We start from the raw sequence: 55,573 nt of genomic DNA, 5'->3' as shown, positions 1-55,573 counted from the left end.
CGGTCCGCCAGCAGGCGCAACGCCGCGGCCTTGTCGGCGGCCGTCTGGCCCATGGCTATCTGCTCCTTGGCGAGTTCGAGCATGACCTTCTCCTTTTGCAGTTCCCGGTCGGGTACTGGAGTATTGTTGTGAAATTCACATGAAGGGCCAGTTCAACAGCCTTGCACAGATGGCAGCCGAGGCAGAAAATTCGGCAGCTGAAACGTTTAATCTGACCAGACGGCCACGTTACTCGATAATCTGCCCGGTAAAAAGCCCCATCCTGTCGGACAATTGCGACAATGGTCGTCTGCGCATGGCGCCAGAGCCGGGTCAAAATACCCGGTCCGGCCTCAGAGCCAGCCCCGGAAATAACAAGGAAAATTCGGTGAAACTCAGCGATATCGCCCGTCTGGCCGGTGTGTCCGTAACCACGGCCAGCTACGTCATCAACGGCAAGGCGGAACAGCAGCGCATCAGCAACGCCACAGTCGAACGGGTGCGCGCGGTGGTCGAAGCCCACGGCTTCACACCCAACCCGCAGGCCGCCGGCCTGCGCAGCCGACACACCCGCACCCTGGGCTTCATTCTCCCGGATCTGGAGAACCCCAGCTACGCCCGCATCGCCAAGCAGCTGGAGCAAGGCGCCCGCGCCCGTGGCTACCAGTTGCTGATCGCCAGCAGCGACGACCAGCCCGACAGCGAGCGCCAGTTGCAGCAACTGTTCCGCGCGCGCCGTTGCGATGCCCTGTTCGTTGCCAGCTGCCTGCCTCCGGAAGACGACAGCTACCGCGAAATGCAGGACAAAGGCCTGCCGGTGATCGCCATCGACCGCCGGCTGGACCCTGCGCACTTCTGCTCGGTCATCAGCGATGACCGCGATGCCAGCCGGCAATTGGCTACCAGCCTGCTCAGCGCCGCCCCACGCAGCATTGCCCTGATAGGCGCACGCCCCGAGCTGTCGGTCAGCCAGGCGCGTGCCGGCGGGTTCGACGAAGCCCTGCAAGGCTATACCGGTGATGTCCGTCGCTACCAGGGCGAGGCGTTCAGCCGTGAGTGCGGCCAGCGCCTTATGCAACAGCTTATCCATGACCTGGGCGGCCTGCCGGATGCCCTGGTGACCACCTCGTACGTGTTGCTGCAAGGGGTGTTCGACACCCTGCAGGCGCGCCCTGCCGACTCGCGCCAGTTGCAGCTGGGCACCTTTGGTGACAACCAGCTGCTCGACTTCCTGCCACTGCCGGTCAATGCCATGGCCCAGCAGCATGGCCTGATTGCCGCCACCGCGCTGGAACTGGCGCTGGCCGCAATCGAGGAAAAACGCTACGAACCTGGCGTGCATGCCGTGGGCCGCACCTTCAAGCAGCGCATCACGGTGGCCTGAACATGCGCCTGATCGACACCCACACCCACCTGGACTTCCCCGACTTCGACGCCGACCGCCCGCGCCTGCTGGCCAACGCGGCGGCACGCGGGGTGGAACGGATGGTGGTACTGGGGGTGTACCAGGCGAATTTCCAGCGTGTGTGGGACCTCGCCTGCACCGATCAGCGCCTGTTCGCAGCACTCGGCCTGCACCCGGTGTACCTCGACCAGCATCGCCCGGAGCACCTGACGCAACTGCGCGAATGGCTAGAACGCCTGCATGGCGACCCACGGCTGTGCGCCGTGGGAGAGTTTGGCCTGGACTACTATCTCGAAGACCTGGACAAGACACGCCAACAGGACCTGTTCGAAGCGCAACTGCAAATGGCCTGCGGCTTCGAACTGCCCGCGCTGTTGCACGTACGCCGCAGCCATGCCCAGGTAATCGCCACGCTCAAGCGCTACAAGCCGGTGCGGGCGGGCGTGATTCATGCGTTTGCCGGCAGTTACGAAGAGGCGCGCGAATACATCAAGCTAGGCTTTCGGCTTGGGCTTGGCGGTGCCGGCACCTGGCCACAGGCGCTGCGGCTGCGCAAGACGCTGGCGCGCCTGCCACTGGAGAGTGTGGTGCTGGAGACCGATGCGCCGGATATGGCGCCGGTGATGTACCCGGGGCAACGCAACAGCCCGGAGCATCTGCCGGACATTGCCGGGGCGCTGGCCCAGGTGATGGGCGTGGATGTAGAGGCGCTGGCGCAGGCCAGTAGCCGCAATGCTTGCGAGTTGTTTGGCTGGTGCTCGCCTTTGTAGTTGCTGCGCCTGGCAGATCGAGCGCCGCCCGCGCGGCGCTCGATCTGCCAGGCGACGCAAATAGCAAGGCGACCCTATGTCAAACCAGCACGGTCCACAACGCGAACCCGGCATACCACAACACCGCACAGCGCAGCAGCAGCTCCCACAGGCTGTCCAGCCGCCCCAACCCACGCTGGCTGTCTTCTTCATCGGGAATATCATCGGCAATGCGCCCCACCCGCGCCACCAGGTGCGCAGCACTGATGTGCCAGTTGAGCACCTCGTGCAGCATCACCCGGGTCACTGCGAGGAAGTTGCCCACCAGCGCAAAGCTCAACGCCATCAAGCGAACCGGCAGCCAGTCCATGATGTGCCGCAGTTGTTCGGCCCGCGCCTTCAACGCAGGCTGCTTGCTGTGCTCGCCACACAGCGCCAGCAGGCGATATGCCAGCACCGCACCAGGGCCCAGCACGAAATACCAGAAGATCACCGCGAAAAAGCCTTGGTACACCTGCCACAGCAGGTTGCCCTGCACACGCACCAACAGGCTATGCGGCTCGTCCGCCACCACGCCCAGGTCGCGCTCTGCAACATGCAGCGCCGCTTGATCATCACCGCGTCGCCAGGCATCACGGAACGGTCCCAGCGACGCCTTGGCATCGCCACGGCCCAGGCTGTAGACCAACACCAGCAGATGCACCGGCAACGCCAACAGCCCATAGGCCACCGGCTCCAGCACATGCAGCAGCAACACCAGCAGCGCTACCGGTGCCAACACCAGGATGGCCAGCGTCCACCAGGGGTGCACCTTGCCGCTGCGCTCCAGGCGTACCAGTTCGCCAAGAAAGAACCCATCACGCTGCACTTGATGGCGCAGGGCCGAAAACTTCTCGACCCACAGCGCCAGCAGCAACACCAGAAAACTCATGCCTTGTCCTCGTTGTGCAGCAACGCTTCACGGTAGCGCGGCCAATCGAACGACGGGCCGGGGTCGGTCTTGCGTTGCGGGGCAATGTCGCTGTGGCCCTGAATGCGGCCCAGGTCGATGGCCGGCCAGGCGCTGCGAATGTGCCGGGTTAGCTGCTCCAGCACGCCGTACTGGGCATCGGTATAGGGCAGGTCGTCGGTGCCTTCCAGCTCGATGCCGATGGAAAAATCGTTGCAGCCTTCGCGCCCGTCGAAGCACGACACACCTGCGTGCCAGGCGCGCTCCAGCAATGACACGAACTGCGTCACCGCCCCGTCACGCTCGACGAACAGGTGCGCCGACACGGTCAGCTGGCTGATGCTGGCGAAATAAGGGTGCTCGTCGGGGTCCAGGCGATTCTGGAAGAACTGCTGCACCTTGCCGGTACCAAAGCAGGCCGGCGGCAGGCTGATGTTGTGGATCACCAGCAGGGAAACCACTTCGCCTTCGGGGCGGGCATTGAAGTTCGGCGAGGGGCAGTGGGTGATTCCGATTCCGTGGAACCAGCCAGTGGCACGGTCCAATTGCATGGGGCAAATCCTGAAAGCGCCTTGAACAGAAACACAGTATGCCCTGCCGCCAACGCCGTTGGCATGTGAATGATTGTAATGTTGCCGGCTACCGCACCTGCGGTTGCCGCAGCCCGTCGAGCACCGCTTCCAACGCCCGCTCGAACAACAACCCGTCATCCAGCACCCGCACGTCCCCCCGGTGTAGCGCCTGCGCCAGGCCCGCGCCGCTCCACTCTCGCACCTTCATGCCGGTGCGGTTGGCAAACACCAGCCTGTCGCTGCTGTCGATATGTGCCACCAGCTTGCAGCGCAGCGGTTCGTCGTCATCAAGTACTTCAACCCAGGTCCCGATGCGCAAGCGCTGCACCTGCCGCAACGCTGCAGCCTGGCCATCGGCAATGTGCAAGGGCGCGCAGGACGGTTCTTCGGCAATCGCCAGCACGATATCTTTGTCCACCAGCACTTCGGCCAGAGGTTGGCCATGGTCAACCGTTAGCTCAGCGCCTGCGCAGGCACGCAGGTGCAATTGCTCCAGTTGCAGGAAGAACTCACGGGTTGCCGCCGAATTCAGGGCCACGCTGGCCAAGCCATCGCGCAGCGCCTTGAGCAGGCCCGGCACCTGCTGCAACAGGGTTTGCGGCTCATGCCCGAGGGTGATAGTGGCCAATAGCGTGTCCACCGTCTGCAAGCTATCCCGCCAGGCCTGGGAGGCTTCACCCTGCTTGAGCCAGGCCAGCAGCAGCACCTGGCTCCAGGCCTGTACCAGCATTTGCACAACCACCAAGGGCAAGACCCGACCACGCAGGCGCTGGTTGAGCTCCCGCTGTACCTGCTGCCGGGCCTGCAGGGCACGGGCACGCCCTTCTTCGGCGTCGCGCGTGCGTTGCTCAAGCAATTCGTTGCGCCGCCGTTCCTCCTGATTGAACGCAAGGAACTCGTCGAGCAGTTCGGCAAACAGGCCGGTATCTTCGGCGAAATCATTGATCAAGCGCTGGACTATGCGCTCTACCCGCAAGTGCAGGCTGTCGCGCAGGCCTTCGCCACCGCACTCCCAGCCAATGGCTGCGCCCGCGATTTCGTTGAGCAGCCGGCGTGCAGGGTGACTGGCCCGGCTGAACAACCCCTTGTCCAGCAGGGCGACCTTGAGCAGCGGGATATGCAGGCGCGCGATCAGCGCACGCAGGCTGGCCGGCAGGTTGTCGTCGCCTTGAATACAGGCGAACAGCAGGCCGACCAGGTTGATCATGTCCTCGTCGGCTACGGCGATGCGCCGGCGCGTGCCACTGCGCACGCTGACCCGCAGCAGCAGTTGTTCGAGTTGTTGGCCGAGTTCGAAATCATCAGGCTCGCCGGTAGCCGGCACGTAGTGCTGCAAATGCGAAAGCAGGCGGACCAGGTCAGCAGTGCTGATCGACTGGGCCGCAGCCACCGCCTGCAATCGCGGTGCGAACTGCCCGCGCGCCGGGGCCAGCAAGGTTTGCAACGAGGCAAAGAAGGCCTGGCCTGCCGCATCCGCCCCCACTTCCTGGCCTTGGCTTGCCGGCCCTCGTCCTGCCCTCATGCGCCGGTCTTCGGCACGCCGGCGCGGGGCCGGTTGCAACTCGGGCAGCACACCGGCGACGGCCAGCAACTGGTTGGCTTCGGCATAGATGACGTCGACATCGCGCAAGACATAACGCTCGAAAAGCTTGAGCAGGACCAGTTTGACCCGTAAGCCCACCCCCAGGTTACGGCCAGCTTCAAGGAAGTACCCGCACAATGCAGCAGGGCCGAGCGGGTTGCGCTGCTCATGCACGGGGCGGTCGAGCAAGGCCTGCAAACGCAGGCCCAGTTGCTGCAGGGCAATACCATCGCGCGACAGCACCCGCGCGACCATGCCTTCGATGGCCGCAGCCCGTTCCAGTTGCACCTTGCTACGCAGGTTGCCGGCTTCTGCCAGCTGCGCCAGCAGGTCGACCTGGCCGATGCGGGCGTAAGCGTCATAGAAGGTATCAAGGAAGCCGCGTTCGATACTTTTGCGCTTCAGGCGCAGATCGCGCATGGCCTCGAAGTACAGGTTCTGGTCGCAGCGATCAACGGCCTTGTCGGCCATCTCGAACAGGGTGTCGTCAGCATTGTCGAACAGCGCCTGCAAGCCCTGGCGCAGTTGCAGGGCAGCCTTGTCGCGCACTTGCAGGAGCAATACCGGAAGGCAAGGCAGAGGCGTACGCCCCCCTCGGTCGATGGCTGCCGCCAGGGGCACCACCTTGCCTTCTTTTTGCATCCTGGACTCCTTGCAGGGTGTCTTGCCCGAAGGGGCTGTAAATCGTCAAAGCTATGACGCCAAATACTGGTCGCCATTATCGGTAAAAAATCGCACAGCTGCCAGCGCCGATTCATGGACGGGTTAATGACCCTGGTTTGCAGGCATTGCTCACGAAGACCGACCAAAGGTCATGGCCGGGGCGGCTGTACACATCGGCCCCCTGCCCTATAATCGCCGGCATCTAGCTTGTGGAGCCGACCATGCCGAACCTACGCCTTGCCGACCTGACCGCTGAAATCGAAGCCAACGTGCGCCGCGCACTGTTGGAGGACATCGGCAGTGGCGACATCACCGCGCAGCTGATCCCGGCCGAGCGCCTGGCCAAGGCCACCATCATCACCCGCGAAGACTGCGTGATTGCCGGCACTGCCTGGGTTGACGCCGTGTTTCGCCAGCTCGACCCGCGTGTGGCTGTGCACTGGCAGGTGGCCGACGGTGATCGCGCCACGGCCAACCAGCCGCTGTTCCACCTGGAAGGCCCGGCCCGCTCGCTGCTGAGCGGCGAGCGCAGCGCGCTGAACTTCCTGCAGATGCTGTCGGGGGTCGCCACCCGTGCGCGTTTCCTGGCCGACCTGGTGGAAGGCACCCAGGTGCGCCTGCTGGACACCCGCAAAACCCTGCCCGGCCTGCGCCTGGCACAGAAGTACGCGGTTACCTGCGGCGGCTGCGACAACCACCGCATCGGCCTGTACGACGCCTTCCTGATCAAGGAAAACCACATCGCCGCCAGCGGCGGTGTTGCCGAGGCCGTAACGGCGGCGCACCGTATTGCGCCGGGCAAGCCGGTAGAGATCGAAGTGGAAAGCCTGGATGAACTGCGAGAGGCGCTGGCAGCGGGCGCGGACATCATCATGCTCGACGAGCTGAACCTGGACGAAATGCGCGAAGCGGTGCGTATTAACGCGGGCAAGGCCAAGCTGGAGGCCAGCGGCGGGGTGAACGAGACGACCTTGCGGGTAATTGCCGAGACTGGCGTGGACTACATCTCGATTGGTGCCATGACCAAGGATGTGAAAGCAGTGGACCTGTCCATGCGGTTGAGCCTGTGAGCTGACCGCAGGCAATAAAAAACCGGCCTTTCGGCCGGTTTTTTTGGTGCGCTATCTGATCAGAACGAGGCGTTGGCCAGGCCGTCCAGGTAACGCTCCACGTCCAGAGCCGCCATGCAGCCAGCGCCGGCCGAGGTAATGGCCTGACGGTAAACGTGGTCAGCCACGTCACCTGCAGCGAACACACCTTCAACGTTGGTGGCGGTAGCGTTGCCTTCACGGCCGCCGTTGACCACCAGGTAGCCGTCCTTGAGGGTCAGCTGGCCTTCGAACAGCGAGGTGTTCGGGGTGTGGCCAATGGCAATGAATACGCCGTCGACCTTGATTTCGTCGCTGCTGCCGTCGTTGTTCTTCAGGCGCGCACCGGTTACGCCCATGTTGTCACCCAAAACTTCGTCCAGGGTGGCGTTGAGCTTGAGCTCGATCTTGCCTTCGGCCACACGGGCGTTGAGCTTGTCGACCAGGATCTTCTCGGCGCGGAAGGTCTCGCGACGGTGCACCAAGGTAACCTTGCTGGCGATGTTGGCCAGGTAAAGCGCTTCTTCCACGGCAGTGTTACCGCCGCCAACCACTGCGACTGGCTTGTTGCGGTAGAAGAAACCGTCGCAGGTGGCGCAAGCCGAAACGCCCTTGCCCATGAAGGTTTCTTCCGACGGCAGGCCCAGGTAGCGGGCGCTGGCACCGGTGGCGACGATCAGTGCGTCGCAGGTGTATTTGCCGCTGTCACCCTGCAGGGTGAACGGCTTGTTGGCCAGGTCGACAGCATTGATGTGGTCGAAGACGATTTCGGTTTCGAAACGCTCGGCGTGTTCCTGCATGCGCTGCATCAGGGCCGGGCCGGTCAGGCCGTGGGGGTCGCCCGGCCAGTTGTCAACTTCGGTGGTGGTGGTCAGCTGGCCGCCCGCCTGCATGCCGGTGATCAGCAGCGGCTTGAGGTTGGCGCGGGCAGCGTAGACTGCAGCACTGTAACCGGCAGGGCCGGAACCGAGAATGATGACGCGCGAATGACGTACTTCAGACATGTCGAACTCCTGTCGAGCCGGCGGCACGGGCCGGCATCGGTGTACCGGCTGCGCCAGCTGGAAAATTAAAACGGACCCACGCAGCACTTGGGGAAGGCTACAACGCGCAGGCCCGAAAAGCGGAAAGTTGAGCGCACTGTAGCGAGGTCGCAAAGATTAAGGAAATATCCTTAGACAATCCACCTCATAGGCACGGTCTATTCACTGATTTCATCCGTGGCCCAGCCCTGGCGCTTTTGTTACAGCCCGTGTCCCGCTTACCAGCCACCTTTCGTCGGCGCGGCAAACTCGGTAAGGTCAGCGCGTTTTCCTTCTCTGCGGAGTCTCCCGATGCAAGCCCCTGTCCTCTCCGGCCCCCAATACCTGCGCGAAGGCCTGAAACTGGTGCTGAGCCCCAACCTGCGGTTGTTCGTGCTACTGCCGCTGGCGGTAAACCTGCTGCTGTTCGGTGGCATGGTCTACTTCGCCGGCCACCAGTTCGGCCTTTGGCTCGATGCCCTGATGCCAACGCTCCCAGACTGGCTGAGCTTTCTCAGCTACATACTCTGGCCGCTGTTCGTTGCCCTGCTGGTGCTGATGGTGTTCTTCACCTTCACCCTGGTGGCCAACATCATTGCCGCGCCGTTCAATGGCTTCCTGGCGGAAAAGGTCGAAGTGGTGGTGCGTGGCGAAGACACCTTCCCGGCGTTCAGCTGGGGCGAGCTGGTGGCCATGGTGCCACGCACCTTCAGCCGCGAAATGCGCAAGTTGGGCTACTTCCTGCCACGGGCCATCGGCCTGTTCATCCTGTCGCTCATCCCCGTGATCAACGTAATCGCCGCGCCACTGTGGCTGATGTTCGGGGTATGGATGATGGCCATTCAGTACATCGACTACCCCGCGGACAACAACAAGATGAGCTGGCAGGACATGCTGGCCTGGCTGCGCAGCAAGCGCTGGCAGTCGCTGGGCTTTGGCGGCATCACCTACCTGGCACTGATGATCCCAGGGGTGAACGTGCTGATGATGCCGGCGGCGGTGGCCGGGGCCACGTTGTTCTGGGTGCGGGAGCGTAGCTGACTCCCCAGGTATACGCGCCCCCTGTAGGAGCAGCCTTGCGCTGCGAAGAGGCCATTGCAGCCGAAGACAATCTTTAGCCTTACCGGCCTCTTCGCAGCACAAGGCTGCTCCACAAGGTGAGGCGGCAGCCTGAGTGATGGTGAAAGCCATTGGGTCCACCAAAAGGCAGACCAGATCTGCTCTGGGCTCTACTGCCCCAACCGGCTGGAGAACTGCCCCACCACATCCACCACCCGCTTCGCCCCGTCCTGGATCTCGACAATCACGTTGCCCGTCTCATCGGCCAGCGCCAGCCCCTGCTCCGCCTGGCGCTTGCTGGTGTCGATGATCTCCACCGCCGCCTGCGCCAGCTGCTCGTTCTGCTTCACTACCCGGGCAATTTCCTCGGTCGCGGTGCTGGTGCGCGAGGCGAGCTGGCGCACTTCGTCGGCAACCACCGCAAAGCCACGCCCTTGCTCGCCCGCGCGGGCCGCCTCAATGGCGGCGTTGAGCGCCAGCAGGTTAGTCTGCCCGGCAATGTCGCTGATGGTCTTGATGATCGAGCCAATCACCCGCGACTGTGTATCCAGCGCCTGGATGCCCTCGGCCGCCTCCTGCATCGAGGCTTCCAGGCCGCGCATCACGCTGACGGTCTGGGTGACCACATCGGTGGCCTTCTGGGCGCTGACATCAGTACCCAGCGAGGTGTTGTAGGCAACATCTGCTGCCTCGGCCACCGCCTGCTCCTGATTGACCTGGTCGGTAATCACGGTGGCAAACTTGACCACTTTGTAGAGTACGTCGTGGGCATCGAACAGCGGGTTGTACGAGGCCTCCAGCCAGACCACACGGCCATGGGCATCGATGCGTTTGAAACGCTCGGCCACGTACTCGCCACGGCGCAGCTTGTCCCAGAAGGCCTGGTAGCCGGCCGAGTTGGCCTCCTCCGGCTCGCAGAACATGCGGTGATGCTTGCCGCGGATCTGCTCCAGGCGGTAACCAACGCTGGCCAGGAAGCGTTCGTTGGCGGTGAGGATGGTGCCGTCGAGGGCAAATTCGATAACCGCGGTAGAGCGCATCAGCGCCTTGATCAGGCTTTCGTGCTCGCGAGACGTCTCAATGGTGCGGGTCAGGTCGCTGGAGTGCAGCGTGAAGTACTTGATGCGCCCCTCGCTGTTCTTCACCGGCTGCAGGATCGACCGCAGCCAGGCTTCCTGGCCGTTGCCACGCAGCAGACGGAAGGCGCCGTTCAAATGCTCGCCACGTCTGATCGCGCTCTTCATGCGTTGGTAGAAATCCAGCGACTTCACATGGGCTGGGACGATGTCCTCGATGTTGCGTCCAAGCAATTGATCGGAACGGTAGAGCATTTCGCTCTCGAAGTTGCCGTTTACCATCTCGATCCGTCCCTGTGGGTCGAGTTGAAGTACCAGCATCTCGCTGTCGAGACTACTCTTGACCTGTTCCACGGACATCAGGTCTTCGCGCAGCTTCCGGATTTCTTGCTTGAGCTTGCTGTTGAACATCACCGCACTCCTGGAGCGCATCACCTAGTCGAATGCATCTTCATCGGCTGCCGGTTCCATCTTCTTGAGCACCTCGCAACGAAATATTCATAAAGGCAAAAGCGTCAGCGGTCAGGCGTCATATGTACGTCACATTGCAGTCACATTGGCGCAACCCGGCAAGCGGAAACTTTTTGTCATGAATACACCCGCCCTACGCATTACCCTGGTCAGCGAAACATTCCCACCCGAAATCAACGGCGTGGCCAACACCCTTGGCCGCCTTGGCGAAGGACTGCGTCAGCGCGGCCATGAGGTGGAGGTGGTGCGCCCGCGCCAAGCCGGCGAAGCCCCCGTGCACAACGACCCGTACCTGATGCTCTGCCGTGGCTGGGCGCTGCCTGGTTACCCCGGTTTGCAGTGGGGCGAGGTGTCGATGCACAAGTTGTTGCGCCGCTGGCGGCGGCAGCGCCCGGATGTGCTGTACATCGCCACCGAGGGGCCGCTGGGGCTCAGCGCACTGCGCGCGGCCAGGCGCCTGGGAATCGCGATCGTCAGCGGCTTCCACACCAACTTCCCGCAGTACTCCGGCCAGTACGGCCTGGGTTTGCTGGCACGCCTGCTCACCCACTACCTGCGCTGGTTCCATCGGCGCACGGCAATCACCCTGGTGCCCAGTGTCAGCCAACGCCTGGAGCTTGAGCGACGTGGTTTCGAGCGCCTGGAGCTGCTCGCACGGGGTGTCGATGCCTGCCTGTTCAACCCGGCCCGGCGCAGCCAGGCGTTGCGCGAAAGCTGGGGGCTCGGCCCGGACGATCTCGCCGTGCTGCATGTCGGGCGGCTGGCGGTGGAAAAGAACCTTGGCTTGCTGCGGCCTTGCCTTGAGGCACTGCAGACGACTTATCCACAGAAGCGCCTGCGCCTGATCATGGTGGGTGACGGTCCGCAGCGCGCCGCCCTCCAGCAGGAGATGCCGGACGCCATGTTCTGCGGCGCCCAGCGCGGCGAGGTGCTGGCAGAGCATTACGCCAGCGGTGACCTGTTCCTGTTCCCGAGCCTGACCGAAACGTTTGGCAATGTGGTGCTCGAAGCCATGGCTTCGGGGTTGGCGGTGGTTGCCTATGACGAGGCGGCGGCTGCGCAGCATATTCGCCATGGCCACAGCGGGGCGCTGGCCATGCCGGGGGACCAGGCGGCGTTTGTCGATGCGGCTTGCTGGCTGCTGGAGGAAGAGGAAACCTTGCGCCGGGTGCGCCTGAATGCGCGGCAGCATGCCAGCCGTCAAGGTTGGCCGGCGATTGTCGAGCAGTTTGAGGGGTATCTCGATGCGGCCCGGAACCAGGCTGCGGCCTCACTCGCTTCGCGGCTGGGTGCTACGCGATCTGTGTAGGAGCGGCCTTGTGCCGCGAATGGGCCGCATAGCGGCCCCGGATCTCGATGTCAAAGCCATCGAGGGGCCGCGTTGCGGCCCATTCGCGGCACAAGGCCGCTCCTACAGGGACCGCGCAAGACTTTCAGGCCAGTGCTTTTTCGATTGCCTGCACCACCGCCGGATCATCCGGCGCCGTGCGCGGCGAGAAGCGCGCCAGCACCCGCCCGTCCTTGCCCACCAGAAACTTCTCGAAGTTCCAGCTGATGTCACCAGGAAACTCAGCCCCCTCGCCCGCCAGCAGGCGGTACAACGAATGACGCTGTGGCCCATTGACTTCCAGCTTGCCGCCCAGCGGGAAGCTCACCCCGTAGTTGAGGCTGCAGAATTCCTGGATTTCCTTTTCGCTGCCCGGCTCCTGCCCGGCAAACTGGTTGCATGGCAGGCCAAGCACATTGAAGCCCTTGTCCTTGTAAACCTGGTAGAGGTTTTCCAGAGCCATGTATTGCGGCGTGAGACCACATTTGGAGGCAACGTTGACCACCAGCACCACTTGGCCCTTGAACGGTGCGAGGGGCAGCTCCCCGCCGTTCAGCGCGTCCAGTTTCAGGTCGTGAAATGCACTCATGATGACATCCCCTCTCAGGTTCCCGGTTGCCGCGCAGGCGAATTCCGCCCACTAAAAAGGCGCCCGTCCAAACCGTCCACCTCCCGTAGGAAGGCAAATCGGCTTGCCCGAGCGCCTGGCGACTTTCTGAGCTTAGCGCAGAAAATCAGTGGTGATGGCCACCTTCACCGTGGATGTGGCGGTGAGCGATTTCTTCTTCGCTGGCGTCACGCACGTCGACAACCTTGACCTGGAAGGTCAGGCGCTGGCCGGCCAGCGGGTGGTTGCCGTCAACGGTAACGTCGTCGCCGTCCAGGTCACGGATGGTGACGATCTGCATCTGGCCGTCCGGTGCCGAAGCGTGGAACTGCATGCCCACTTCCAGCTCGTCGACGCCTTCGAACAGGCTGCGGTTCAGGGTGCTGACCAGCTCGGCCAGGTATTCGCCGTAGGCGTCTTCCGGCTCGATGGAAACGTTCAGCTCGTCACCGGCCTGTTTGCCTTCCAGGGCTTTTTCCAGGCCCGGGATGATGTTGCCGGCACCGTGCAGGTAGACCAGCGGCGCGCCACCGGCGGAGCTGTCGATGGTCTCCCCGGCGTCGTTGGTCAGGGTATAGTCGATGGAGACAGCCTTGTTGGCGGCGATCAGCATGGGGCAAGACCTTTTGCAAAAGTATGTAGAGCGGACAAGTGTAACCAAGCCATCGTCCGATTGCGAACGCACTGCGGACAAGCAACGGCCCATCAGTCGGATCACCGGCTTTCACCAGGACGAAGAAGGCCATTGGGTGGCCGAACTCTCCTGCGGTCATACCCAGCATCTGCGCCACCAACCGCCGTGGCAATCACGCCCTTGGGTGCTGGACCCGGCACAACGCGCGCAGCGCATCGGCCAGCCATTTGCTTGCGGCTGGTGCGCACAAGGGGGCGATGGCGCTACCCTTGGCCGCTAATTTCTTGCACCGCTTATTTCGAGAAGCACGCATGCAGACATTTTTCATTGCGCCGACCGACTTTGGTGTCGGCCTGACCTCCATCAGCCTGGGCCTGGTGCGCACCCTCGAGCGCGCCGGCCTGAAGGTCGGTTTCTTCAAGCCGATCGCCCAGCCCCACCCGGGTGACACCGGCCCCGAGCGCTCTACCGAACTGGTGGCCCGCACCCACGGCATCACCCCCCCGCTGCCACTGAGCCTGGCACAGGTCGAGCGCATGCTCGGCGACGGCCAGCTGGACGAGTTGCTCGAAGAAATCATCCGCCTCTACCAGCAAGCCTGCGTCGGCAATGACGTGGTGGTGGTCGAGGGCATGGTGCCCACGCGCCACGCAAGCTATGCAGCGCGGGTCAACCTGCACCTGGCCAAGAGCCTGGATGCCGAGGTGATCCTGGTGTCGGCCCCGGAAAACGAAGTGCTCAGCGAGTTGTCTGGCCGGGTCGAACTGCAGGCCCAGCTGTTCGGCGGCCCACGTGACCCGAAGGTGCTCGGGGTAATCCTCAACAAGGTGCGCACCGACGAAAGCATGGCGGCCTTCGCCACCCGCCTGCGCGAGCACTCGCCCCTGCTGCGCGGCAACGATTTCCGCCTGCTCGGCTGCATCCCCTACCAGCCTGAGCTGAACGCCCCGCGCACCCGCGACGTGGCCGACCTGCTCGGTGCCCAGGTACTCAACGCTGGCGACTACGAGCAGCGGCGCATGAGCAAGATCATCATCTGCGCACGCACCGTGGCCAACACGGTACCGCTGCTGACATCAGGCACCTTGGTCGTCACACCGGGTGATCGCGACGACATCATCCTTGCCGTCAGCCTGGCCGCCATCAATGGCGTACCGCTGGCCGGGCTGCTGCTGACCAGCGACAGCAAGCCCGACGCGCGCATCCTTGGCCTGTGCCGCGGCGCGCTGCAGGCAGGCTTGCCGATCCTGTCGGTCAGCACCGGCTCGTACGACACCGCCAACCAGCTCAATTCGCTGAACCGCGAAATCCCGGTCGACGACCGCGAGCGCGCCGAGTTCATCACCGACTTCGTCGCCAGCCACCTCGATGCGGCCTGGTTGCACCAACGCTGCGGCACCCCGCGCGAGATGCGCCTGTCGCCGGCGGTATTCCGCTACCAACTGATCCAGCGGGCGCAGCAGGCCAACAAGCGCATCGTCCTGCCAGAAGGCGCCGAGCCGCTGCTGGTGCAGGCCGCAGCCATCTGCCAGGCGCGCGGCATCGCCCGCTGCGTGCTGCTGGCCAAACCCGAAGATGTCGAGGCCGTGGCCCGCGCCCAAGGCATTACCCTGCCGCCTGGCCTGGAAATCCTCGACCCCGAGCTGATTCGCGGGCGCTACGTGGAGCCGATGGTTGCGCTGCGCAAGAGCAAGAACCTCAACGCACCGATGGCCGAGCAGCAACTGGAAGACCCGGTGGTGATCGGTACCATGATGCTGGCTCTGGACGAAGTGGACGGCCTGGTATCGGGCCTGGTGCACTCTACCGCCAACACCATCCGCCCGGCCCTGCAGTTGATCAAGACCGCGCCGGGCTCCAGCCTGGTGTCGTCAGTGTTCTTCATGCTGTTCCCCGAGCAAGTGCTGGTGTACGGCGACTGCGTGATGAACCCCCACCCGAGCGCTACCGAGCTGGCCGAGATTGCCAGGCAGAGCGCAGAATCGGCGCAGGCCTTCGGCATCGCGCCGCGGGTGGCGATGATCAGCTATTCAAGCGATTCGGTCAGTGATGAAGAAGTCGGCAAAGTGCGCGAAGCGACACGCCTGGCACAGGGCGCAGCGCAGGCGTTGGTGATCGATGGGCCACTGCAGTATGACGCGGCGGCCAACCCGGCAATTGCACGGGAACTGGCGCCGGATAGCCCGGTGGCCGGGCGTGCCACAGTGTTCGTCTTCCCTGACCTGAATACCGGCAACACCACGCACAAAGCGGTGCAGCGCAGTACCGACGGGGTCAGCCTGGGGCCGATGCTGCAGGGGTTGCGCAAGCCGGTGAACGACTTGCCGCGCGGGGCTCAGGTTGACGATATCGTGCATACCATTGCCCTGACGGCGATTCAGGCCAGCGTGGTGCGCTAAAAGCCGGACCGCTTTGCAGCCCATTCGCGGCAACAAGGCCTCTCCTACAGAAATCGCGTAATGCCTGTGGGAGCGGCCTTGTGCCGCGATAGGGCCGCAAGGCGGCCCCGGGCATCAATCAGGGATATTGCTGAACCTGGCCTTGTTGCTGGTCATACTGCTGGCCCGGAATCGGCTTCAGGTTCACTTCCACCCGGCGGTTCTGCGCACGGCCATTGGCGTCGGCGTTGCTGGCGATCGGCTGATCCGGGCCCATGCCACGCACCGAAATACGCGAAGCATCCACACCCTGCGAGGTCAGGTAGGTGCTGACCGCCTGCGCGCGGCGCTGGGACAGGTCCATGTTGTGCTGGCGGCTGCCGGTGCTGTCGGTGAACCCGACCACTTCAATGGTGTTCTGGTTGAACTGCTTGAACGAGCCTGCGAGGTTGTTCAGCGGCGAGTAGAAGCTTGGGGCGATGTTGGCCGAGTCGGTGGCAAAGGTGATGTTGCCCGGCATGATCAGTTTGATCTGGTCGCCCTGACGCTGTACTTCCACGCCGGTGTTGGCCATCTGGGCGCGCAGTTCGGCCTCTTGCTTGTCGGCGTAGTAGCCATAACCCGCTGCTGCTGCACCTACCGCGGCGGCGCCGATCAGCGCACCCTTGCCACGGTTGTTGTGGTCGATGGCCGCACCGGCGATGGCGCCAGCCAGCGCGCCCAGGCCGCCGTACTTGGCAGTCTTGCTCATCCCCGTGGAGCCCTGCGCCTGACCCTGGTTGTCATAAGGGTTCTGGCCGGCACAGCCAGTCATCAGGGCAGCGGCAGTTGCGACGATAATCAGACGACGCATGGTGAACATGGACAAGCTCCTACTGAAATTCATAAATGCGGCAGATCACGAAGGGATCTATGCCAGCCTTGGATTGCATCGGCAATGAAAAATTCAATGAAAGTGCCTTCATGTGCACTCAGGCACGCACGAAAGGGTTTTCTCGCATCTCGTCACCCAGGCGGGTATCGGGCCCGTGGCCAGTCACCACAATGGCCTCTTCATCCAGCCGGTACAGCCGCTCCTTGATGGAACGCACGATAGCCCGCTGGTCACCCCCCCACAAATCGGTGCGGCCAATGCCACGGCGGAACAAGGTGTCGCCGGCGATCAGCAGTTTGGCATCGGCGAACCAGAAGCTCATCGACCCCGGGGTGTGGCCAGGCGTATGCAATGCCACGCCACAGCCACAGGCCAGCGCTTCGTCATCGCCCAGCCAGCGATCGGGTGCCGGTACCGGCGTGTAGGGAACGCCGAACATCTGGCACTGCATCTCCAGGTTGTCCCACAGTACCTGGTCGTCCTTGTGCAGGTGCAGGGTGGCGCCTGTCAGCTCCTTGAGCTTGCCCGAGGCAAGAAAATGATCGAAGTGCGCGTGTGTATGGATGATGCTCACCAGCGTCAGGCCGTGGGCCTGCAGGCGCGCCAGGATCTTCTCCGGGTCACCGCCTGGGTCGACGACGATGGCTTTCTTGGTCAGTGGGTCGCCAATCAGCGTGCAGTTGCACTGCAAAGGGCCTACGGGGAAGGTTTCGCGGATGAGGGCAGGTGGGGTTTGGGTCATCATGAGCTCGAAAGCAAAGCCTGGGGTCTTTCAAGAGCGTGACAGGAAAATGGGGTGGGCGCACGCGGATCATGCCTTGGGAAGTGTGGCGCCTGTGAAATCGAGCGCCGCGCAGGCGTCGCTCGATTTCACAGGCGCCACATATCTTAAGGCAGGAACAACCTGAACAACCCGCCCCCAAGCGCCCCGCCATTGGAGATCTCGATCCGTCCGCGCACCCCGCCGCTTTCATGCAGTGCCGCGATCCGCGCCGCAAAGTACAGGCCAAGGCCGGTGCTGCCGCTGGTCGAGTCGATGCCCTGGATGTATTGCTCCTGGCGCTCGAGCATGTGCTTTGGATAACCCGGACCGTCATCGTTCACGCAGATGGCCAGCTGGTTGTCGGCCTCTTCGATGGTGATCAACAAGGCGTGCCCGGCAAAGCGGGTGGCGTTGGTGATGACGTTGGCGATCACCGAGGCCACCAGTTCACGGTCGAAAAAGCCCAGCGGGTTGTCGGTGTCGACACGCCAGGTGGCGAGGATGTCGTTGTGCTTGAGCACTTCCTGATGCGCCGCCAACTGGGCTTCGATGAAATCGTCCAATTCGTGGTAGTCCGGGCACACCGGCAACTGGTTGATACCCAGTTTGTACAGGCCCAGCAACTGCACCAGCATGCCGTTGAGGTGGCGAAACTCGTGCTCCATGATTCCCTGCTCGGCACCACCACGCAGCTCTTCGGGCAAGCGCTCCATCCACTGGCTGTGGGACTGGATCAGCGCTGACAAAGAGCTTTTGAGGTCGTGCACGGTGGAGGCGATCACCGTGGAAAAATCCAGCCCCTGATTGTCTTGATTCATGCGCCGAACACTCGGATGTGCAGTTTGCGGTAACGGTCATAGCGATTGTCGCTGGCAGGGATACCGGCCACGCTGGTCAAGGCGTCTTGGCATTCCTGCATGATCGCGGGCTGAGGGTTTTCACCGCCAATGCGCAGCAGCGCCTGGGCGGTGTTAAGGGCGATGCTGATGTTTTTCGGCTGCATACCCAGCGCCTTGCGGAACATCTGCAACGCCTCGCCAAGCTGCCCTCCCTGGTAACTGCGCACACCCTGGCGATTGAGGGTGACCGCTTCGGTAATGGCGTTGAGCACGCTGGGGTCGTCCGTCAGCTTGCCCACTTTCTCCATGACCTTGGGGTCATCGCCATAACTTTCCACACAGCTCTTCAGCACGCCGAGGGCGGCGGCTTCCTGCCCCATTGCCTGCAACTGTGCGGCAACGGTCAGGGCCGCATCGACCGAGAAGAACTGGTTCATCTTATCCAGGCGCTGGATCGCCTGTTCGGTCAGCTTGCCGGCCGTTTCCGGGTCGCCAGCCTGTTGCAGGCTGGCGGCCTTCATCATCCGCGCACGTACCTGCAAGCCCTGGTCCTCGGGGTTTTCCTTGGCAACCTCGCTGAGCGTGGTGTTGATTTCGACCCGGGTACGGGCGTCCAGGCCGAAGCCTGCGTTCTTGCTCATCAGCGCCTGCACCAGGCCAAGGTTGTTTTCAGCATCCTTGTAGCGCGAGCTCTGCCCCTGGTTCACCGCATGGCGGAACGCCTTCGACGCGCTCTCGAAGTCTTCGTTTTCCAGCGCCAGCTTGCCCAGCGTCGACTGCCGACGTACCGACAGTGGCGACAGCCGCACGGCTTCTTCAAGCAGGTTTTGCGCGCGCCGGGTATCGCCTTGGGCCACCAGCACCTCGGCCATGCCGTCGTACAGGCCGGGCATGATCGGGAATGCCTTGAGCGCCTGCTCGTACACACCCTGGGCCTGGGCATTCTGGCCACGCTTGTGCATCAGGGCGCCCAGCGCGGCGTACACCCAAGGCTGCGGGCGGCTGGCCAGAATGGCCTTGAGAAACTTTTCCAGTTCCTCGAAGCGGTTGAGGTTACGCAGGGCATCGGCCCGATAACGCAGGCACAGCGGTGCCAGGCGCGGGTCTTTCTTGCACAGCTCGGCACAGGCGGCCAGCACTTCGGCCGGGCGATTGCGGTCCAGCGCCTGCAAAATCGGCTTGAGCAGCGTCTTGCGCTGGAACAGTTTTTCGACGCGCTGGGCCAGGCCAACGCGGTTGAACGGTTTGGTCAGGTAGGCATCGGGCTCGTGCTCGATGGCGCTGAGGACAATGGCCTGGCTGCTTTCGGCCGTGACCATGATGAACACGCACTCATGGCTTATGTGCTTGTCGATGATCAGGTCTTCGAGCACCTGCTGGCCGTTCTTCTTGCCGTCGCCCAGGTGGAAGTCCTGCAGGATGAAGTCATAGCGCTTCTGCGCGCACATGCGCAGCGCCTGCTCGCCGCTGTCGGCGGTGTCCACGTCGCGCACGCCCAGCTCGCGCAGCATGGAACGGGTCGACGTGCGAAAGTCGGTAAAGTCGTCGACGATCAGAAAGCTTTTTTGCCCGTACTGCAGCATCAACACGACCTGCCTTGGAATGATTGAAAAATCGCGCGAGGCGATGCCACCGATCGCTGTATCGGCAGCTGGTCGGGAAAGATGAGGGTTGAGCATTGCCGGCCACAATCCATGGCCTCAGGCCATCACTTTAGCGGGCAATGACCTGCAGGGCCAGTATCACGCCAGCACCCCCAGGGATTTGGCCTTGGCAACCGCCTGGGTACGCCGCTCAACCCCAAGCTTGCTGTTGATGTGGCTGGCGTGGGTCTTTACGGTGTGCAGGGAAATGAACAGCCGCTCGCTGATCTGCTGGTTGGAACATCCTTGGGCAATCAGTTCGAGCACGGCCAGTTCGCGGCCGCTCAGGGCTTCGCCAGTGCCGGTGATGGCGCCTCGCTGCTGCGGCAGGCGTTTGAGCAGTTCTGCCTGAACCGGGCAGGACGAACCTGCCTGCAATTGCTCAGAAAGCCAGTGCGGGTGCTTTTCCAGCAGCGGCTGGAACGGTTGCAGCACGCCGCCATGCGCGGATGCCAGCAGGCTTGGCAGCAATTGCGCGGCCTGCCCTTCCCGGCCTTCGTCCAGCAGCAGGGAGAGCCATTGGCACAGGGCGCTGACGGTTAGCAGCATGCCGCCACTGGCCTGGCCACGCTCGACCAGACTTGCCAGGCGTTGTACGGCGTCGTCACCGCGTAACTGGATGCGCTCCAGCAGCGCCTGCTGCAACGCAATGTGCAACGGCAGCAGCGGGTGGAACTCCGGTGCGGCTGCCGGCTGCTCACCGCCGTAGGTCTGGCCCAGGCGTAGGAGCCAGGACTCGGCCAGGTCGGTACGCCCCTGGGCCAGCCACAATTCGCATTTGATCAGGGTAATCATGGCCAGGTAGTAGACCGGGGGCACGTCCCAGATATGCATCAGGCGCTCGGCCTCGGCCAATTCGGCAAACGCCTCTGAAAAGTGCCCTTCCCGGCCATCGAGCGTAGCAATCACGCAATGGCCGATAAGCACACTGATATCCCGGCAGGCCCGCGCCTCGCCCAGCCCCGCGCGCAAACGCGCACGGCCCTGGGCCGGCTGCAGGCGCGAGACCAGCAGGTAACCTTCGTAAAGCGTCAGGCGCGCGCGCACGGCATACAGCCGCTGCGCCGAAAGCCCTTGCAGGCGCTGAAGCCCTTGGCGCACTTCGTCCAGTGCGCGCAACACCTCGCCACGGGCATGCAGCACCCGCGCCCGGTCGTAATGGGCCAGCGCCTCGAACAACGGGTTGCCAACCCGCTGGGCAAGCTCCAGGGCTTCGCGGTTCCAGCCTCGGGCCCGCCAGAAGTCGCCATCGGCAATGGCCAGGTTGGACAGCGTCGACAAACACACCAGGCGTTGGCCATAACGCTTGCTCGGCAGGCTCTGCAGCGCTTCGCCGCAATAGGCCAAGGTGCGTTCGCGGTCGCCACGGCCGCGGGCAATGACCCCACTCAGCGCCAGCCACTGGGCCAGCATCGACTTTTGCGCGGTGGCCGAAGGCGCGGGCAGAAAGCGGCTGAGGTAGCCGGCCAGTTCCTCGGCGGCGTCCAGCTGGCACGCCAGGCCCAACGCCCAGCTGTACAGCACGATCAACCGCGGAGTGCTGATCAGCAGGCTGTCGGGCAGGTCCATCTTCCAGCGCAGCAGCATGCCGACGTTCTGTTCAGCCAGCAGTTGCTCCTCGGACAGGCTCTGCACCAGGTCGGCAGCGACATCGAGGTGGCCGGCACGCAGCGCCTGCTCTACCGCCTCGTCCAGCAGGCCCTGCTTTTCAAACCAGCGACAGGCACGCAGTTGCAAACCGGCAAGTGGTTCGCTGGCCTGCCGGCTGCGCAGCAGGTCGGAGAACAGGTGATGGTAGCGGAACCAGTGGCCATGCTCGTCCAGCGGCACCAAAAACACTTGGTGCGCCTGCAGGAAACGCAGCACAGCTGCGCTGTCCTGGCGGCCACGCAGGGCGTCGCACAACGGGGCGCAGAAGCGCTCCTGGCAGGCCGTGTCGTACAGGAACGCCTGTACGTCGGCGGGCAACATGTCGATGACTTCTTCAAGAAGGTAGTCGCGGATCAGGCCTTCGCCGCCATGTAAGGCCTGGGGCAAGGCTTGCTCGTCCGCCGACTCGCTGGCTGCCAGTTGCCAGAAACGCAAACCGGCCACCCAACCGTCGCTGCGCTGGATCAGGTTGTCCAGTGCCTGGCCGCGCAGGGCCGTTGGCTGCCGGCCGATCACCGCCAGCGACTCTTCGTCGGTGAGGCGCAAATCCTGTTCGTTCAGTTCGACAAGCTGGCGCGACAGCCGCAAGCGCGCCAGGTGCCAATCCGGGCGCTGGCGGCTGGTAACCAGCAACACCAGGCCGGCGGGCAGGTGGTTGAGGAAGAACTGCAGGCAGCGGTCGAGCACCGGCCCCTGGGCCAGGTGATAGTCGTCCAGTACCAGCAGCAAAGGGGTATCGGTTTGCAGGTACAGCGCCAGCTCGTCGAGCAGGCCGTCGATCCACTCCTCGAAGGCGAACGGCTGGTGGCGCTGGCGCATTTTCAGCAAGCCCATGGCCTGCCCGCCCAGCGCAGGGCAGTACTGCTGCAGGCCTTCGAGCAGGCGTTCAAGAAAGCGGCCTGGGTCGGCATCACGCTGGCTCAGGCCCAGCCACAGGCTACGCCAATGCTCGGGCAGCGCTTCGCAAAATTCGATGGCCAGGGAGCTTTTGCCAAAACCCGCCGGGGCATTGACCAGCAACAGCCGGCCACCCAGCCCGGCGTGCAGACGCTGACACAGGCGCAAGCGCGGCACATGGCCGTCCGGCAGCGGCGGCCGGAAGAAACGCCCGTCCAGCAGGCCCAGGGCCTGGCTGGCAAATCCATGTGTACGGGACAAATCTGTCATGGCCGGCTCGTTCTGGGTGGAGGACTTCGGCGATATGGATGCTTGCGAGACTAGCCGGTAACGCAGCGCATTTGAAGATGATGGGCGCAATTGCCCCTGAAAAGACTGCGACAAAAAGCAACATGGCTGATGGACAGGGGGTTGGGGCGGGGGTTTGGGTGGGTATTCAGCAAATTTATCGCCCGCTCATACAGGGATTGCACAGCTTCAAGGCCAGTGCAGTAGCGGTAGGAGCAGCCTTGTGCTGCGAAGAGGCCATTGCAGCCGAAGAGAGTCTTTAGCCTTACCGGCCTCTTCGCAGCACAAGGCTGCTCCTACAGGGCCTGTGTTTGACTGGAAATTATCGCCGGAGCAGGAAACAGAAACGCCCCGGGCAGGCCGGGGCGTTCTGGGGATCACACGGAGTGAAGGGTTTTCAGATCAACGAATACCCGACTGGCGCAACGCCGCAGGCTGGAAGTCGGCCTTGCTGGCACTGAAGCCGAAGTCGTAGGCGCGCTTCTCTTCGTTTTTCATGCCCAGGGCCAGGTAACGACCCGACTGCAGGTCGTAGATGGTTTCCAGGGTGTACCAAGGCACCTCTTTGTTGTAATACGGCTGGGAATGGGCCTCGGACACGCGCCACAGCTGGCCACGGCCGTCGTACTGGTCGATCACTGCGGCCTGCCAGGTGTCCTCATCGATGTAGAAGTCCCGCTTGGCGTAGATGTGCCGCTGGCCCGGTTTCAGGGTTGCGACCACGTGCCAGACGCGGCGCAGCTCGTAACGGGACAGGTCCTGGTTGATGTGCCCGGCCTTGATGATGTCGGCGTACTTCAGCTTGGGGTCATCCAGCTTGAAGGCGTTGGAGGCGATGTACAGCTCCTTCTTGCCTTCGAGCTTCCAGTCGTAGCGGTCTGGCGCACCGTTGAACATGTCCAGGTTGTCCGAGGTACGCAGGCCGTCGGCGGCGGTACCCGGGCCGTCGTACGACACTTGCGGCGCCTGGCGCACGCGACGCTGGCCGGCGTTGTAGATCCACGCCTTGCGCGGCTCCTTCACCTGGTCGAGGGTTTCGTGCACCAGCAGCACAGTCCCGGCCAGGCGCGCTGGCGCGGTCACTTCCTGCTTGAAGTAGAACAGGATGTTGCCTGGGTTGTTCGGGTCGTAATCCTTCATCCTGTCGCGGAAGACGAACTGGTCGGAGAAGTAAACCGGGCTGAAAGAGCCGTTCTGCTGCGGCGTGGCCTGGATCACCAGGCGGCTGACACTGCCCCCCCGGTAACGGGTGATGTGGTTCCAGATCACTTCCAGGCCGGTTTTCGGGATCGGGAACGGCACCGCCGTGTTGAAGTTGTTCAAACCGTTGCCGCCTTCCGTCAGCGTGGTCTGGGTGGCGTTTTTCTTGATGGCGGCGAACACGTCCGCAGGTACCGTGGAGCCGCGATGGGTTTTGAATACAGGGATCTTGAAGGTGTCCGGGTAGCGCTTGAGCATGGCCATCTGGCCCGGCGAAAGCTTGTCCTTGTACTGCTCGGCGTTTTGCGCAGTGATGGTGAACAGCGGCTTTTCACTGCCATACGGGTCGGCCAGGAAACCCTTGCCGTCGACGCTGCCCGCACTCTTCGACAGCGGCTCCCAAGGGCCGATCGAGCCATCGGCGTTGCCGGCCTTTTCAGCCCCCATCGGGGTCAGGGTACTGCCCAACTTGGCCGCCTCGTCGGCGGATACCGCAGCCATGACGCTGGTCGCCAGCAGGGACAGGCCCAGTACACCGGCTTGCAGCAGACTTCTGGTCTTGTTCATGTCGTGTCGTCCTGGATCTGTATGCTTAGAAGTTCACGCCGAAGCTGAGCGCGACGAAGTCACGGTCATCCACGGTGCTGTACTTGCCATCGAAGAAGTTGGTGTACGACAGGCTCGCCGTGTAGGTGTTCTGGTACTCGGCGTCCAGGCCCAGGCTGACTGCCTTGCGGCCTTCCTCGAAGTTGGCACCAGGGCCGGGCGAGTAGCCAGAAACGTCATGCGACCAGGCCACGCTGGGCTTGAGGTTTACCCCGGCAAAGACATCGTTGTAGTCCCAGATGACCCGCGCGCGGTAACCCCAGGAAGTGCTGGTGGTGTAGCCGTCGTTTTCGCATTTGCGATTCAGGTTGGTGGTGGATGCCCCGGCACCTGCGCCGGCGATGGTGCTGGTATTGAGTGCCTGGCAGGTGTCCGCACCGCCAGTGGCAGGCAGCGGGCCAGGCCCGAAGACCGGGTCACGGCCATAGCGGGTCTCGCGGGCGTTTTCCAGGCCGCCAACGTGGGTTACCCCAACTTCGCCCACCACAGTCATGCGGCTGGCACCCATTACCTGGTCGAAGAAGTGCGTCAGCGTGGTCTGGAACTGGGTGATTTCCTTGCGACGGTAGCCGTGCAGGTCTTGGCCGGGGGTACCGGAGAGCAGCGAAGCGTTGGTCAGTGCGCCACCAATCGGACGCACGCCCGAGAACAGGATGTCGGTGGTATTCAGTTGTACGGGGGCATTGGGGCGATAGCTGACTTCACCACTCCAGGCCGTACCTGTAGGTAGCGTAGTGGAGAAGCTCAGGCCGTACAGGCGGATGTCTTCGGGGTACTCGACGAAGTACTCGGAGTTGCCAGCCACAATCAGCGGTGCCAGCGCCCGCAACTGGGCAGGCAGCGCGCTCAGGCCGGCGAACACCGATGGTGGGGCACCGGTGGCACTGAAGATCGGTGCGCGGCTGTGGTAGTTCATGAAGTAGGCGCCGAACTCGGTGTCCAGCGGGTCGAACATATAGCGCAGTGCCACGCCGAACTGGCCGCTGTCGCGGGCATCACGGTCGGCGCCGCGGCGCACCATCACCCCTTCCTCGTTGATGTCCACGCCCCGGGAGGCGAGGAACTGCTGGGCCGCGCCGGGCACCGTGCGGCTGCTGTTGAGCACACGCAGGTTGTCGGTACAGCCGTCGGCAATGATGTCCGGCTGCGAGAAGAACGTACCGCAGTTATCAACAACCGTCTGGTCCCACTCGATCTGGTAGAAGGCCTCGGCCGACAGGTTGTCGGTAAGGCTTTGCGAGATATAGAACATGTTGACCGGGATCAGGCCTTCCTTGATCTCGGCCCCTGGGCGGCGGAACGCCGACACGTCGATGGGGTTGATCGAGTTGATGCCGCCGCCGATGAAGGTACTCTCACCCCAGCTCACCACCTGCTTGCCCAGGCGTACCGAGCCCGGCTGATCGCCGATGGAATAGTTGTGGTAGACAAAGGCGTCGAGCAACTGCGCGCCGGACGACTTGGCGCCCTCCTTGCGGCCGGAGTCGCTGATGTCCTTGAACTCGCGGCTTTCGTCCTTCAGCTCGAAGTCGTACCAGTACTTGCCGCGCACAAACACGCCGGTATCGCCGTACTTGAGCTCCAGGTCATGGATGCCCTTGAAGATCTTGGAGAACGTTTCGCCCTTCTTGAAGTTCAGGTGGCCGTCGTCGGATGTCTGCGACAGGCCCTTGCCGCCGTTGTTCACCCCGATCAGGTTCTTGTTGGGGTTGGCTGTCGACCAGCTGGCGCCGATGGAGAGCGACGAGTCGAACTGGCCTTCGATTTCACCAATGTTGAAACTGACAGCGAAAGCAGGACTTGCGAGCGTGGAAGCAAGGCTGACGGCCAGGGGCAACTTGGCCCGGCGCCAGAACAGGTTTGCAGATTTCATCGACGCTACTCCATGTACTTTATTGTTATGGCAGTGAGTCCTTTCAAGAACGGCCCGAACGACCGGTTTGCAGGTTTGCACCTGCGGCGATACGGCTTGCGCGTATCGCCCTCCCCCATTCCTGAAAATCTCCTGGCCCCGACTATAGCCAGCAAGGCACAGGCGCTTGATCCCTCTAAAGTGTGATTTGCGCTCCATGCCGCCAACTCGCTGCGGTGTTGTCCCGGTTGCGGGCTGGCAGAGCTCAAGGATGGCGCATTTCTGCCATTTGGCAAGGCGCCGGGGCCTCTAGCGTGCGGGTCGCGTTCTGACGTTGGCGACCCGCACGGCGGTCACAGCGTGGAAAGGAACGCGCTGTTGCTGGCCTGCCACTGGACGATGTCCTGGCGGATGCGTTTCTTGTCGAGCTTGCCGACACTGGTCTTGGGAATTTCAGTAACAACGGCGATCTGGCTAGGAATCGCCCACTTGTTGATGTGCCCTTGCTCGACAAATGGCTTGAGATGGTCCTTGAGCGCCTTGCCATCGATGGCCTGGCCTTCGCGCACCACCAGCAGGGCAAACGGGCGCTCGCCCCATTGCGGGTCGGCTACCCCCACCACCGCCACTTCGCGCACGGCCGGGTGACGGCTGATCAGGTCTTCCAGGTCGAGCGAAGACACCCACTCGCCCCCGGTCTTGATCACATCCTTGATGCGGTCGCGGATGTCGATGTAGCCCATGCCGTCGAGGGTGGCAACGTCGCCGGTGTGCAACCAGCCCCCCTGCCACAGTTCCTCGCTCTTTTCCGGCTCCTTGAAGTAGCCCATGGTCAGCCACGGCGCACGCAACACCAGCTCGCCCTGGGTTTCACCGTCTGCCGGCAGGAAGTTGCCGTCGCCATCGACAATGGCCGCCTCGACCAGTGGCACCGGGACGCCGGCCTTGATGCGGTAGGTGACGCGCTCATCCTCGCTGCCGGCCTGCAGCTCGTCGTTCAGGTGCGCAGCGGAGATCAGCGGGCAGGTTTCGGACATGCCATACGCGGCGGTCAGCTGGATGCCACGTGCCAGGGCAGCCTGGTACAGCGAACGGTTGAGCGAGCTGCCGCCGATGATGATCTTCCAGCCGCCGAAGTCCTGCCCTTGCGCGTTCGGGCAGTTGAGCAGCATCTGCAGGATGGTCGGCACGCAATGGGAGAACGTGACCTTTTCTTCGCGCCACAGCTTGACCAGCATGTCCGGCTCGTAGCGCCCCGGGTATACCTGCTTCATGCCCAGCATGGTGGCGGCGTAGGGAATGCCCCAGGCATGCACATGGAACATCGGGGTGATGGGCATGTACACGTCGTTGCTGCCCAGCAGGCGCACGCTGTCGATGCTGCCGGTGACCGAAGCTTCGGCCAAGGTGTGCAGTACCAGTTGCCGATGGGTGAAGTACACGCCCTTGGGGTTGCCGGTGGTGCCGGTGGTGTAGAAGGTGGTGGCCACCGAGTTTTCGTCGAAGTCCGGGAAGTCGTAGCGTGGGCTGGCGGCTGCCAGCAGTTGCTCGTACTCGCCCACTAGGCCGGGCAGCTCGGCCGTTTTGTCCGGGCCATCGGTCAGCAGCAGGGTCTTGTCAACGGTGGTCAGTTGCCCGGCAATGGCCTGGTAGAGGCCGACGAAGTCGCTGTTGACCAGCACCACGCGGTCTTCGGCGTGGTTCATGGTGTAGAGGATCTGCTCGGGCGACAGGCGCACGTTGATGGTGTGCACAACGGCGCCGATCATCGGGATGGCGAACATGCACTCCAGGTAGCGGTGGCTGTCCCAGTCCATGACCGCCACCGTATCACCGGCCTTTACCCCGGCCTCGGTCAGCACGTTGGCCAGGCGCGCTATGCGCTCGTTGAGCTGTGGGTACGTCAGGCGCAACTGGTCGCGGTAGACGATTTCCCGGGTCTTTTCATAGCGGCTGCCGGACATCAGAAGGCGTTTGATCAGCAGCGGGTAGTCGTAGGCGCCCTCGGCGGGCTTGATGATGCGGGTCTGCAGCATGGTTATCCCTTTTCTGAAAAGCGGGCCGGACAAATCTGGTAACCACTGTAGTTCGCGAATGTGACGGCTAAATCAGCCGAAGGAATGATTTGGCTGCGCGAGGTATGAGTGGCATTGTCCGGGTGATGGATCATCCCTGCCCTGCCAACGGAGCCTTACTGATGCCCAGCCCGCGTCGCGCCGTGTTTCTCGATCACCAGTCCCTGGACCTCGGTGACCTCGACCTTTCCCCGCTACAAAGCCAGTTCGATGAGTTCGAGCTGTTCGCCGCTACCCGTCCGGAGCAGGTCGCAGAGCGACTGCAGGGCGCCGTGGCGGTGGTCAGCAACAAGGTCATGCTCGACGCCGCGACCCTGGCCGCCAACCCACAGCTCAAGCTGATCCTGGTGGCCGCCACCGGCACCAACAATGTCGACCTGGCAGCAGCGCGCGCACAGGGCATCACGGTGTGCAACTGCCAGGGCTACGGCACGCCGTCCGTCGCGCAGCACACCCTCGCCATGCTGCTGGCCCTGGCCACCCGCCTGTGCGACTACAACCAGGCGGTGGCGGACGGCCAGTGGGCCAAGGCCAGCCAGTTCTGCCTGCTGGACTTTCCCATCGTAGAGCTCGAAGGCAAAACCCTCGGCCTGCTCGGCCACGGCGAACTGGGCGGCGCTGTAGCGCGGCTGGCCGAAGCCTTCGGCATGCGCGTACTGAGCGGGCAGATTCCCGGCCGCCCGGAACGCGCCGACCGCCTGCCGCTGGACGAGCTGCTGCCACAAGTCGACGCCCTGACTTTGCACTGCCCGCTGAACGAGCACACCCGGCACATGCTCGGTGCCCGCGAACTGGCCCTGCTCAAGCCCGGTGCGCTGGTGGTCAACACCGCCCGTGGCGGCCTGATCGACGAGCAGGCGCTGGCCGATGCCCTGCGCAATGGCCACCTGGGCGGCGCGGCCACCGACGTGCTCAGCGTGGAGCCGCCGGTCAACGGCAACCCGTTGCTCGAACCCGGCATCCCACGCCTGATCATCACCCCGCACAGCGCCTGGGGGGCGGTGGAATCACGCCAACGCATCGTCGGCCAGCTCAGCGAGAACGCCCAGGCCTTCTTCGCCGGCCAGGCACGCCGCGTGGTCAGCTGAGCGGGGCGCCCGCCTCTGCTACACTGCGCCACTTTTTTCCAGGAGGCGTCGTCCATGGACCCGCGCAGTGAAGTATTGCTCCGCCAGGCAGAGCTGTTCCAAGGGCCGCTGCTGATTGCCGGCGCCCCCGCCGATGGCCTGCTCGGCCAATTGCCACAGGCCCAGGCCTGGACATGGCACGCAGGCGATCAGGCCCTGCTCGACAGCCGTTTTGCCGGCCGCAGTCACCATGGTGTCGAACCGCCTGAAGTGCCCTTCGACAGCGCCGTGCTGTTCCTGCCCAAGTCCCGCGAACTGGCCGCCTACCTGCTCAATGCCCTGGCGTCGCGCCTGGCCGGCCGTGAGCTGTACCTGGTCGGCGAAAAGCGCGGCGGCATCGAAGGCGCGGCCAAACAGCTGCAGGCCTTTGGCAAACCTCGCAAGCTGGACAGCGCCCGGCACTGCCAGCTGTGGCAAGTGACCATCGAGCAGGCGCCCGAGGCCAAGCCGCTGGAAAGCCTGGCCGAACGCTTCGAACTGGCCCTGGAAGACGGCCCGTTGCAAGTAGTCAGCCTGCCTGGCGTATTCAGCCACGGGCGCCTCGACCGCGGTACCGCCCTGCTGCTCAAGCACCTCGACGGCCTGCCGAGCGGGCATGTGCTGGACTTCGGCTGTGGCGCGGGGGTACTGGGCGCAACGGTCAAGCGCCGCTATCCGCAAAGCCGGGTAACCCTGCTTGATGTGGATGCCTTCGCCGTGGCGGCCAGCCGCCTGACGCTGGCGGCCAACGGCCTGGAAGGCGAGGTGATCAGCGGGGATGGTATCGACGCGGCACCGACCGATCTCAGCCTGATCCTGAGTAACCCTCCATTCCACACCGGGGTACACACCAACTACCAGGCTTCGGAAAACCTGCTGAAAAAATCGGCGATTCATCTGCGAAAAGGCGGCGAAATGCGCCTTGTTGCCAATAGCTTCCTACGCTACCAGCCGCTGATCGAAGGGGCGCTGGGCAACTGCCAGGTGCGCGCCGACGCTGACGGTTTCCGGATCTATCAGGCAACACGCGGATAAAAACAGCGCTTGCCGAAAGCGTTTTGCCTAGGCAGAATCCGCACCGTCCTAGGGGAGTAGTCTCCCGCGAGCACCCTGCTCGCCCGGTACGCGTCAACATACTTGGTCAACAGACCATGGCGCGTGCGACCCACCATGCCAGCCTGCATGGAGAGATCCGCAGAGACGGATCCAGGGTTTGACAAGACCTATGACACGCACACCTTACCCGGGGCGGGGAGGATGTACGTGTCATAGCCGTGTCGACCCGCCCCCGTAGGAAACCTGATGCTGGAATCTCTGTTGGTCCCCACCGCCATCGTTGCCCTCGCCGAAATCGGCGACAAGACGCAACTGCTCGCGCTCATTCTCGCTGCCCGCTTCCGCAAGCCGTGGCCGATCATTGCCGGCATCATCGCAGCCACCTTGGCCAACCATGCCGCCGCTGGCGCCGTGGGTGCCTGGTTCGGCAGCTTCTTCAGCGACTCGGCATTGCACTGGATCCTCGCCGCGAGCTTCACCGCCACTGCGCTGTGGACCCTGGTGCCCGACAAGATGGATGACGACGAGAACCCGGCGCGCCGCTTCGGGCCGTTCCTGACTACGCTCATCGCGTTCTTCCTGGCAGAAATCGGTGACAAGACCCAAGTCGCCACCGTCATGCTGGCGGCGCAGTATCCGCACCTGATCATGGTGATCATCGGTACCACTCTGGGCATGCTGATCGCCAACGTGCCGGTGGTTCTGGCGGGTAACTTCGCGGCAGACAAGCTGCCATTGACCCTGATCCGTCGCCTGGCGGCCACGGCGTTCTTCGTGCTGGCCATCGTGGCGGTCTATACGGCGATGAAAGCCAGTGGTTGGGTGGGTTGACCGAAAGTTGCAGCCTGACGCAAGGCCTGTAGGAGCAGCCCTGCGCTGCGAAGAGGCCGGTATAGGCACCCCAAGTGGACTGCCCTTACCGGCCCTTTCGCAGCACAAGGCTGCTCCTACAATGGGACCGCGTAAACCGAAAACAAAGTCTTACGGCTTGGCCGCAGCCTGATACAGCGGCATCACCTTCGGAATCGCCGCCTGCAGCGAGGCAATGCGGCTTTCGGACGCCGGGTGAGTACTCATGAACTCAGGCGGTGCACCTTCGGAAGCCTTGCTCATCTTGTTCCACAAGGTGATCGCGGCATTCGGGTCGTAACCGGCACGCGCCGACAGCTCCAGGCCAATCAGGTCGGCCTCGTTCTCGTTGGCCCGGCTGTTGGGCAGGGTCATGGCGTAGTTCACCACGGTGTCGGCCATGGCCATGCTGCCTTGGCCGAGGCCGAAGATGGCACCGGCCCCCTGACGGGCCATTTCCACGCCGTACGCCTTGGACATGGCCTCGCGGCTGTGCTCACGCAGGGCGTGGGCAATCTCGTGCCCCACCACCGCGGCGATTTCCGCATCGGTGAGCTTGAGCTGATCGATCAGCCCGGTGTAGACAATGATCTTGCCGCCCGGGCCGCAGTTGGCGTTCAGTTCGTCGCTCTTGATCACGTTGACTTCCCAGTTCCACTGCGCGGCATCCGGGCGGAACTTGGGCGCCTGGGCGATCAGGCGGTTGGCGATGACCTGTACGCGCTTGGCATCGGCACTGGATTTGTCGAGCACACCTTTGCTCGATGCCTCACCCAGGGTCTGCTGGTACGACTGGGCGTACATCTGGTTGACCTCATCGGTCGAGAGCATGCTGAACATGTACTGCTGGCGCTGCACGCCGACAGCGCCGCCGCTGGTGGTGTTCACCGCCTGGCAACCGGCCAGCAGGATGCCAGCACTCAACAGGCTGACGACAAAAGACTTACGCATGAAAACACTCCCTTTTTACATGCGCCGTATCCTAGGCCGAGTCGCCAGTGCCCGCTATAGCCGTAGGGAAGATTTTATTCGCCTGCACCGGCCTCTTCGCGGGCATGCCCGCTCCCACAGGTATTTCATTTTCCCCAGGCGTACCGAACACCCTGTGGGAGCGGGCGTGCCCGCGAAAGGGCCCGTGCAGCCAGAGCATCAGGCCGGCGTGAGGCACTCCGGCGCATCCAGCTTCGGGTCATTGACGAAATTGGCCAAGGCACGCTCTCGCAATGTTGCCGGCGGGCTGGCCAGCAACTCGTGCAGGCGGGTGATCGGCGTATCCGGGTCAAGCCACGCCGCCTGTCCCGCCTCGTCCAATATCAGCGGCCGACGCTGGCTCATGGCTGCCTGGGTCACCACCGCGCAGCTCAGCCACACCTGGTCCTGCACCGGGTAGGCCTCCCACACTGCTGCAAAATACAGCGACGAGCCCTCCCCCGGGGTCAACCAGTACGGGCGTTTACGCACGTTGCCACGCCACTCGTAAAAGCCATTGGCCGGCATCAGGCAGCGACGCTGGCGAAATGCATCGCGAAACATTGGCTGCTCGACCAGGGTTTCGGCGCGGGCATGCGCGGGGGTACGGGACAGGTCTGTGAGCCAGGCCGGAGTAAGGCCCCAGCGCGCCTTGGCCAGCTGCTGCTGGCCGTCGAGCTGGCGCTGGATCAACACCGAAGCCCCGGGCGAAATGTTCCATTGGGCCGGCTGGCCTTCAGGGAAGCCAGGCAGGCTTGCAAGCGCCTGGGGCCAGCGAAACAGGGCGTAACGTCCACACATGGGCGAATTCAGAACCTAGCAGATCAAGGTACCGGGGAAGCTCTCCGGTTCGTCGCCAACCAGTGGCTGGGCATCATTGTACGCATCGATCAGCTGCCGTGCGTACTCGGCCTGCTCATCCGCCACCGCAAGCCCGAGCAGGCCTTGCAGGGGCAGCTCCCCCACACCCCCCATCAAGTCACGGCCCACCAGCTGCACGTTGATGCCTTCACTGGCCAGCATACCGACCAGCATTTCGGCTTCGAGCAGGTTTTCAGGTTCGTAGATACGCCGCATCAGTCGTTCTCACCGAAGACGTCCAGCATCCACTCCTCGCCATGAACCTGCAGCACGAAGCGGATAGGCTTGCAGCACACCTGGCAGTCCTCGATGTACTCCTGATCGCCACCGGACAGGTCGACCGTGGTTTCGACGTCTTCGCCACAATAAGGGCATTCGTAGTTCGCAGTTTCCAGCATCGCGGCCTCCGGGGTGACTTATGCGTATAATTGCCGGTCTGTTTACAGGGCCTGTGTGTGTCCGAGCCGTTTTTCGGAGCCCGCCCCTACCTTATTACCCTAGCCGTTTCCAACAAGAGAGCATGATGGGCGAATTCGATGCCATCCGACCGTACGACGACGCTGAGGTCCCTGCCGTTCTGGCACGCCTGCTCAGCGACCCGGCATTCCTCGATATCCTCACCCACTTCCGCTTCCCGCGTGCGGCCGGTGCTCTCGGCTGGTTGCTCAAGCCGCTGATTGCCCGTCGCCTGCGCAAGGAATTCGCTGGCGTCACCTGCGTTTCGACCCTGCAGGACAAAGTCGAATACTACGTCGACCAGACCATCGACCGCGCCACTGACGGCGTTACCTATTCCGGCGTGGAACAGCTCAAGGCCGGCACCGCCTACCTGTTCCTGGCCAACCACCGTGACATCGTCATGGACCCGGCCTTCGTCAACTACGCTGTGTACCACGCAGGCTTGCCCACCCCTCGCATTGCCATTGGTGACAACCTGCTGCAAAAGCCTTTTGTCAGCGACATGATGCGCCTGAACAAAAGCTTCATCGTGCACCGTTCCATCAGCGGGCGCCGCGAGAAGCTGGCAGCCTATCAGTTGCTCTCGGCCTACATCAGCCACTCGATCCGCAACGACGCCACGTCGATCTGGATCGCCCAGGCCGAAGGCCGCGCCAAGGACGGTGACGACCGCACCGATTCGGCGATCCTCAAGATGTTCCACATGAGCCGCAAGGACGAGCCGTTCGGTGCGGTGATCCAGAGCCTGAACCTGACGCCGGTGTCGATCAGCTACGAATACGACCCGTGCGACCAGGCCAAAGCCCGCGAGCTTTACATCCGCGCCACCACCGGTACCTACCAGAAGGCACCCGGCGAGGATGACAACAGCATCGCCAAGGGCATTACCGGCTACAAGGGCCGGGTGCACATCACGTTCACCCCGCCGGTGACCGCGTACTACGAGGACACCAAGCAGCTGGCAGCCGAAATCGACCGGCAGATCCTTGGCAGCTACCGCCTGTTCCCGGTGCATTACCTGGCGTATGCGATGTGGGACAGCAAGGATGAGGCGCTGCAGGTGCCGAGTGCCGAAAAGGTGTTCCCGGCGGACGAGCTGGCCAAGGCCAAGGAAGAATGGCAGCGCCGGCTGGATGCCTGCCCTGAAGAGCAGCGGCCTTACCTGGTGCTGCAGTATGCGACACCAGTGCGTAACCAGTATCAGGTCAGGCAGCAGGCACCTGTAGCCTGAAAGATTGCCGGGGCTGCTTTGCAGCCCATCGCGGCACAAGGCCGCTCCTACAGGGGAACGCGATCTCTTGTAGGAGCGGCCTTGTGCCGCGATGGGCCGCAAAGCGGCCCCAATTTCTCAGACCCAGGTACTGAACCAGGACAACAGCAACGCCATCGCCAAGCACGAAAAACCGAGAATGTAGAAGTAGCGTGGCACCCGCAGGTCGAACGCGTCCACCACCCCCTCCTCCACCGCCATGTATTCGCGGGTCTCGGCCTCGCGCCGCCGTGCGCTGTGCAGCAGCAACCCGCCCGGGCAGGTCAGCAGCAGCGCCAGCAGGTTGATCAACTTGGTGGGATGGGCGGCCAGGAACCCCCAGAGCACTTGCAAGGACATCACGCAACCTCGGTGTGAGCAGCGGCAAAGGCACGCATTCTACCCAAGTGGCTGTTCGGCGCCCGGCATGGGCGACAAAGTGTCATTAAATTTCATCTGTCATTCACTCGTCATCTGAACAGGCCACCCTGTCGGCCTCTCATCATCCGGAGCTTGTTCATGCTGCACGCCGAAAACCAGGACCGCCTCTACCTCGTGGCCCAGAGCGATGAACAACAGGCGTTGATCGATGGTTTTGCCATCAATGTGCAGGACCGCCAGTGGCTGGTCTACTGTGCGCTGGGCGGGCATGTACATGAAGATTTGCCAGAGGTGGATGCCGGGACGGGCTTCAGCTTGCTGGATTTCTACGTGGAAGCAGCGTAAGCCTTTGCTGGCCTCTTCGCGGATGAACCCGCGAAGAGGCCAGCAAAGGCAACAAAAAACCCGCTACCTGGCACAGGGAGCGGGTTTTTTCATCCAGCCAAACGCTTACTGGCCCAGCACCTGCCCGATGGTCGGGTCTTTGAACAGGCGGGTCAGGGCATCGCTCAGCACATCACCCACCAGCTGGGTATTGGTGTCCTGGTTCGGCGCCATGCCGAAACGCTGGTCCAGCGAAGCGCCGTAGCGGCCGCTGTAGCTGCGCCCGCCATTGCGCACGTCGGCGCGGAAGGTGGCGCCGATGGTAGCCTCGGTCACGTACAGGTTGTCTTTGGGCGACTGATATTTCAGCTCGGCCAGGGTCACGGTCAGCTGGGGGGCGCCAGAGGCATTCGGCGTCGGGGTGAAGCCGAGCAGGCGCACGGCAGCTTCGGCCTGGGCCTGCAGCTTGGGTACCACGTCGTTACCGCTGACGCTGATGGTGCTGGTCTCAGGGTACATGCCACCACGGGTGCCCAAGGATTGCGAAGGCCGGCCGTCAACCACCCGCACCACGACCGGCTGGCCGTGACCCACAGGGGCGAGCTGGGCCTTGAGCGTGGGTTGCGGGTTGAGTTGTTGCGGGCTGTGGGCACAACCGACCAGGCTGAGGCTGGCCACGGCAATCAAACCGAACAACAGACGTTGCAACATGCGCGTTTCTCCAGAAAATGCGGCAAAGGCCCACAGTATACCTAGCCAGGCACAGACCAGTCATCGGCCCGACCCGCTTGTCACAATCGTTTCATGGCCCCGCCCTTATCCTTGCGCCAAGCCCTCACGCAAAGGACTCGCCGCCATGGCCTCGCTCTGGACTCTGCTCTTCCAACGCCCGCGCCACAACACCTACGCCCGCCTCGATGGCCAAGGCAAATGCCTGGCTTTCAAGCAATGCAGCCAGGTGCCAAGCGGCAGCGGCTGGGTCCAGGTCGGTGAAATCCAGCTGGCCTGGCTGGGCCGCGAGCTGCCCGCCGACGCCCGGGTTTGCGCCCGCGCAAGCCGCCGCTGGCACCAGCGCATCCTCGCGGCCTGACAAACGCTGCAATAAAAACCACGAATGGCGACATTTCTGCCCGCGACATCGCTATAATCTCCCCCCGATTATAAGGACGTCTCCTGATCGGGCCCCGCACTCGCCGATTGACCCCGGCAACTTCACCGCTTCGCCCACAGAGAGCCTTCCACTCAGGTCTTGCATCGGCTGTCGTGCCTGCTTTTCCGGCCCTTCACACTGCATGAACCTGCGGGTTGCCATCGCGCAGTCCCCTTTTGAGGTTCACGTCTCCAAAAGAGCGTGAAAAAACGGTTTTCACAACTTCACAAGAGTGTGGCGAGCAAATGAACAGTCTGGCATGTGCAAAAGCGGCAGATGTGTCCCGAACAGCCCTGAACAGGCGGCAAATGCGCTCATCCCGTATGAGTGTCTGAACCGTTCCATAACGCACGCACGACACCTTGACCATAAGTCGAATTGCCGCACCCGTGGCAAACGGCGTTCAATAGCTGAACCCGAAGACTGATTGGCGGTGTCCGCGGAAGTTGCAAGAACTGCGAAAAGTCGGACATGGCGACCCTGGCTACCCCAGGTCCTATGCTGTCAATTAGGTAGCTGTAGATTGTGGAGACGCGTTAAATGGCGCAGAACGAATCGGTTGATGTAGTACTGGTAGGCGCGGGCATCATGAGTGCCACCCTGGCCGTACTGCTGAAGGAGCTTGACCCGACCCTGAAGCTTGAGGTCGTCGAGGCGATGGACTCCGGAGCCGCGGAAAGCTCCAACCCCTGGAACAACGCAGGTACCGGCCACGCTGGTCTGTGCGAGCTTAACTACACGCCCCAGGCCGCCGATGGCAGCATCGACATCAAGAAGGCCGTGCACATCAACGCCCAGTTCGAGGTGTCGCGCCAGTTCTGGGCCTACCTGAGCAAGAAGGGCAACTTCGGCTCGGCGCGTGCGTTCATCAACCCTGTCCCGCACCTGAGCTACGTCGAGGGTGACAAGGGTGTTTCCTTCCTCAAGAAGCGCTTCGAGCTGCTCAAGCAGCACCATGCCTTCGCTGACATGGAATACACCGAAGACAAGGCGGTGATGAGCCACTGGATGCCGTTGATGATGCCAGGCCGCCCGGCCGACCAGCACATTGCAGCTACCCGTGTAGCCAAAGGCACCGACGTCAACTTCGGCGCCCTGACCAACAAGCTGCTCAAGCTGCTGGGCAACTCGCCCGACGCGCAGGTGAAATACAGCAAGAAGGTCGTCGGCCTGCGCCGTAACGGCAACGGCTGGACCGTGAGCATCAAGGACGTCAACAGCGGCGGCAGCCGCGAGGTCGACGCCCGCTTTGTCTTCCTCGGCGCTGGCGGCGCGGCCCTGCCGCTGCTGCAAGCGTCCGGCATCCCGGAAAGCAAAGGCTTTGGCGGCTTCCCGGTCAGCGGCCAGTGGCTGCGTTGCGACAACCCGGAAATCGTCAAGCAGCACCAGGCCAAGGTCTACAGCCAGGCCGCCGTGGGCGCCCCGCCGATGTCGGTACCGCACCTGGATACCCGCGTTGTGGACGGCAAGACTTCGCTGCTGTTCGGCCCGTACGCCGGCTTCACCACCAAGTTCCTCAAGCACGGTTCGCTGATGGACCTGCCGCTGTCGGTGCGCATGGGCAACATCGGCCCGATGCTGGCCGTGGCCCGTGACAACATGGACCTGACCAAGTACCTGGTCAGCGAAGTGATGCAGTCCATGGAGCAGCGTCTGGAAGCCCTGCGTCGCTTCTATCCGCAGGCCAAGGCCGAAGACTGGCGCCTGGAAGTGGCTGGTCAGCGCGTGCAGATCATCAAGAAAGACCCGAAAAAAGGCGGTGTGCTGCAGTTTGGTACCGAGCTGGTCTCGGCCCAGGACGGCAGCCTGGCCGCACTGCTCGGCGCTTCGCCAGGCGCTTCGGTGACCGTGTCGATCATGCTGGAACTGATCGAACGCTGCTTCCCCGAGCAGGCCAAAGGTGCCTGGGCTGCCAAGCTCAAGGAAATCTTCCCGGCGCGCGAGAAGACACTGGCAACCGATGCTGCCCTGTACCAGAAGATCAGTGCCGACAACGATGTGGCGCTGGACCTGGTGGAAAGCAGCCCGGCGGCCAAGCACTACGCCTGAACCGCCCGGTAACGAAAAAACGCCCCTTGGGGCGTTTTTTTGTGCCTGGGGACCTATCAGCCTGTGCCGGCCTCTTCGCGGGCTTGCCCGCTCCCACAGGTTCGGCGCTGCCCCTCATCCCTGTGGGAGCGGGCAAGCCCGCGAAAGGTCCAGCACAGGTTGTATATCAACCGCGGGCGTTGTCGATGATCTCGATGTACTCAGGCGCATTGCGCTGGTCGGCAATTTGCTCGACGAAGGTCTTGCCGTGCTCGTCCTTGCCATCCAGGTCCAGGCCAGCTTCGACAAAGAAGCCGACAAAGCGCTCGAAATCGTCGACACGCAGCCCGCGGTACGCCTTGACCAGCTTGTGGTGCGAAGGAGAGGTCACGCCATCGGCCGGTTCGAACTGAAGGAACGACTTGATGTAGTCGTCGCTGATTTCGTCGCCGATTACCTGTTTCTTGTCTTTACGCATTGCCGACTCCAACTGGACCATCACGGGATTTCGAAGGCCGGCAGTTTACCCCTCGCAGGCTGCGTGGCTCAACGCGTACGTACGGTACCGGTGTGCAGGTCGGCCCAGATGTGGCCGTTGCCATAGGTGAGAAACTGCACGTACAGGGTCTCGTTACGCAGCAGGTCCATGATTACCCGGTAGTCACTGACCGGGTAATTCAGGCTCAAGGTGCGGCTTTTTTCGTCATACACGGGCTTCTTCAGGCTCTTGGCCGCTTCGCCGTCGAAGGTCAGCAGCACCTGGGCGATGGTCGCGCCCTTGCTCAACGGCTTGCCCTTCAGGCGCACCTGCAACGACGAGGTGATCGGGATCGGCTGCTGGTCGGACTGCCGCTGGGCACCCACTACCACCGAGTAGTCGGTCACCTGCAGCAGTTGCTGGCCGGTCGGCGCTTCCTGGCGCAGGGACTGGTCGTCAGGCGGCAGAAACTGGCTGTGCAGCGGTGCGGCGGCGAGTGGCAGGCTGACCGCCAACAGGAGGGGAAGAATCGCACGCATGTGAGGCTCCTTGAATGAAGGAGCACTCTAGCATGCAGGGCGGCGCCAGATTAAAGCCCCTTGACTGCGAAAATGCCGTTGGCATTGCGCCAGTAGCCTTTGTAGTCCATGCCGTAACCGAAGATGTAGCGGTCGACACACGGCAAGCCCACGTAGTTGGCCTTGAGGTCCGGGCTGGCCTTGCGGTCGTGGTCCTTGTCGATCAGGACTGCGGTGTGCACCGAGCGCGCACCGGCATGTTTGCAGAACTCGATAATGGCGCTGAGGGTGTGGCCTTCGTCGAGGATGTCGTCGACGATCAGCACGTCACGGTCGATGAACGACACTTCCGGCTTGGCCTTCCAGAACAGCTCGCCGCCGCTTGTCTGGTTGCGGTAGCGGGTGGCGTGCAGGTACGAGGCTTCCAGCGGGAACTGCAGGTGGGTCAGCAGTTTGCCGGAGAAGATAAGGCCACCGTTCATCACGCAGAACACCACCGGGTTCTTGTCGTGCAGGTCCTTGCAGATCTGCTCGCCGACTTTGGCGATGGCCGCTTCGACTTCGGCTTCGGTGTACAGGCAGTCAGCTTCACGCATGACTTGACGGATGTGCTCGAGATCGGCGGACATGGCGCTCTCCGGGGGTGCATTTTGGAAAAGCGGGCAAAGGTACGCATCCGCTCGTCCCAGATCAAGCATTTATGGACTAACGTCCAAAATGACCAGACGACAGCACAGGTTGAATAGATTAATCTAGCGCGGTTTTTTTGCCCGCCTTTCGGAGCCCCCCTATGCCCACTCGTGAGATCCGCCACCCGCTGATCCGCCACAAGCTCGGCCTGATGCGCCGTGCCGATATCAGCACCAAGAATTTTCGCGAACTCGCCCAGGAAGTCGGCGCGCTACTGACCTACGAAGCCACCCAGGACCTGCCACTCGAAACCTACGAGATCGACGGCTGGTGTGGCAAGGTGCAAGTTGAAAAAATCGCCGGCAAGAAGATTACCGTAGTACCCATCCTGCGCGCGGGTATCGGCATGCTTGACGGCGTGCTCAGCCTGATCCCAGGTGCCAAGGTCAGCGCCGTGGGTGTCGCCCGCAACGAGGAAACCCTCGAAGCCCACACCTACCTGGAAAAGCTCGCGCCGGACATCAACCAGCGTCTGGCCCTGATCATCGACCCGATGCTGGCCACCGGCGCTTCGATGGTCGCTACCATCGACCTGCTGAAAAAGGCCGGCTGCAAGGAGATCCGCGCCATGGTGCTGGTCGCCGCGCCAGAAGGCATCGAAGTGGTGGAAAAAGCCCACCCGGACGTGAAGATCTACACCGCTTCGATCGACCAGCGCCTGAACGAGCACGGCTACATCGTGCCGGGCCTGGGCGATGCCGGTGACAAGATCTTCGGCACCAAGCAAAAGGACGCCTGACCATGCAGGACGGCTTCAACGACCCGCTCTGGCGCCAGGTCGTTTCGGGCGCGCAGATGCTCTTCGTGGCATTTGGCGCGTTGGTGCTGATGCCACTGATCACCGGCCTCGACCCGAACGTCGCGTTGTTCACTGCCGGCATCGGCACGCTGCTGTTCCAGCTGGTTACCGGCCGCCAGGTACCGGTGTTCCTGGCCTCCAGCTTTGCCTTCATCACCCCGATCATCCTCGCCAAGGGCCAGTTCGGCCTGGCCGAGACCATGGGCGGCGTGATGGCTGCAGGTTTCGTGTACACCTTCATGGGCCTGATGGTAAAAATCAAAGGCACCGGTTTCATCGACCGCATGCTGCCGCCTGTGGTTATCGGCCCGGTAATCATCTCCATCGGCCTGGCCATGGCACCGATCGCTGCCAACATGGCGATGGGCAAAGGTGGGGACGGCGCAGCACTGATGCCGTACAAGACCGCCATGCTGATCTCCATGCCAGCCCTGCTGACCACCTTGATCGTCGCCGTGTTCGGCAAGGGCATTTTCCGCCTGGTACCGATCATCTCCGGCGTGCTGGTGGGCTTTGCCCTGGCCTTCGCCTTTGGCGTGGTCGACACGGCGAAGATCGCCGCTGCACCGTGGCTGGAAATCCCTAACTTCACTGCACCAGCATTCAACTGGCAGGCCATCCTGTTTATCGTCCCGGTCGCCCTGGCACCGGCGATCGAGCACATTGGCGGGGTGATTGCGGTCGGTAGCGTGACCGGCCGTGACTACCTGAAAAAGCCTGGCCTGCACCGCACCTTGCTGGGTGACGGCCTGGCCACCACGGCAGCCGGCCTGTTCGGCGGCCCGCCCAACACCACCTACGCCGAAGTGACTGGCGCAGTGATGCTGACCAAGAACTACAACCCGAAAATCATGACCTGGGCGGCGGTCTTCGCCATTACCCTGGCGTTCATCGGCAAGTTCGGCGCGCTGCTGCAAAGCATCCCGGTACCCGTGATGGGCGGCATTCTGTGCCTGCTGTTCGGTTCGATTGCGGCGGTGGGCATGAACACCATGATCCGCCACAAGATCGACCTGGCCGAAGCGCGCAACCTGGTGATCGTGTCGGTAACCTTGGTGTTTGGTATCGGCGGCGTGCTGATCGGCAGCGGTGACGGCCCGGATGACTGGGGCCTGAAGGGCATCGCCCTGTGCGCCATCGTGGCAATTGCCCTGAACCTGATCCTGCCGGGCAATGATGGCTGGAAGCACAAGAAACTGGACGACCAGTTGCCTTGATCCGGCTTTAACCTGAACCGGCCCTATCGCCGGCAAGCCGGCTCCCACAGGTACACCACAAGTTTCAGATACTGTGATGCCCTTATGGGAGCTGGCTTGCCGGCGATAGGGCCGGTATAGGCAGCCGCAATATCAGGCCTTTTCGCACATATCCGCCAGCACCCTCACCCACTCCGGGTGATCATTCAGGCACGGCACCAGCACCAGCTCCCGCCCGCCCGCCTCGACAAACTGTTCGCTGCCGCGCATGCCGATCTCTTCCAGCGTCTCGATGCAATCGGCCACAAACGCCGGGCACATCACCAGCAGCTTCTTCACGCCAGCCTTGGCCAGCTCATCCAGCCGCGTCTCGGTGTAGGGCTCGATCCACTTGTCCCGCCCCAGCCGAGACTGGAACGATACAGACCATTTGCCATCCGGTATGCCCATTCTCTGCGCAAAGGCTTTGGCCGTAGCCAGGCATTGCCCGCGGTAACACACCGCACGCACCTCGGCGGATGCGCCGTGGCAGCAATCGGCGGTGCGCAGGTCGTGCTTGTTGCCCTTCGGAAACAGCTTCTTCAAGTGCCGCTCCGGCAAGCCATGGAAGCTCAGCAACAGGTGGTCGTAATCCTGTTCCAGGTAAGGCCGGGCGCTGGCAGCCAGCGCTTCGATGTATTCAGGGTGCTCGTAAAACGGCTGCAGCACGCGCATCTGCAGGGGCAGCTGGCGCACGCTGATCACCTGTTTTGCCAACTCGACCACAGTGGTCACGGTACTGTCGGCGAACTGTGGATAAAGCGGCGCCAAGGTCACCTTGCGCACGCCTTGGCCTGCCAGGCGTTCCAGCACTTCGGGCAAGGCTGGCTGGCCATAGCGCATGGCAATTTCCACCGGGCCATGGGGCCAGTGCTCGACCATTGCTGACTGCAGGCGACGGGTCAGCACCACCAGCGGCGAGCCCTCCTCCCACCAGATCGAGCCATAGGCATGCGCCGACTGTTCCGGGCGCTTGATCAGGATCAACGACACCAGCAGGCGCCGCACCGGCCAAGGCAGGTCGACCACGTACGGGTCCATGAGGAACTGGTTGAGGTAGCGGCGCACATCGGCCACCGAGGTGGAGGCCGGGGAACCCAGGTTGACCAGCAGCAGGGCGTGATCGGTCATGCAGCGTCCTATGTCAGAGGCGGCTGGACAAGTTGTCCAGGGCCGATTGCAGATCGTTGAAGCGGAAGGTGAAGCCAGCCGCCAGCAAGCGTACCGGGCGCGCCCGCTGACCGCCCAGCAACAAGGTCGACATCTCGCCCAGGCCAGCCCGGAGCACCAATGCCGGCATCGGCAACAGCGCCGGCCGATGCAGGGCCCGGCCCAGGCGCCTGGCGAACTCGCGGTTACGCACCGGCTCCGGGGCGCAGGCATTATAAGGACCGCTGGCATCCTTGTGCTGCAAGAGAAAATCTATCAGGCCGACCTGGTCGTCTATATGGACCCATGGCATCCACTGCCGCCCATCGCCCAATGGCCCGCCCAGCCCCAGTTTGAAGGGCACGCGCAGGCGCGACAAAAAGCCGCCATCGCTGGCCAGCACCAGCCCGGTGCGCACCAGCACCACGCGGATGCCCTGTGCCTGGGAGCGCTGGGCCGTCTCTTCCCAGGCAATGCACAACTGGCTGGCGAAATCTTCGCGCACCGGTGGCGAGGCCTCGGTCAGTTCGCGTTCACCACCGTCACCGTACCAGCCCACTGCAGAGCCGGAAATCAGCACCTGCGGGCGTTGCTCACGAGTGCCCAGCCAGGTCAGCAATTGCTCGGTCAGGGTGACCCGGCTGGCCCACAGCAGGTTGCGCCGGGCGGCCGTCCAGGGCCTATCGGCAATCGGCGCACCGGCCAGGTTGACCACCGCATCAAGGTGATCGTCCGCCTCCAGCTCCTCCAGGCGGGCGATGCCACGCACGCCACTGCCACATATTTTCGGCACCTGCTCGGGTCGCCGGCTCCATACCGTGAGCCGATGCCCCTGGCCAAGCCAGTACTGGCACAGATGCTTGCCAATCAAACCGGTGCCACCTGTCAGCAATATATGCATGGCTGTGTCCTCGCAGAATGCGGCGGTGGTCTATTTTTAACATCAAGGCACTTTTTTGACCCGACGCTCTCGGATAAACATAGGCCAACCTGCCCGTGAAAGCGGAATAACCTTATACAGAATTTCTGGATTGTACAGGTTTGCCTGACAGCGTAGTCTGCTCATAGCAAGGTTTGAAGAGGCCATCATGACAGTACCTATTGCCATCATCGGGGCCGGTATCGCCGGCTTGTCAGTCGCCCAGGCGTTGCAAAAGGCCGGGCAGTCCGTGCATCTGTTCGACAAAGGCCACGGCAGTGGCGGGCGCATGGCCAGCAAGCGCAGCGAGGCCGGCGCGCTGGACCTCGGCGCCCAGTACTTCACTGCCCGTGACCGGCGCTTCGTCGAGCAGGTGCAACATTGGGTTGCCGCCGGCTGGGCCGAGCAGTGGAAGCCGCAGCTGTACAACTACCGTGATGGCGAGCTCACCCCCTCCCCCGACGAACAGACGCGATGGGTGGGCGTGCCACGCATGAGCGCCATCACCCGTGGGCTGCTCAAGGATGTGACAGTGAACTTCGGCTGCCGTATCGCCGAGGTGTTCCGCGGCAAGCAGTACTGGCACCTGCAAGATACCGAAGGCTGCAGCCATGGCCCTTACAGCCGCGTGGTGATTGCTGTACCGGCACCGCAGGCCACGCCACTTCTGGCCTCCACCCCGAAACTGGCAGCCGTGGCGGCGGGCGTGCAGATGGAGCCTGTCTGGGCTGTCGCGCTCGCCTTCCAGACACCGTTGGACACCCCGATGCAAGGCTGCTTCGTGCAGGACAAACCGCTCGACTGGCTGGCCCGCAACCGCAGCAAGCCCGGCCGCGACGAGCAGCTCGATACCTGGGTGCTGCACGCCACCTCTGACTGGAGCCGGCAGCACATCGACCTGACCAAGGAGCAAGTGATCGAACAGCTGTGGGGTGAGTTCGCCGAGCTGGTCGGCTGCGTGGTGCCAGCGCCCACCTTCTCCCTGGCCCACCGCTGGCTCTATGCGCGCCCCAGCAGCAATCATGAGTGGGGCGCACTGGCCGATGCTGATCAAGGTTTGTACGCCTGCGGCGACTGGTGCCTGTCCGGGCGGGTGGAAGGCGCCTGGCTCAGCGGCCAGGAAGCGGCGCGACGGCTGCTCGAACACATGGAATGATGTAAGGCCATCCAAAAATTCCTGTTTGCATAACTTCCCGGCTGTGCTGGAATAAACTTGTACAAGATTCTAGAATCGTACAAGTTTACCGGAGGCAGCCATGCACGACCCTTCAGCCCACAGCAAGCCGCGTATCGCCATCAGCGCCTGCCTGACCGGGCACAGCGTGCGTTACAACGGCGGCCACAAGGCCTCGGACCTGTGCCGTACGCAACTGGATGCTCATTTTGACTGGCTGCCGGTGTGCCCGGAAGTCGCCATCGGCCTGGGCGTACCGCGCGACCCGATCCGCCTGGTCGGCAACCCCGAACGACCGGAAGTGGTCGGCACCCGCAACCCTGGCATGGACTTGACCGAACCTCTGCGCGGCTATGGCGAGCAGATGGCCGCCGAGCTCGACGATATCTGCGGCTATATCTTCATGCAGAAGTCGCCTTCCTGTGGCCTGGAACGGGTCAAGGTGTATCAGGACAACGGCCATCCGGCCCTCCACGGTGGGCGCGGCGTTTACGCCCAGGCCTTCTGCGCTCAACGCCCGGACCTGCCAGTAGAAGAAGAAGGCCGCCTGCATGACCCCGTGCTGCGCGAGAACTTCATCAGCCGCGTGTATGCCTACGCCGACTGGCAGCGCCTGCTTGCCGAGGGCCTTAGCCGTGGCAGCCTGGTCCGCTTTCATTCGCGTTACAAGTACCTGGTGATGGCCAACAACCCGCAGGCCTACCGAACCTTGGGCCGCCTGCTCGGCAGCATGAGCAAGGATGACGACCCACACAGCATCGGCCCACGCTACTTCAGCGAGCTGATGCAGGCCCTGCGCCGCTGTGCCAGCCGCGGCACCCACTGCAATGTGCTGCAGCACCTCAGCGGCTATTTCAAGGACAGCCTGACGCAACAGGACAAGGCCGAGTTGCAGACACTCATCAGCCAGTACCAGCAAGGCGTAGTGCCACTTGTGGTGCCGCTGACCCTGCTCAAGCACCATTTGCGCAAGCACCCCGACGCCTATCTGCAGCAGCAAGCCTACCTGCAGCCGCACCCCGAGAGCCTGGGCTTGCGCAATGCAGTCTGAGGACTTGCTGCCCATCGGCGAACTGGCCCGCCGCACCGGCGTCAACCCGGTCACCCTGCGCGCCTGGGAACGTCGGTATGGCCTGCTCAAGCCCCAGCGCACCGCCAAGGGGCATCGCCTGTACCCGTTGGAACAGGTCGAGCGGGTCGAGGCAATCCTTGGCTGGTTGCAGCGTGGGGCATCGGTCGGCCAAGTGCGCGAGCTGCTCGACAAGCCGTCCAGCACGCCGCCCAAGGGTGACTGGCAGGCCCGGCAGTTCCAGCTGATCGAGGCCATTGCCAACCTGTCACAGCGCGCCCTTGACCAACAGCTTAACCAGGCCATGGCCCTGTACCCGGCCGTTACCCTGTGCGAACAACTGCTGCTGCCGCTGCTCGACCTCCTCGACCTGCGGTGGCGCAATTACTTCAATGCGCAGCTGGAACAGGCGTTTTTCCACAGCTGGCTTCGCAGCAAGCTTGGTGCCCGCGTCTACCATGACAACCAGTTATTGCAGGGCCCTGCGGTGTTGCTGGTGGAAGACAGTGAACGTGCCTTCAGCGCCGGTTTATGGCTATGCGCCTGGCTGTTCACCAGCAACGGGTTCCCAGTCGAGGTACTGGAAAACCCCGTTGCAGGTCCGCACCTGCAACGTGCGGTCAGCACACTCAACCCCCGCGCCGTGCTCCTGCACCTGGGGCCCCGCATCGATGGCAAGGCACTGCAACGCACCCTGTACAACCTGCCCATGACAATCCTGGCCGGCGGCCCGACGCTGTTGCTGCATGAAGCGCAGTTGCGTGCCCTCGAGCTGCCCAACCTGGCCCTGTTCGACACCCCGCAGGTGGCTTTGCGCTTGCTTCAAGCCCATGACCGCCAGCCTGTAGAGATGAATGCCCCATGCACCTGACCTGGCTGCGCAGCGACCTGCGCATCGATGACAACACCGCTCTCAGCGCCGCCACCGAGCGCGGGCCGACCATTGCCCTTTGGCTGGTCAGCCCCGGGCAATGGCAAGCCCATGATGATGCCGCCTGCAAAGTCGACTTCTGGCTGCGCAACCTGCGCGACCTGCGCCAGTCGCTGGAAGGCCTGAATATTCCCCTGCTGATCCGCAAGATCGACACCTGGGACCAGGCGCCACAAGCCGTGCTTGAGGTATGCCGCCAACATCAGGTGGCAAGCGCCCACTGGAACGAAGAGTACGGCATCAACGAGCAGCGCCGTGACGATGCCACCCGTGCCCTGCTGGGAAAGTCGGGCATTCAGGCCCACAGCCACCTCGACCAGCTGTTTTTCCGCCCGGGCACCATCCTGACCCGCAGTGGTGACTACTTCCAGGTTTTCAGCCAGTTCAAGAAAACCTGCCTGGAGCACCTGCACCGCAGCCTGCCTGCCCTGGCCCACCGGGTTAAGCGCCAGGCACCGCTGCACATCCCTGCCGACCCGCTTCCGCAACACGTGGACGGTTTTGAAACACCCACGCGCGCCTTGCGCGAATATTGGCCAGCGGGTGAAGCCGAGGCGCAGGGGCGGCTGTCCCGCTTCCTTGACGAAGCCATCGACGACTACCAGCTACAGCGTGACCTGCCTGCCAAGCCTGGTACCAGCCAGCTTTCGACTTATCTGGCCGCCGGCGTGATCTCGCCCCGCCAGTGCCTGCACGGTGCACTGGCCAGCAACCGAGGCGAGTTCGACAGTGGCAGTACCGGCGTACAAACCTGGATCAACGAACTGCTGTGGCGCGAATTCTACAAGCACGTCCTGAGCGGTTATCCACAGGTCTCACGCCACCGCGCCTTCCGCGCCCAGACCGAAGCCTTGCCCTGGCGTGACGCCCCGGCAGACCTGGAGGCCTGGGAACAAGGCCGCACCGGGTTCCCGATCATCGACGCCGCCATGCGCCAGCTGCTGGATACCGGGTGGATGCACAACCGCCTGCGCATGGTCGTGGCCATGTTCCTCAGCAAGAACCTGCTGATCGACTGGCGCAAGGGCGAGCGGCACTTCATGCGCCACCTGATAGACGGTGACCTGGCTGCCAACAATGGCGGCTGGCAGTGGAGTGCCTCCACCGGCACAGACGCAGTGCCCTATTTCCGTATCTTCAACCCGATTTCACAGTCTCAACGTTTCGACCCTCAGGGGCACTTCATCCGGCACTGGCTGCCGGAATTGCGGGGGCTAGATGAAAAAACCATCCATCTACCCGTGAAGTCGGCTGATCTTTTTGCTAATAATTCCTATCACAGTCCAATTGTCGATCTCGGCAGCAGTCGCCAGCGCGCGCTGGAGGCCTTCAAGAGCCTCCCGCGTCGGCAGGATCAGAGGGCAATAACTTGAAGAACGCACGCAGTATCTGGGTGACGGGTGCCGGTAATGGACTCGGCCTCGCATTAGTGGAGGCGCTGCTCGGGCAAGGACACCGGGTAGCAGCAAGCGGTAAGGACAGCGATGCACTGGAGGCCTTGAGTGCGTGTTATGGCAGCCAGCTGTTGCGGTTGCCTTGGCAAATGCATGAAGAACAACAGGTGGCGAATGCCTGCCAGCAGATATGCCATGCCTGGTGCTCGCTGGATGGCTTGATCATAAATGCCGGCACCAGTGATTACCTGCCGGCCGATGTAGCAGACAGCGAACTGTTCGAGGCGATAGGCAGTACCAACCAGCTGGCAGGTGAGCTGTGCCTGAGCAAAGCGCTGCCTTTGCTGGCGAAGGGCGATTCGCCGCAGGTGATGGCGTTGTTCAACCGTTATTCAGCGTTGCAGCTGTATGCACCGACACAGGTCATTGCGGGCTGGAACAACCTGCCGCAATGGATGCGTGAGCAACGCAAGCCTCTGAAGGAGCTGGGCATCGGGCTGACTGTAGTGGCGCCACAGTCGCTGAAGGTGCCGGTGACGTCGGTGCAGGCGATACCGGAGGAGTGGACGCCGCAGGGTGTCGCTGAAGCGTTGTTGCGTCGGTGGCCGCAGGGAGAACCGGAACTGATCCTGGAAACCCTGGACATCAGTAGCCTGTGGCCGTTGACGCGCTGATACCTGAAAACAGGGTTGGATTCTTCGCGGGCGCGCCCGCTCCCACAGGAATACCCAGATCTTGAATGCTGCGGTATCCCTGAGGGAGCGGGTTATCGAAGCGTAGAACCCCGCGAAGACGCCGGCGCAGGTGAACTCAGAGCGCCATGCGGTAATGGAGGCTGTAGCTTTCCACCCCATCGTTGGGCTCTTTGATACCCGCATTGGAGTAATGGATCGCCCGCACTCCGATCTCATGCCCGCCGGCAAAGCGCAAACCAAAGCCGATGCGGTCCTCGAACTGGAACGACGAGCCTAGCTCGTTGCTTTCCAGTTCGGTGCTGGAAAACGCCGCCACACCAATCCCTGCCTCGATGTAGGGCTTCACCGACTCCCCGGCAAACTCATAGACGAAGACTGGCGCAAACGACAGGCTGTGGTTGCTCGCCGTCTCGTCACCATCCCAATAGGTGTAGGCCCCATCCCAGTAGCCAGTCAGCCGACCAACGCTGGTCTGCCACCAGCTCGCATCCCAGTTCGATTGCAGCCCTAATCGGTAGACCATGGTCGAGTCACCGGTCTGCCCTACCGAAAACGAAACGTCGGCAGCCTGTGCCGACATCGCTTGCCCCAATGTAAAGGCAGCAGCCGCCGCCAAGCCAAGCAGTTTCCTCATAAGAAACATCCTTCTTCCTGATGCTGTTATTAGTGTCCGCCTCATCTCAGGCAAAGCGGTAGAAAGCAGAAGTGGAACGATAGTTCAGCTGTCTTTCACGTTTTTTTCACAACGCAAAGCTTTGCACATCGTCGGACTTACGCCACAGCACAGGTAGGATTTTTCTGAGATTTTCTGGATCAGCGCTACTCCAGAAGCGGGCATCGCCGGCCGGGCCTTCGGCCAACAGATCGTTGGCACCCAGCAGCCGCTGCAGTTGGCGCGCCACAGCGGCGCCGGTGTCGATGATAGCCACGTCCGCCGGCACCAGGTCGGCCAGCAACGGGCGCAGGAAGGGGTAATGGGTGCAACCGAGGATCAGCGTATCGCAGCCGGCGGCCAGCAACGGCTGCACATAGCCAAGCAGCATCTGGCGCAGCGCCAGGCTGGTCAGGTCTCCGGTTTCAATCAGCTCGACCAGCCCTGGGCAAGGCTGGGTGATGACCTGCACGTCGCTGGCGAAGCGGTCGAGCAAAGCGGCGAATTTGGCGCTCTGCAGGGTACCGGTAGTGGCCAGCACACCGACCACGCCCGAGCGGGTAGCCGCCGCCGCGGGCTTCACAGCGGGTTCCATGCCCACCAGCGGCCAGGTCGGGTACAACTCGCGCAAGTCAGCCACCGCCGCTACCGTGGCGGTGTTGCACGCCAGTACCATGGCCTTGGCGCCTTGTGCCTGGAAGAACGCGGCAATACGCCGGCAGCGTTCACGGATGTAGTCTGGCGACTTCTCGCCATAAGGCACATGGCCACAGTCGGCCACATACAGCAGCGTCTCGTTGGGCAGCAGGCGCTGGATCTCGGCGAGCACCGACAAACCGCCGACCCCCGAGTCCATCACGCCGACCGGCGCCGAGCGCTCAGCCATCGCGCTTGCCGCAAACAGTACAGGCAGGGTCACGCTTGACCCGCAACTCGCGAATGCGGGTGCCGAGGGCATCGATCAACAGCAGGCGGCCAACCAGCGGCTCGCCAAACCCGGCCAGCAGCTTCATCGCCTCCAGCGCCTGCAGGCTGCCCACCAAGCCCACCAGCGGCCCGATAACGCCCGCTTCGCTGCAGGTCAGCTCATCTTCACTGCCATGCCCATACAGACAGTGGTAGCAGGGGCTATAGTCGCGCCGAGGGTCGAACACCGACAGCTGCCCTTCCAGGCGGATCGCCGCGCCGCTTACCAGCGGTTTGCAAGCAGCCACACAGGCAGCGTTGACCGCTTCACGGGTAGCGAAATTGTCGGAGCAATCCAGCACCAGGTCGACCGCCGCCACAGCGGCAGCGAGCGAGTCTTCATCCAGGGCCTCGCGATGGGCGACCAGGCCGATCTCCGGGTTGATCGCCTGCAAGCGCTGCAAGGCCGAATCGACCTTGCTCATGCCGACGCTGGCACTGTCGTGAATCACCTGGCGTTGCAGGTTGGTCAGGTCGACGGTGTCGAAGTCGGCCAGGTGCAGCTCACCGACCCCGGCGGCAGCCAGGTACAGCGCAACCGGCGAGCCAAGGCCGCCGAGCCCGACGATCAGGGCCTTGCTCTGCTTGAGCCGCAACTGGCCGTCGATGTCGATCTGGGCCAGCAATACCTGCCGGCTGTAACGCAACAGTTCCTCATCACTCAGCATGGCAGGCGCCCCAGGGTAATGCGTTCATGGCCGCCCAGGTCCGTGCGGCTGGCAACCTCGATAAAACCTTGCTCAGCCAGCAAGGCGCGTACTGAAGCTGCCTGGTCGTAACCATGCTCGAGCAGCAACCAGCCACCCGGCAACAGGTGCGCGGGGGCCTGGGCCGCAATCACGCGCAGGTCGTCCAGGCCATCGGCGCCGGCCACCAGCGCACTGCTGGGCTCGAAGCGCACGTCACCGGCCACCAGGTGCGGGTCGGCGGCGGCGATGTAGGGCGGGTTGCTGACAATCAGGTCGAAACGCTCGCCGGCCAGGCTGTCGAACCAGTGGCTTACCCGCACCTGGGCGTTGCCCAGGCCCAGGCGCTGGCGGTTGCGCTCGGCCAGGGCAGCGGCCTCCTCCACCCGGTCAACCGCAGTTACCTGCCAGGCCGGGCGATCGCTGGCCAGGGCCAGGGCAATTGCACCGGTACCGGTGCCCAGGTCGAGGACCTTGGCTGGCGAGGCAGGTTGCAGTTCGAGGGCCGTCTCGACCAACAGTTCGGTATCCGGCCGCGGGATCAGGGTATGCGGCGCCACTTCCAGGTCGATCTTCCAGAAGCCCTGCTGCCCGAGGATGTAGGCGACCGGCTCGCCGCCGCGGCGGCGCTGCAGGTAATCGGCGTATCTCTGGGCATCTTCGCTGCTGACAATTCGCTCGGGCCAGGTGTGCAGGTAGCTGCGCGATTTGCCGATGGCAGCAGCCAACAGCAATTCGGCATCCAGCCGCTCGGTGGGCGATTCGGGCAGCTGCGCGTTGCGCAGCAAGCTGGCGATGATGGTCATCAGTCCCCCAGGGCAGCCAGTTGATCGGCCTGGTATTCGGCCAGCAGCGGTTCGATCACTGCGTCCACGCCACCGCTGAGGATGTCGTCCAGCGAGTACAAGGTCAGGTTGATACGGTGATCGGTCACCCGGCCCTGTGGATAATTGTAGGTGCGGATGCGCTCGGAACGGTCACCGGAGCCCACCAGCAGCTTGCGCTCGCTGGCAATGGCATTCTGTGCTGCGCTGGTCTGCATGTCGTTGAGCTTGGCCGACAGCCAGGACATGGCACGGGCGCGGTTCTTGTGCTGCGAACGCTCTTCCTGGCATTCGACCACGATGCCGGTGGGCAAGTGGGTGATACGGATCGCCGAGTCGGTCTTGTTCACGTGCTGGCCACCCGCGCCAGATGCACGGTAGGTGTCCACGCGCAGGTCGGCCGGGTTGATTTCGATGGCTGCTTGTTCGTCCGGCTCGGGCAGCACCGCCACCGTGCACGCGGAGGTGTGCACGCGGCCTTGGGATTCGGTTTCGGGCACGCGCTGGACGCGGTGCGCGCCAGACTCGAACTTCAGCTTGCCGTAGACGTTCTCACCCTCGACACGGGCGATGATCTCCTTGTAGCCGCCGTGCTCGCCTTCGTTCTCGGACAGGATCTCCAGGCGCCAGCCGCGTTTTTCGGCGTAACGTGAATACATGCGGAACAGGTCGCCGGAGAAGATCGCCGCCTCGTCGCCACCGGTGCCAGCGCGGATTTCGAGGAACACGTTGCGGCCATCGTTGGGGTCTTTGGGCAGCAGCATGCGTTGCAGCTTCGCCTCCAGCGTCAGCAGCTGCTCCTTGGCTTCACGCACTTCTTCCACGGCCATTTCGCGCAGGTCCGGGTCGCTGTCCTTGAGCAGCGCCTGGGCACCTTCAAGGTCGCCCTGGACTTTGCACCACTCTTTATAAGCAGCGTAGACCGGCTCGACCTCGGCGTATTCACGGGAATACGCGCGAAAGCGCGTCTGGTCGGAAATGACCTCGGCATCACCGAGCAGTGCGGTGAGCTCTTCGAAGCGGTCCTGGAGGATATCCAGTTTGTTCAGCAGCGACGCTTTCATTGCGGGGATTTGTCCGTGGAGCCCTCGTTGAGGGCAAAGAGTTCCTGGGCCATGGCCAGCGCATCAAGGCGGCCCTCGGCCGAGAGCTTTTTCAACTGCACGCTGGGCGCGTGCAGAAGTTTGTTGGTCAGCCCCCGGGCCAGTTGGGCCAGTACGTCCTCGGGGTTGCCGCCGTTGGCCAGCAGGCGCTGGGCCTTTTGCAGTTCTTCATCGCGCAGGCGCTCGCTTTGCTGGCGATAGGCCTTGAGCACATCCACCGCAGCCAGTTCGCGCAAGCGCACCATGAAATCTTCGGCGCCCACCGACACCAGCTCTTCGGCAGCCTGGGCGGCGCCCTGGCGGCTCTTGAGGTTTTCCGCCACCACGTCGTGCAAGTCATCGACAGTGTACAGGTAGACGTCGTCCAGCTCGCCGACTTCAGGTTCGATGTCGCGCGGTACGGCAATGTCGACCATGAAGATCGGCTTGTGCCGGCGCTGTTTCAGCGCACTCTCGACCGCGCCCTTGCCCAGGATTGGCAGTTGGCTGGCGGTGGAGCTGATGACGATGTCGCTGTTGGCCAGTTCCTGGGGGATGTCGGCCAGCAATACGGCATGCGCGCCGAACTGCTCGGCCAGGATACTGGCCCGCTCCAGGGTGCGGTTGGCCACGACGATACGCCGCACGCCTTGCTCATGCAGGTGGCGGGCGACCAGGGTGATGGTTTCGCCGGCACCGATCAACAAGGCCTGGCTACGGCCCAGGTCGCTGAAGATCTGCTTGGCCAGGCTGACCGCAGCAAACGCCACCGATACCGGGTTTTCACCGATGGCGGTGTCGGTACGCACCTGCTTGGCAGCGCTGAAGGTGGCCTGGAACAGGCGCCCGAGCAGCGGGCCGACGGTGCCGGCCTCGCGCGCCACGGCGTAGGCGGACTTCATCTGGCCGAGGATCTGCGGCTCGCCGAGCACCAATGAGTCCAGGCCGGAAGCCACGCGCATCATGTGCTTTACCGCATCGTGCTCTTCATGCACGTAGGCGCTGGCGCGCAGCTCGTCCAGGCTGAGGCGGTGATAATCGGCCAGCCATTGCAGCACGGCGTCGGCGGACAGGTGGTCCTGCTCTATATAGAGCTCGCTGCGGTTGCAGGTCGACAGGATCGCCGCCTCGCGGCTGGAAGTCAGTCGGCAGAGCTGCTGCAGGGCGTCTACCAGCTGCTCTGGGGTAAACGCCACGCGCTCGCGTACGTCTACCGAGGCAGTCTTATGGTTGATACCAAGTGCAAGAAAGGCCATGCAAGGTCGCTGGTTGTGACGGGAAGCCGATAATTGTCCTCTTTCGCAGGTTTTAGAACAACCACCGTTCGCTATTGCGCTGATAGCGCTGCGGCTATCGCCGCTCGCGGGCCAGCATGAGCGTTGATTTCAGCTTTCACTCCCGCTTCTGATCTGCCTTTGATCTGGCTTTTGATCTGGCTTTTGATCTTCGCGACTTCAGGAGGCCGAACGCAGGCCTTGCGAAGGGAGGTGACGGGCATGGATGCCCGTCAAGCGCTGGGCCCCAGGATGGGGCCTGCAGCGCGGTGCTCCCGGGAGCGAGGCCGGAGTAAGGGAACCCCGGAGCGCAGCGCAGGGGCCGGATGATCGGAGCGCAGCGTTTTTTGGTTACTTT

54 protein-coding genes and 1 riboswitch (1 of these 55 cut by a window edge) are annotated in these 55,573 nt (G+C 63.1%); of the genes, 21 read left to right on the top strand and 33 right to left on the bottom strand.

The window, feature by feature from the left end; translation table 11 throughout:
• On the bottom strand, positions 1–83 hold the 5' portion of the coding sequence (ptsP, locus tag E8E78_RS10925; protein ID WP_280313626.1) for a phosphoenolpyruvate--protein phosphotransferase. It extends 2,770 nt beyond the left edge of the window; only the first 83 of its 2,853 coding nucleotides appear in the window; its start codon is at positions 81–83; its stop codon lies off the left edge, out of view.
• 284 nt (positions 84–367) lie between these two features.
• Between ptsP and cra the strand changes: the two genes are divergently transcribed.
• Positions 368–1,363, top strand: a complete 996-nt coding sequence (gene cra / locus E8E78_RS10920; RefSeq protein WP_049277246.1) for a catabolite repressor/activator — start codon at positions 368–370, stop codon at positions 1,361–1,363.
• A gap of 2 nt (positions 1,364–1,365) precedes the next feature.
• Positions 1,366–2,154, top strand: a complete 789-nt coding sequence (locus E8E78_RS10915; protein ID WP_280313627.1) for a TatD family hydrolase — start codon at positions 1,366–1,368, stop codon at positions 2,152–2,154.
• Positions 2,155–2,233: 79 nt separating this feature from the next.
• Here E8E78_RS10915 and ampE read toward each other — a convergent pair whose 3' ends face one another.
• From ampE to E8E78_RS10900, 3 genes are all read right to left on the bottom strand, one after another.
• Positions 2,234–3,064: a regulatory signaling modulator protein AmpE gene (gene ampE, locus E8E78_RS10910; RefSeq protein ID WP_197864920.1), complete on the bottom strand. Its 831-nt coding sequence runs from the start codon at positions 3,062–3,064 to the stop codon at positions 2,234–2,236.
• Positions 3,061–3,633 (bottom strand): 1,6-anhydro-N-acetylmuramyl-L-alanine amidase AmpD, encoded by a 573-nt coding sequence (gene ampD, locus E8E78_RS10905; protein ID WP_016501455.1) that lies wholly within the window; start codon positions 3,631–3,633, stop codon positions 3,061–3,063. Before ampD ends, ampE begins: the two co-directional genes overlap by 4 nt.
• Positions 3,634–3,721: 88 nt before the next feature.
• Positions 3,722–5,878, bottom strand: a complete 2,157-nt coding sequence (locus tag E8E78_RS10900) for a DUF1631 domain-containing protein (protein ID WP_280313630.1) — start codon at positions 5,876–5,878, stop codon at positions 3,722–3,724.
• A 242-nt stretch (positions 5,879–6,120) separates the two neighbouring features.
• Between E8E78_RS10900 and nadC the strand changes: the two genes are divergently transcribed.
• Positions 6,121–6,969, top strand: coding sequence for a carboxylating nicotinate-nucleotide diphosphorylase (nadC, locus tag E8E78_RS10895; RefSeq protein ID WP_016501457.1), 849 nt, complete (start codon positions 6,121–6,123; stop codon positions 6,967–6,969).
• A gap of 59 nt (positions 6,970–7,028) precedes the next feature.
• On the opposite strand, the gene trxB is transcribed toward nadC, so the two are convergent.
• Positions 7,029–7,991, bottom strand: coding sequence for a thioredoxin-disulfide reductase (trxB, locus tag E8E78_RS10890; RefSeq protein WP_059396049.1), 963 nt, complete (start codon positions 7,989–7,991; stop codon positions 7,029–7,031).
• A 330-nt stretch (positions 7,992–8,321) separates the two neighbouring features.
• Between trxB and cysZ the strand changes: the two genes are divergently transcribed.
• Positions 8,322–9,050, top strand: coding sequence for a sulfate transporter CysZ (cysZ, locus tag E8E78_RS10885; RefSeq protein WP_059396050.1), 729 nt, complete (start codon positions 8,322–8,324; stop codon positions 9,048–9,050).
• Positions 9,051–9,238: 188 nt separating this feature from the next.
• Here cysZ and E8E78_RS10880 read toward each other — a convergent pair whose 3' ends face one another.
• Positions 9,239–10,555, bottom strand: coding sequence for a PAS domain-containing methyl-accepting chemotaxis protein (locus E8E78_RS10880; protein WP_059396051.1), 1,317 nt, complete (start codon positions 10,553–10,555; stop codon positions 9,239–9,241).
• A gap of 178 nt (positions 10,556–10,733) precedes the next feature.
• Between E8E78_RS10880 and E8E78_RS10875 the strand changes: the two genes are divergently transcribed.
• Entirely contained in the window at positions 10,734–11,924 is a 1,191-nt protein-coding gene (locus E8E78_RS10875) for a glycosyltransferase family 1 protein (protein ID WP_059396052.1), read from the top strand.
• A 124-nt stretch (positions 11,925–12,048) separates the two neighbouring features.
• Here the strand turns inward: E8E78_RS10875 and E8E78_RS10870 are convergent, their stop codons facing one another.
• Together E8E78_RS10870 and E8E78_RS10865 are read right to left on the bottom strand one after the other, a co-directional pair.
• Positions 12,049–12,531 (bottom strand): glutathione peroxidase, encoded by a 483-nt coding sequence (locus E8E78_RS10870; RefSeq protein WP_049277235.1) that lies wholly within the window; start codon positions 12,529–12,531, stop codon positions 12,049–12,051.
• Between the two features lie 145 nt (positions 12,532–12,676).
• Entirely contained in the window at positions 12,677–13,162 is a 486-nt protein-coding gene (locus E8E78_RS10865) for a peptidylprolyl isomerase (protein WP_016501463.1), read from the bottom strand.
• Here E8E78_RS10865 and E8E78_RS10860 point away from each other — a divergent pair.
• Complete coding sequence (locus tag E8E78_RS10860) at positions 13,161–13,463, top strand: DUF3565 domain-containing protein (RefSeq protein WP_049277234.1); 303 nt, start codon at positions 13,161–13,163, stop codon at positions 13,461–13,463. The genes E8E78_RS10865 and E8E78_RS10860 overlap by 2 nt on opposite strands.
• A 31-nt stretch (positions 13,464–13,494) precedes the next feature.
• Positions 13,495–15,582 carry a phosphate acetyltransferase gene (gene pta / locus E8E78_RS10855; protein WP_016501465.1) on the top strand — a complete coding sequence of 696 codons (2,088 nt, stop codon included), beginning with the start codon at positions 13,495–13,497 and terminating at the stop codon, positions 15,580–15,582.
• A gap of 118 nt (positions 15,583–15,700) precedes the next feature.
• Here pta and E8E78_RS10850 read toward each other — a convergent pair whose 3' ends face one another.
• The 8 genes from E8E78_RS10850 to E8E78_RS10815 all read right to left on the bottom strand — a co-directional run bounded on the left by E8E78_RS10850 (position 15,701) and on the right by E8E78_RS10815 (position 28,209).
• Entirely contained in the window at positions 15,701–16,423 is a 723-nt protein-coding gene (locus E8E78_RS10850) for an OmpA family protein (protein ID WP_016501466.1), read from the bottom strand.
• 109 nt (positions 16,424–16,532) lie between these two features.
• Positions 16,533–17,177 carry an MBL fold metallo-hydrolase gene (locus E8E78_RS10845; RefSeq protein ID WP_049277269.1) on the bottom strand — a complete coding sequence of 215 codons (645 nt, stop codon included), beginning with the start codon at positions 17,175–17,177 and terminating at the stop codon, positions 16,533–16,535.
• A gap of 146 nt (positions 17,178–17,323) precedes the next feature.
• A complete protein-coding gene (locus E8E78_RS10840; protein ID WP_016501468.1) occupies positions 17,324–18,016 on the bottom strand; it encodes a HAMP domain-containing sensor histidine kinase in 693 nt (230 codons plus the stop codon).
• Entirely contained in the window at positions 18,013–19,620 is a 1,608-nt protein-coding gene (locus E8E78_RS10835) for a tetratricopeptide repeat-containing response regulator (RefSeq protein WP_016501469.1), read from the bottom strand. The genes E8E78_RS10840 and E8E78_RS10835 overlap by 4 nt, the downstream gene beginning before the upstream one ends.
• A 159-nt stretch (positions 19,621–19,779) precedes the next feature.
• The gene (locus E8E78_RS10830) at positions 19,780–22,497 is read right to left on the bottom strand and encodes a LuxR C-terminal-related transcriptional regulator (RefSeq protein WP_049277231.1); all 2,718 of its coding nucleotides are present in this window, start codon (positions 22,495–22,497) and stop codon (positions 19,780–19,782) included.
• Between the two features lie 420 nt (positions 22,498–22,917).
• A complete protein-coding gene (locus E8E78_RS10825) occupies positions 22,918–24,282 on the bottom strand; it encodes a DUF1329 domain-containing protein (protein WP_016501472.1) in 1,365 nt (454 codons plus the stop codon).
• Positions 24,283–24,307: 25 nt separating this feature from the next.
• Positions 24,308–26,194, bottom strand: coding sequence for a DUF1302 domain-containing protein (locus E8E78_RS10820; RefSeq protein WP_049277229.1), 1,887 nt, complete (start codon positions 26,192–26,194; stop codon positions 24,308–24,310).
• Positions 26,195–26,526: 332 nt separating this feature from the next.
• On the bottom strand, positions 26,527–28,209 hold the full coding sequence (locus tag E8E78_RS10815) for a fatty acid--CoA ligase (protein WP_059396053.1): 1,683 nt from the start codon (positions 28,207–28,209) through the stop codon (positions 26,527–26,529).
• 161 nt (positions 28,210–28,370) lie between these two features.
• Between E8E78_RS10815 and E8E78_RS10810 the strand changes: the two genes are divergently transcribed.
• The 3 genes from E8E78_RS10810 to E8E78_RS10800 all read left to right on the top strand — a co-directional run bounded on the left by E8E78_RS10810 (position 28,371) and on the right by E8E78_RS10800 (position 31,241).
• On the top strand, positions 28,371–29,336 hold the full coding sequence (locus E8E78_RS10810; protein WP_049277226.1) for a 2-hydroxyacid dehydrogenase: 966 nt from the start codon (positions 28,371–28,373) through the stop codon (positions 29,334–29,336).
• 54 nt (positions 29,337–29,390) lie between these two features.
• Entirely contained in the window at positions 29,391–30,389 is a 999-nt protein-coding gene (locus E8E78_RS10805) for a class I SAM-dependent methyltransferase (RefSeq protein ID WP_049277224.1), read from the top strand.
• Positions 30,390–30,428: 39 nt separating this feature from the next.
• A riboswitch (yybP-ykoY riboswitch) is annotated at positions 30,429–30,568 on the top strand.
• Positions 30,569–30,656: 88 nt separating this feature from the next.
• On the top strand, positions 30,657–31,241 hold the full coding sequence (locus E8E78_RS10800; protein ID WP_016501477.1) for a TMEM165/GDT1 family protein: 585 nt from the start codon (positions 30,657–30,659) through the stop codon (positions 31,239–31,241).
• Between the two features lie 150 nt (positions 31,242–31,391).
• Here the strand turns inward: E8E78_RS10800 and E8E78_RS10795 are convergent, their stop codons facing one another.
• From E8E78_RS10795 to E8E78_RS10780, 4 genes are all read right to left on the bottom strand, one after another.
• A complete protein-coding gene (locus E8E78_RS10795) occupies positions 31,392–32,210 on the bottom strand; it encodes a M48 family metallopeptidase (RefSeq protein ID WP_049277222.1) in 819 nt (272 codons plus the stop codon).
• A 198-nt stretch (positions 32,211–32,408) separates the two neighbouring features.
• On the bottom strand, positions 32,409–33,029 hold the full coding sequence (locus E8E78_RS10790; protein WP_016501479.1) for an SOS response-associated peptidase: 621 nt from the start codon (positions 33,027–33,029) through the stop codon (positions 32,409–32,411).
• Positions 33,030–33,044: 15 nt separating this feature from the next.
• Positions 33,045–33,305, bottom strand: coding sequence for a DUF2007 domain-containing protein (locus E8E78_RS10785; protein ID WP_016501480.1), 261 nt, complete (start codon positions 33,303–33,305; stop codon positions 33,045–33,047).
• The gene (locus E8E78_RS10780; RefSeq protein ID WP_049277219.1) at positions 33,305–33,487 is read right to left on the bottom strand and encodes a CPXCG motif-containing cysteine-rich protein; all 183 of its coding nucleotides are present in this window, start codon (positions 33,485–33,487) and stop codon (positions 33,305–33,307) included. Before E8E78_RS10780 ends, E8E78_RS10785 begins: the two co-directional genes overlap by 1 nt.
• 125 nt (positions 33,488–33,612) lie before the next feature.
• On the opposite strand from E8E78_RS10780, the gene E8E78_RS10775 reads away from it, so the two are divergent.
• Complete coding sequence (locus tag E8E78_RS10775; RefSeq protein WP_049277218.1) at positions 33,613–34,779, top strand: 1-acyl-sn-glycerol-3-phosphate acyltransferase; 1,167 nt, start codon at positions 33,613–33,615, stop codon at positions 34,777–34,779.
• Positions 34,780–34,896: 117 nt separating this feature from the next.
• Here the strand turns inward: E8E78_RS10775 and E8E78_RS10770 are convergent, their stop codons facing one another.
• The gene (locus E8E78_RS10770) at positions 34,897–35,157 is read right to left on the bottom strand and encodes a hypothetical protein (protein WP_016484887.1); all 261 of its coding nucleotides are present in this window, start codon (positions 35,155–35,157) and stop codon (positions 34,897–34,899) included.
• Between the two features lie 159 nt (positions 35,158–35,316).
• Between E8E78_RS10770 and E8E78_RS10765 the strand changes: the two genes are divergently transcribed.
• Complete coding sequence (locus E8E78_RS10765) at positions 35,317–35,523, top strand: hypothetical protein (protein ID WP_016501484.1); 207 nt, start codon at positions 35,317–35,319, stop codon at positions 35,521–35,523.
• Between the two features lie 105 nt (positions 35,524–35,628).
• Here the strand turns inward: E8E78_RS10765 and E8E78_RS10760 are convergent, their stop codons facing one another.
• The gene (locus tag E8E78_RS10760; protein ID WP_016484885.1) at positions 35,629–36,213 is read right to left on the bottom strand and encodes a YajG family lipoprotein; all 585 of its coding nucleotides are present in this window, start codon (positions 36,211–36,213) and stop codon (positions 35,629–35,631) included.
• A gap of 145 nt (positions 36,214–36,358) precedes the next feature.
• Here E8E78_RS10760 and E8E78_RS10755 point away from each other — a divergent pair, with 145 nt between their 5' ends.
• Both E8E78_RS10755 and mqo read left to right on the top strand, forming a co-directional pair.
• The gene (locus E8E78_RS10755) at positions 36,359–36,592 is read left to right on the top strand and encodes a hypothetical protein (protein WP_016501485.1); all 234 of its coding nucleotides are present in this window, start codon (positions 36,359–36,361) and stop codon (positions 36,590–36,592) included.
• Positions 36,593–37,192: 600 nt separating this feature from the next.
• Positions 37,193–38,701: a malate dehydrogenase (quinone) gene (gene mqo / locus E8E78_RS10750; RefSeq protein WP_059396054.1), complete on the top strand. Its 1,509-nt coding sequence runs from the start codon at positions 37,193–37,195 to the stop codon at positions 38,699–38,701.
• Between the two features lie 166 nt (positions 38,702–38,867).
• Here mqo and E8E78_RS10745 read toward each other — a convergent pair whose 3' ends face one another.
• The 3 genes from E8E78_RS10745 to E8E78_RS10735 all read right to left on the bottom strand — a co-directional run bounded on the left by E8E78_RS10745 (position 38,868) and on the right by E8E78_RS10735 (position 40,305).
• A complete protein-coding gene (locus tag E8E78_RS10745) occupies positions 38,868–39,158 on the bottom strand; it encodes a PA4642 family protein (protein ID WP_016501487.1) in 291 nt (96 codons plus the stop codon).
• 68 nt (positions 39,159–39,226) lie between these two features.
• Positions 39,227–39,697 (bottom strand): hypothetical protein, encoded by a 471-nt coding sequence (locus E8E78_RS10740; protein ID WP_016484881.1) that lies wholly within the window; start codon positions 39,695–39,697, stop codon positions 39,227–39,229.
• A gap of 50 nt (positions 39,698–39,747) precedes the next feature.
• The gene (locus E8E78_RS10735) at positions 39,748–40,305 is read right to left on the bottom strand and encodes a hypoxanthine-guanine phosphoribosyltransferase (protein ID WP_016501490.1); all 558 of its coding nucleotides are present in this window, start codon (positions 40,303–40,305) and stop codon (positions 39,748–39,750) included.
• 161 nt (positions 40,306–40,466) lie between these two features.
• On the opposite strand from E8E78_RS10735, the gene upp reads away from it, so the two are divergent.
• Together upp and E8E78_RS10725 are read left to right on the top strand one after the other, a co-directional pair.
• Positions 40,467–41,105 carry a uracil phosphoribosyltransferase gene (gene upp / locus E8E78_RS10730; RefSeq protein ID WP_016501492.1) on the top strand — a complete coding sequence of 213 codons (639 nt, stop codon included), beginning with the start codon at positions 40,467–40,469 and terminating at the stop codon, positions 41,103–41,105.
• 2 nt (positions 41,106–41,107) lie between these two features.
• Positions 41,108–42,382, top strand: a complete 1,275-nt coding sequence (locus tag E8E78_RS10725) for a uracil-xanthine permease family protein (protein ID WP_016501493.1) — start codon at positions 41,108–41,110, stop codon at positions 42,380–42,382.
• Positions 42,383–42,514: 132 nt separating this feature from the next.
• Here E8E78_RS10725 and hemH read toward each other — a convergent pair whose 3' ends face one another.
• Both hemH and E8E78_RS10715 read right to left on the bottom strand, forming a co-directional pair.
• On the bottom strand, positions 42,515–43,531 hold the full coding sequence (gene hemH / locus E8E78_RS10720; RefSeq protein ID WP_059396055.1) for a ferrochelatase: 1,017 nt from the start codon (positions 43,529–43,531) through the stop codon (positions 42,515–42,517).
• Positions 43,532–43,544: 13 nt separating this feature from the next.
• Complete coding sequence (locus tag E8E78_RS10715) at positions 43,545–44,450, bottom strand: TIGR01777 family oxidoreductase (protein WP_049277213.1); 906 nt, start codon at positions 44,448–44,450, stop codon at positions 43,545–43,547.
• Positions 44,451–44,637: 187 nt separating this feature from the next.
• Here E8E78_RS10715 and E8E78_RS10710 point away from each other — a divergent pair, with 187 nt between their 5' ends.
• From E8E78_RS10710 to E8E78_RS10690, 5 genes are all read left to right on the top strand, one after another.
• Positions 44,638–45,624: an NAD(P)/FAD-dependent oxidoreductase gene (locus E8E78_RS10710; RefSeq protein WP_049277212.1), complete on the top strand. Its 987-nt coding sequence runs from the start codon at positions 44,638–44,640 to the stop codon at positions 45,622–45,624.
• Between the two features lie 100 nt (positions 45,625–45,724).
• Positions 45,725–46,693, top strand: coding sequence for a DUF523 and DUF1722 domain-containing protein (locus E8E78_RS10705; protein WP_049277210.1), 969 nt, complete (start codon positions 45,725–45,727; stop codon positions 46,691–46,693).
• Complete coding sequence (locus tag E8E78_RS10700) at positions 46,683–47,582, top strand: MerR family transcriptional regulator (protein ID WP_059396057.1); 900 nt, start codon at positions 46,683–46,685, stop codon at positions 47,580–47,582. Before E8E78_RS10705 ends, E8E78_RS10700 begins: the two co-directional genes overlap by 11 nt.
• Positions 47,573–49,015, top strand: a complete 1,443-nt coding sequence (gene phrB / locus E8E78_RS10695; RefSeq protein ID WP_280311977.1) for a deoxyribodipyrimidine photo-lyase — start codon at positions 47,573–47,575, stop codon at positions 49,013–49,015. Before E8E78_RS10700 ends, phrB begins: the two co-directional genes overlap by 10 nt.
• Positions 49,012–49,710, top strand: coding sequence for an SDR family oxidoreductase (locus E8E78_RS10690; protein ID WP_049277207.1), 699 nt, complete (start codon positions 49,012–49,014; stop codon positions 49,708–49,710). The genes phrB and E8E78_RS10690 overlap by 4 nt, the downstream gene beginning before the upstream one ends.
• Before the next feature lie 136 nt (positions 49,711–49,846).
• Here E8E78_RS10690 and E8E78_RS10685 read toward each other — a convergent pair whose 3' ends face one another.
• From E8E78_RS10685 to hemA, 6 genes are all read right to left on the bottom strand, one after another.
• Positions 49,847–50,365 carry an acyloxyacyl hydrolase gene (locus E8E78_RS10685; protein WP_016501501.1) on the bottom strand — a complete coding sequence of 173 codons (519 nt, stop codon included), beginning with the start codon at positions 50,363–50,365 and terminating at the stop codon, positions 49,847–49,849.
• Between the two features lie 106 nt (positions 50,366–50,471).
• Positions 50,472–51,269: a glutamate racemase gene (gene murI, locus E8E78_RS10680; RefSeq protein ID WP_049277206.1), complete on the bottom strand. Its 798-nt coding sequence runs from the start codon at positions 51,267–51,269 to the stop codon at positions 50,472–50,474.
• Positions 51,262–52,017, bottom strand: coding sequence for a molybdopterin-synthase adenylyltransferase MoeB (locus E8E78_RS10675; protein ID WP_059396058.1), 756 nt, complete (start codon positions 52,015–52,017; stop codon positions 51,262–51,264). The genes murI and E8E78_RS10675 overlap by 8 nt, the downstream gene beginning before the upstream one ends.
• The gene (prmC, locus tag E8E78_RS10670) at positions 52,011–52,841 is read right to left on the bottom strand and encodes a peptide chain release factor N(5)-glutamine methyltransferase (RefSeq protein WP_016501504.1); all 831 of its coding nucleotides are present in this window, start codon (positions 52,839–52,841) and stop codon (positions 52,011–52,013) included. The genes E8E78_RS10675 and prmC overlap by 7 nt, the downstream gene beginning before the upstream one ends.
• The gene (prfA, locus tag E8E78_RS10665; RefSeq protein WP_016501505.1) at positions 52,841–53,923 is read right to left on the bottom strand and encodes a peptide chain release factor 1; all 1,083 of its coding nucleotides are present in this window, start codon (positions 53,921–53,923) and stop codon (positions 52,841–52,843) included. Before prfA ends, prmC begins: the two co-directional genes overlap by 1 nt.
• Positions 53,920–55,197 carry a glutamyl-tRNA reductase gene (hemA, locus tag E8E78_RS10660; protein ID WP_016501506.1) on the bottom strand — a complete coding sequence of 426 codons (1,278 nt, stop codon included), beginning with the start codon at positions 55,195–55,197 and terminating at the stop codon, positions 53,920–53,922. The genes prfA and hemA overlap by 4 nt, the downstream gene beginning before the upstream one ends.
• Between the last annotated feature and the right edge of the window lie 376 nt (positions 55,198–55,573).

The sequence above is a fragment of the Pseudomonas sp. BN505 genome (assembly GCF_029873175.1).
GTDB classification, from domain to species: domain Bacteria; phylum Pseudomonadota; class Gammaproteobacteria; order Pseudomonadales; family Pseudomonadaceae; genus Aquipseudomonas; species Aquipseudomonas putida.
This window is presented reverse-complemented; position numbering and strand designations above follow the sequence as displayed.

Coding starts and splice junctions, on each gene's coding strand:
- nadC (WP_016501457.1), top strand. CDS start 6,121: ATGCCGAACCTACGCCTTGCCGACCTGACCGCTGAAATCGAAGCCAAC.
- E8E78_RS10845 (WP_049277269.1), bottom strand. CDS start 17,177: ATGACCCAAACCCCACCTGCCCTCATCCGCGAAACCTTCCCCGTAGGC.
- upp (WP_016501492.1), top strand. CDS start 40,467: ATGCCCACTCGTGAGATCCGCCACCCGCTGATCCGCCACAAGCTCGGC.
- E8E78_RS10875 (WP_059396052.1), top strand. CDS start 10,734: ATGAATACACCCGCCCTACGCATTACCCTGGTCAGCGAAACATTCCCA.
- E8E78_RS10810 (WP_049277226.1), top strand. CDS start 28,371: ATGCCCAGCCCGCGTCGCGCCGTGTTTCTCGATCACCAGTCCCTGGAC.
- E8E78_RS10770 (WP_016484887.1), bottom strand. CDS start 35,157: ATGTCCTTGCAAGTGCTCTGGGGGTTCCTGGCCGCCCATCCCACCAAG.
- E8E78_RS10705 (WP_049277210.1), top strand. CDS start 45,725: ATGCACGACCCTTCAGCCCACAGCAAGCCGCGTATCGCCATCAGCGCC.
- E8E78_RS10685 (WP_016501501.1), bottom strand. CDS start 50,365: ATGAGGAAACTGCTTGGCTTGGCGGCGGCTGCTGCCTTTACATTGGGG.
- hemH (WP_059396055.1), bottom strand. CDS start 43,531: ATGACCGATCACGCCCTGCTGCTGGTCAACCTGGGTTCCCCGGCCTCC.
- trxB (WP_059396049.1), bottom strand. CDS start 7,991: ATGTCTGAAGTACGTCATTCGCGCGTCATCATTCTCGGTTCCGGCCCT.
- cysZ (WP_059396050.1), top strand. CDS start 8,322: ATGCAAGCCCCTGTCCTCTCCGGCCCCCAATACCTGCGCGAAGGCCTG.
- E8E78_RS10800 (WP_016501477.1), top strand. CDS start 30,657: ATGCTGGAATCTCTGTTGGTCCCCACCGCCATCGTTGCCCTCGCCGAA.
- murI (WP_049277206.1), bottom strand. CDS start 51,269: ATGGCTGAGCGCTCGGCGCCGGTCGGCGTGATGGACTCGGGGGTCGGC.
- E8E78_RS10795 (WP_049277222.1), bottom strand. CDS start 32,210: ATGCGTAAGTCTTTTGTCGTCAGCCTGTTGAGTGCTGGCATCCTGCTG.
- E8E78_RS10785 (WP_016501480.1), bottom strand. CDS start 33,305: ATGCGGCGTATCTACGAACCTGAAAACCTGCTCGAAGCCGAAATGCTG.
- E8E78_RS10765 (WP_016501484.1), top strand. CDS start 35,317: ATGCTGCACGCCGAAAACCAGGACCGCCTCTACCTCGTGGCCCAGAGC.
- E8E78_RS10900 (WP_280313630.1), bottom strand. CDS start 5,878: ATGCAAAAAGAAGGCAAGGTGGTGCCCCTGGCGGCAGCCATCGACCGA.
- phrB (WP_280311977.1), top strand. CDS start 47,573: ATGCACCTGACCTGGCTGCGCAGCGACCTGCGCATCGATGACAACACC.
- E8E78_RS10805 (WP_049277224.1), top strand. CDS start 29,391: ATGGACCCGCGCAGTGAAGTATTGCTCCGCCAGGCAGAGCTGTTCCAA.
- prmC (WP_016501504.1), bottom strand. CDS start 52,841: ATGACCATCATCGCCAGCTTGCTGCGCAACGCGCAGCTGCCCGAATCG.
- E8E78_RS10915 (WP_280313627.1), top strand. CDS start 1,366: ATGCGCCTGATCGACACCCACACCCACCTGGACTTCCCCGACTTCGAC.
- E8E78_RS10710 (WP_049277212.1), top strand. CDS start 44,638: ATGACAGTACCTATTGCCATCATCGGGGCCGGTATCGCCGGCTTGTCA.
- pta (WP_016501465.1), top strand. CDS start 13,495: ATGCAGACATTTTTCATTGCGCCGACCGACTTTGGTGTCGGCCTGACC.
- E8E78_RS10870 (WP_049277235.1), bottom strand. CDS start 12,531: ATGAGTGCATTTCACGACCTGAAACTGGACGCGCTGAACGGCGGGGAG.
- E8E78_RS10675 (WP_059396058.1), bottom strand. CDS start 52,017: ATGCTGAGTGATGAGGAACTGTTGCGTTACAGCCGGCAGGTATTGCTG.
- E8E78_RS10860 (WP_049277234.1), top strand. CDS start 13,161: ATGGGGCAAGACCTTTTGCAAAAGTATGTAGAGCGGACAAGTGTAACC.
- hemA (WP_016501506.1), bottom strand. CDS start 55,197: ATGGCCTTTCTTGCACTTGGTATCAACCATAAGACTGCCTCGGTAGAC.
- E8E78_RS10740 (WP_016484881.1), bottom strand. CDS start 39,697: ATGCGTGCGATTCTTCCCCTCCTGTTGGCGGTCAGCCTGCCACTCGCC.
- E8E78_RS10735 (WP_016501490.1), bottom strand. CDS start 40,305: ATGTCCGCCGATCTCGAGCACATCCGTCAAGTCATGCGTGAAGCTGAC.
- E8E78_RS10825 (WP_016501472.1), bottom strand. CDS start 24,282: ATGAACAAGACCAGAAGTCTGCTGCAAGCCGGTGTACTGGGCCTGTCC.
- prfA (WP_016501505.1), bottom strand. CDS start 53,923: ATGAAAGCGTCGCTGCTGAACAAACTGGATATCCTCCAGGACCGCTTC.
- ampE (WP_197864920.1), bottom strand. CDS start 3,064: ATGAGTTTTCTGGTGTTGCTGCTGGCGCTGTGGGTCGAGAAGTTTTCG.
- ampD (WP_016501455.1), bottom strand. CDS start 3,633: ATGCAATTGGACCGTGCCACTGGCTGGTTCCACGGAATCGGAATCACC.
- E8E78_RS10775 (WP_049277218.1), top strand. CDS start 33,613: ATGGGCGAATTCGATGCCATCCGACCGTACGACGACGCTGAGGTCCCT.
- E8E78_RS10835 (WP_016501469.1), bottom strand. CDS start 19,620: ATGCTGCAGTACGGGCAAAAAAGCTTTCTGATCGTCGACGACTTTACC.
- E8E78_RS10840 (WP_016501468.1), bottom strand. CDS start 18,016: ATGAATCAAGACAATCAGGGGCTGGATTTTTCCACGGTGATCGCCTCC.
- E8E78_RS10815 (WP_059396053.1), bottom strand. CDS start 28,209: ATGCTGCAGACCCGCATCATCAAGCCCGCCGAGGGCGCCTACGACTAC.
- E8E78_RS10760 (WP_016484885.1), bottom strand. CDS start 36,213: ATGTTGCAACGTCTGTTGTTCGGTTTGATTGCCGTGGCCAGCCTCAGC.
- E8E78_RS10745 (WP_016501487.1), bottom strand. CDS start 39,158: ATGCGTAAAGACAAGAAACAGGTAATCGGCGACGAAATCAGCGACGAC.
- E8E78_RS10820 (WP_049277229.1), bottom strand. CDS start 26,194: ATGAAATCTGCAAACCTGTTCTGGCGCCGGGCCAAGTTGCCCCTGGCC.
- E8E78_RS10780 (WP_049277219.1), bottom strand. CDS start 33,487: ATGCTGGAAACTGCGAACTACGAATGCCCTTATTGTGGCGAAGACGTC.
- E8E78_RS10790 (WP_016501479.1), bottom strand. CDS start 33,029: ATGTGTGGACGTTACGCCCTGTTTCGCTGGCCCCAGGCGCTTGCAAGC.
- mqo (WP_059396054.1), top strand. CDS start 37,193: ATGGCGCAGAACGAATCGGTTGATGTAGTACTGGTAGGCGCGGGCATC.
- E8E78_RS10700 (WP_059396057.1), top strand. CDS start 46,683: ATGCAGTCTGAGGACTTGCTGCCCATCGGCGAACTGGCCCGCCGCACC.
- E8E78_RS10755 (WP_016501485.1), top strand. CDS start 36,359: ATGGCCTCGCTCTGGACTCTGCTCTTCCAACGCCCGCGCCACAACACC.
- E8E78_RS10880 (WP_059396051.1), bottom strand. CDS start 10,555: ATGTTCAACAGCAAGCTCAAGCAAGAAATCCGGAAGCTGCGCGAAGAC.
- E8E78_RS10865 (WP_016501463.1), bottom strand. CDS start 13,162: ATGCTGATCGCCGCCAACAAGGCTGTCTCCATCGACTATACCCTGACC.
- E8E78_RS10715 (WP_049277213.1), bottom strand. CDS start 44,450: ATGCATATATTGCTGACAGGTGGCACCGGTTTGATTGGCAAGCATCTG.
- E8E78_RS10850 (WP_016501466.1), bottom strand. CDS start 16,423: ATGTTCACCATGCGTCGTCTGATTATCGTCGCAACTGCCGCTGCCCTG.
- E8E78_RS10725 (WP_016501493.1), top strand. CDS start 41,108: ATGCAGGACGGCTTCAACGACCCGCTCTGGCGCCAGGTCGTTTCGGGC.
- E8E78_RS10830 (WP_049277231.1), bottom strand. CDS start 22,497: ATGACAGATTTGTCCCGTACACATGGATTTGCCAGCCAGGCCCTGGGC.